Below are 56587 nucleotides of genomic sequence, written 5' to 3' on the forward strand. Positions count from 1 at the left end.
CGCCGCGCCTCTACGCGGCTTCGCACCGATCCGCTTTTCCATGAAAACGATCGCGCTGGCCGCGATCGAAACGCCGCGCTTTTCGAAGATCGTCTACACCAGGCGCTGCCGGTGCGCTCGAAGACGTACACCGAGCCCGAGCCGCTGCCCGCGTCGTCGTCCCAGGGCGCGCTCGCGAACAGCGTGTCGCCCGAGATCGACACCGCGTAGCCGAATCCGTCTTCCGCGGCGGCGTCGCTCGCGTGCAGCTCGGCCTCCTGCGACCACACCGCCCCCGAGCGGACGTAGACGTACACGGAGCCCGAGTTGGAGCCGTCGTCGTCGGCCAGCGAGACGCCGGCCGCGAGCGTGTCCCCGCTGAGCGCGAGCGCCGTGCCGAAGTTGTCGTCGACGGCGCCGTCGGCGGGCGCGATCTTCGCCTGCCGTGTCCACAGCGAGCCGGAGCGGACGTAGACGTACGCCGAGCCCGAGCCCGCGCCGTGGACCTCGTCGAGCGGCGCGCCGATGAGCGCGGTGCTGCCTTCCAGCGCGACCGTGGCGCCGAACCGCATGTCCTCGACGCCGTCGGTCGGGATCAGCCGCATCCGCCGCCGCCACCCCGAGCCGTCGTTGAAGAAGATCGTCGCGGAGCCGAACTTGTAGCCGCTGTCGTCGTCGTCGGGCGCGCCCCCGATCGCGAACTCCCCGGTGAGCGCCACGGAGTCGCCGAAGTGGTCGCCCGGCGTGAGTATGGGGCGGAGCTTCTTCTGCGGCGTCCAGGTCCCGGCTTCGCGCCGGAAGATCTGCATGGTGTCGTTCCAGTTGCCGGTGGAGGCCACGAGCATCTCGTCGCCCACGACGGCAATGGAGCGCCCGAAGTAATCGAAGGCGTCCGGGTCGATCGACAGGATCTTCTCCTGGAAGCCCCATGTCCCGCCGTCCTGCGCGAACACGTGGACCGAGCCGCAGTTATTGCACGACTCCGTGTCCGCCTTGTCGCCGACGTAGATCGCGTAGTCGGCGCCGATGAAGACGCTCGCGCCGAAGGCCACGGCGGTCAACGGATCCGAAGGGAGAAGCTTCTGGCTCTCGGTCCAAACGCTGCCCGCGCGCTGGAATACGTACGCCGCGCCGGTGCTGCCCTCGAAGGCGTAGCCGACGGCGGCCGTGTCACCGCGGAGCGCGATCGACGCGAAGCCCGAGCTGCCCGCCGCGCAGTCGGCTGGCCAGAGCTTCGATCGCTGCTCCCACGCCGTCCCGTTCCTTTCGAAGAAGTAGTAGATGCCTGTGTTCTCCCCGCAGTCGTCGTCGCTGGACGCGGCCACCACGAGCGTGTCGCCCTCCAGCGCGACCCCGCGCCCGAACGACGCCCCGGCCTCGGCGTCGTCTGGCATGAGCTTCAGCGTCTCGGTCCAGTCGCTGCCGGTCCGCTCGAAGATGTACACCGCGCCGGCGTACGCCCCTGCCTCGTCGTCCGCCGTCCTGCCGACCGCGATGGTGTCCCCGGAGATCGCGACGGCGCCGCCGAATAAGTGCCCCTCCGCCGCGTCGCTCGGTATCAGCTCCGCCTGCTCGATCCAGTCCCATCCGTCGCCGACAAATACGTAGGCGGATCCGGAAAGGTCGTCAGCGGCGTCGTGCAGCGGCGCGCCGACCACGAACGTGTCGCCGCTCATGGACACCGAGGCACCGAACTGGTCGTCGAGCACACCGTCGCTCGGCGTGAGCAGCACGGTGGGCATCCAGAGCCCGTCCGTCTGCACGAAGACGCCCACAGAGCCCAGGTTGTCTTTGGCCCCGACCACGGCGGTCGTGCCCTCCACGGCGACGCAGCTTCCGAAAGCGGCCTGCGCCATCTGATCCTGCGCGTACAGCTTGAGGGAGGTCGCGCCGAACCCGGTATCGGAGTCGGTGTCGGTGTCCGAATCGGTGTCCGTGCCCGAGTCCGAGTCTGTGTCTGTGTCTGTGTCTGTGTCCGTGTCTGTGTCTGTGGATGCGTCGGGGTTGCCGCTCGAGCCGCCGCCGCAGCAGGGCAGGGCGGTCGTGGCAAGCAGCGCCACGACGAACAGTCGGATCGTTTTCATCGTTTGCCCCCATACAAAAGAATCGAGTACCAGGACATCCTACCGCCGCACCGGAAGGATCGGCAAGGAGCGGCCGAACGGAGCGGACGTGATGACTACTTTTTCCTTTTATTCGCTCGGTTCTTCGCGACGACCGGCTCGTCCGCTGCTCCATGGTGTTGATCGACGCCTGCATGCGCATTTCTTGCTCAAAATTTTTCAGGTTTACGTAGGTAAACACGAAAAAATGGCACGGGATCGAGTGCGGCCGCGGTGTTGATGGGTTGCACTTGGGTAGATGGACACCGTCGGCTTGTCGCGCACGTGGCCTTCCATTTATTAGTTTGAGCGATCTCTCGACGTGACAGAAAGAGTGATTATTTTGTTGTCACCTTGCACGAGCGAGGTTGACTCGTTCGGATTGGCTAACCGTTGAGCAAAGAGGACGAATAATGCCGAAGAGGGAGTTTGAGCCAACCTGGAAAGTCCATGATCTCGAGATGGAGACCGCGGATAAAGAACGGGCGTGGCTCAATGGACCGAACATCTTCGTTGAGTGCGCAAACCCCAACCCCGAACGGATGCGTGCCGAGCAGAAGCGACTAACGGCTGAAGGGCGGCTGAGGCACCGGGAGTTTCTGAAGTATTTGCAGGTCACCGCAGGTCTACCGATCCAGAACGCCGACAAGGCCGTCGACTGGCTATCGCTCGCCGAGTTCGAGTACGAAGACCTGGCGTGGAAGAAACTCTACGACACCTCGGTAGACACGAGCGAGCGCAAGGCGTTGTTCTTCATCCTGGCGTACTACCTTGCATGGAAAACGAGGAGAGTGCCGAGCTACGCTGAGGAGATCGAGCGGCTCGACGAAACCGTCGACGCGCTCGTGGATAGCGAGTTCTGGGCGGAAGACCGGAAGGCGTTCGTCGCGCAGTACATGAAAGGCGTCGACCTCGACGAGATGCTTCGCCGGCAGCGCTCCGCGGCCGAAGCGCCGGGAGCGAACGGTGGCAACCTCGAGGCTCCAGCGTCGCACGTGGTCGACGACGAACCGGCCGAACCTGCGGTCTCGCAACGTGAAAAAGAGAACTTAAGCGATTCGAAGAAGAGCAAGGCGAAGGACGGGCGGTTGAGGAAAGAGGTGAAGGCGATAGGCGCGCAGGACGCCGCGGCCGGCGCAGCGCAGGCGATCGCGCCGCCCGTGAAGGCCGAGCGGCCGATGTTCGTCGACGGCGAGGCGGTGATCTCGAGCCCGGCCGCAGCGCGGCGGATGGGCCTGAGGCCGCAGACGCTCAGGAAGTGGCGACTCGAGGGGAAGGGGCCGCACTACATCCGCCAGGGCGAGGGACCTCATGCCCGAGTGGTGTACGTAGTCTCCGAGGTCGACCGCTGGAAGGCAGAGCACTCCTTCCGCTCGACCGCTGAAGAGGCGATGCGTTCCTCGCGCAAAAACTGATCTGTTGATAAAAACAAGACCTGCTGATTCCAGGACAGCGCTCCGCCAAAGTGCGACAGTGGTGCGAGAGTGACCAAGTCTATCGATGACACGATAAAAGAAAACCCCGGAAACCTGAATGATTTCCGGGGCTTTCAGAGCCAACACGCGGATTTGAACCGCGGACCTGCTGATTACGAATCAGCTGCTCTACCGACTGAGCTATGTTGGCCCACCCGCGCTCCGCGCGACGGGCAGATGGAAGGTACTCGGGCGCGTTGAACTGTCAAGATCCTAATAGAGGTTCTTTACCAAGAACGCTACGTCGCGGTCGCACGCAGATCCACGATGACCACCTCCGGCACCATCGCCGTCCAGGCGGCGGCAACGTCGCGGGCCTCCGCCTTCCGGTTGTAGGTCCCGAGCACGACCGCGCCCGGCACGTACACCGCGTACCGCCCGGACGGCGACTTCCGCGGCGCCCGCGTGAGCGCGCCCTCGACCTCGCGGACCAGGTTGGATCGGTTCGCCATCGGTGCCTCGTGCTTGGTGGACGCGAGGACTGTAGCATGAACCCATAGGCGACGGAAATGGGCGTCCTACGGAAACGGGCTTCCCCGCTTGCAGCCCGATCCCAACCGGCGCTACCCTGTGTCGTATCCACTTTCACAGGAGGCCCAATGACCGCAACCACGACACCCTGGGCGTTCGTCGGCATCTTCTCGTTCGCAGCGTGCTTCGCGTGCGCCGCGTGCGGCACCGGCACGAGCGGAGCGCCTCCTCCGCAGGACGAGGCCCGACTCGGCACGTTCGAGGCGGCTCCGGAAACGGCGGCCGGCGCTCCGGCGCCACAGCTCGCGAACCCCGCGTCCGTGAACTGCGAGGAGAAGGGCGGGAAGCTCGAGATGCGCACCGAGCCGGCGGGGCAGTTCGGCGTGTGCGTGTTCCCGGACGGCTCCAGGTGCGAGGAGTGGCGGTTCTTCCGCGACGAGTGCAAGCAGGGCGAGTGCCGCGCCGACGACGGCAAGTGCGAGGCGAAGAACGACTGATCCTTCCGGCGTCGATCGCGCCGCGCCGGCCCCGATCCGCGGCACGGCCGAGCCGGGATCCTTTCATCTTCCCCGATCGTGCTTACGTTTCCAGCATGACCAGCTCCCCGGGCGCCTCCCACGACAGCAGAATCGGACGCGACGTGAACGAACGGACGATGATCTCGCCGCTCGTCTCGCTCTCCTGGTCCGGGAAGCTGCTGCGGGCGGGGTTCGAGCTGCTCGCCGGGGAGGCGTTCGCGAAGATCGATCCGGGCGTGGACGGGATCGTCGTCGCCGCGGCGTCGCCGAGCAGCGGCGAGCGCGCAGGGGGGCTTTACGCGCGCCGCGAGGCCGGAAGGTTGTGGTCGGGCCTTTTGGGCCGGCACGACGCGACGTCGCTCTCGCTCCCGTCCGACAGCGCGCTGTCGCTCCGGCACGCGATCCTGATCGCGCGGGTCACCGACGACGGCTGCCCGATCTTCCGCGCGCTCGACCTGCGCTCGGGCACAGGGATGTTCGACGCGAGCGGCGCACCGCACAGGTCGGTCATCGCCAACGGCCCTTTGCGGCTGCGCGTCGGAAACTCGGCGCTGTTCGCGATCCCGACGGGTGATCTGTTCCGCGACGGCCGCGTCGTCCCGTACGACGACCTCGCCTGGCCGGAGCCGGAGCGGTGGCTCCCGGACGCGCCGCCCGAGAGGCGACTCGGGGAGATCTCCGGGGTGACGACGCGCTCGGCGATGATGTCGCTCGAGGGGGGGCGCGCGCGCCGGCTCCTGCGCGGCGGAGCGGACCATCCGCAGGTCGGCCGGTTCGTGGTCGACATCGGCGGCCTTTGCTCCGAGATCGCCGTGGACGACGTCGCGCTGCGCAAAGGCATCCTGTTCGGCCGGTACTCGCGCTGCGACATCAACTGCGAAAACGCTCCGATGTCCGAGCTGATCTCGCGGGTCCACGCCCTCTTCCTGATGGTGGACGAGAGCCTCCGCGTGTTCGACACCGGATCGACGAACGGCATCGGCCACGGCGACGGCAGCGCGAGCGGCCTCGAGCTCGTCCGGGTGCGGGACACGCGGCTGTCGCTCGGAGCGGACGCGTCGATCACTTGGTGTCCAGCCGCTTCTTCCTCTCCCGGGCGAGCTTGAACCCCCGCCAGAGGAGCGCGAGGCCGATCCACGCGCCGATGGCGGCCGCGGGGTAGGCGAGGACGCGCGGGAAGATCGCCACGAGCGCGGCGAGGCTGCAGACAAGGAGACCCGTGAGGATTGCGAGGCGCGACTCGACGGATCCCAGGACCCGGCGGTCCGTCAGCGCCGCGCCGACCGTTCGGCCGATGCGGACCGCGCCGGCCGCGACACGCGTCGACTTCTCATAGGTGTGCCCGACGCGATGGCGCCCGCGAGCGGGCCTTCCTGGTGCGCGCACCTTGCACCGCACGTCGAGGATGATCTCGGTCGCGTTCTCGAGATCGCGCAGGTACATCTCCTCCATCTGGGCGCCGAACGCGTCGTCCTCGATGACGGCGTCGAGCTCGCAGTTGCTGAACCAGCTCGCCACGTTGAGGTTCGTCGAGCCCACCCGCGACCAGCGCCCGTCGGTGACGGCCGTCTTGGCGTGCACCATCGTCCCGTTCCACTCGAAGATCCGCACGCCCGCCTCGAGGAGCGTCCTGTAGCTCGCGCGCGACACCGGCTGGAGGATCGGGATGTCGGTCGTGCTCGGGAGGAGGAGGCGCACATCCACGCCGTCCCGCGCCGCGGCCCTCAGCGCCTGGATGTACAGGGTGGTGCCGTTGAAGTAGGCGTCCGACAGCCACAGCCGCTTGCGCGCGAGCGCGGCGATCAGCTGATCCAGTCGGAGCATGCCGGCCGTGGACGGCTCGCTCGAAACGATGCGCAGGCTCACCTCGCCGGCGGGGGGCGGCGCCTCGACGGGTTCGGACAAGGGATCGCCGCAGAGCGCCCAGGTGCGGGCGAAGGCGCGCTCGATATCCGCGACCGCGGGCCCCCTGATCTGCACCCCAGTGTCGCGCCACGGCGCTATCCCGCGCTCCGGATCGCCGACCCAGGCGTCCCCCACGCACAGCCCGGAGACGAAACCGATCTCGTTGTCGACCACGAGCGTCTTCCTGTGATCGCGCGAGAACAGCCCGAGCGGGCTCGAGAGCCGCGGGGGGTTGTACGCCCGGACCTCGACGCCGGCCGCCCGCAGCTCCCGCCAGAACCTCCGCGATGCCCGGCCGAAGCTGCCCAGCCAGTCGTAGACGAGCCGAACGCGCACGCCGTCGCGCGCCTTGATGCTCAGCATCTCGGCCAGCTCGCTGCCGGTGTCGTCCTCCTGGATGAAGTAGTTCTCGAAATGGACGTGGTCCTTGGCCGAGCGGATCGTCGCGAGCCACCTCGGGTAGTTCTCGCCGGCGTCCTCGAGCAGGAGGACCTCGTTCCCCCCGATGAGCGGCGCGCCCGCGGTCCGCGAGAAGGCGCCGTCGGCAAGCAGTCGGAGCTGCGGCAGCAACGCGCGCTCGTCCGGTGCCGATCGCTTCTGGCGCTTCATGCGCAAGAGAATCGCACGACTCGGGGCCAGAGGGAATCAGCGCCTCTCGCGCTCTCCCCGGCCCAGGCAACTTCCCGGTGCAAAGCCGCAGCCTCTTCGGGGTCTTTGCCGAGCCTCACGCCCGTGAGGATCTCGCGCTCCCAGGAACCTCCCGGTCGGCAGCGATCAGCGCGAGCTTCTCCTCGCGCGTGAGCCGCTTGATCTCCCGCTCCAGACGGCTCGCCGCGCTCCTGTCGGCCGCGCCGACGACGTACGCGAGCGCCAGTGGTCGCCTGGACGCGGTGTACTTCGATCCTCGACCGCGGTTGTGCGCCTCGATCCGCCGGGGCACGTCCGTGGTGATGCCCGTGTAGAGCGTTCCGTCCGCACAGCGCGCGACGTAGACGAACCAATCGCCCATGCCCCGCTCAGTCGCGCAGCATGATGATCAGCATCTTGAACCGGCCGAGCGCGTGGACGGCGTGCGGGATGTTCGCCGGCATGAGCACCGCCTGCCCTGCGACGGGCCTCGTCGGCGCGCCCCCGACCGCCACCTCGGCCTCGCCCTCGAGCACCGTGATTATCGCGTCGAAAGGAGCGGTGTGCTCCGAGAGCCCCTGCCCCGCGTCGAAGGCGAACAGCGTCGCGGTGCCCCCTTTGGTCTTCGCGATCTCGCGGCTCACGATCGCCCCGGACTGGTACTCGACGAGCCCCTTGAGCTCCACCGCTTGCCCGGAGGGCATTCTTCCTGCATTTCCGCCAGTGTGATTGTCTTGCATACTGTTCCTCCCTTGCCTCTCGGCAGTGTTATTATGTCACCCATGATGAAATCGTCACCTATCCTCATGCTCATTCTCCTCTCCGGATTCTTTGGCAACGGCTGTGCGGACGCCGCCGTCGCCGGCGCGGACGCCGATTCCGACTCGGATTCCGATTCCGATTCCGACTCCGACTCCGATTGCGACACGGACACCGACACCGACACCGACACCGATTCCGACACCGATACGGACTCGGACACCGATACGGACTCGGACACCGACACGGACGTGGACACCGACACCGATTCCGACACCGACACCGACACCGACACCGACACCGACACCGATTCCTCGGTGTTCGACTACACGGGCACGGCGCAGACGTTCACGGTGCCCGTCGGCGTCACTTCGATCACGGTCGCGGCGCTCGGTGCGAGCGGCGGCAACTCGAGCTCCTACCTCGGCGGGTACGGCGCCAGCGTCGTCGCCACCGTGGCGGTCACCCCCGGAGAGACGATCTCCGTCGTCGTGGGCCAGCAGCCCGCGGCCATGCCGTTCCTGGGAGACGGCTGCGGCGCGAGTGGTGGCGGCGGCTCGTTCGTCATGCGCTCGGCGTCCGAGCCGCTCGTCGTCGCCGGCGGCGGCGGCGGTGCGACGGCCTACGGCAGCACCACGAACGGCGGCAACGCGAGCATCACGCCGGACGGCGGCACCTCCTACGACATCATCGGCGGGACGGGCGGCGGCGGCGGCGGCACGTGCTCCTGGGAGGGCAGCGGCGGCGGCGGCTACCTCACGAACGGCACGAGCGGCTCCTCCAGCACTGGCGGCGCGTCGTATGCGGCCGGATCCGCGGGTGGGGGCAACGACACGACCGAGAGCTGCTCCTACATCCCGGGCGGCTACGGCGGGGGCGGTGGCGGCGGCAACGACTGCGGCGGCGGCGGCGGCGGCTACTCGGGCGGCGCGGCACACTCCTGCGGCGACGCCGCTAACCCCTCGGGCGGCGGCGGCTCCTACGCCGCCACCTCCGGAACGATCACGCTCCGGTCGGTCCACGGCAACGGACAGGTGACGATCACCTGGTGATCTCCTCGACCCCCGCGCGCCCTCGAAACCCTCCGTCTCCTTTGCGTTTTCGCCGCCGGCGCATATATTGCGCCTCGGGGTGGACGAGGGCGCATGACGGCGGAGAAGGATCGATTGCCGGGCGAGGACGCGACGCGGCTTTCCGCGTTCCGCGATCTCTCGCGGTCGCTCGCGCAGCTGGGCGGAGGCGAGCTCTCGGAGAGCCAGTACCTGCAGCGCGTTTCGGGCGACCTGCTCGAGCACGTCGCCGCGGACGTCGTCGCTTGGGACCTCACGCTGGGAGGCATCGAGGTCCGCGCCCGGCTCGTGCGCCGCCCTTCGGGCCTCGAGTGGATCACGAATCCGGGGCCCGAGCCGCTCTTCGACGCCGCGGGCGGGCACGCCATCGCGCTCGGGCTGCGGGCGTTCGAGGACGTCGGATCGCTTCGCATCGCCCGTGCCGAGCGGCCGTTCTCGGAGGACGAGCGGATCCTGTGCGAGATCGTCGGCAGCTCCATCGCAGTGGCGCTCGCGAACCGCGTCACCGGCGCCTCGCTGCGCGAGCGCGTGAAGGAGATGCGCTGCCTGGTCGCCGTCGCCCAGCTCGCGGAGCAGTCCGACCGGCCGTTCGACGAGGTGCTCACCGGGATCACCTCGCTCCTGGCGCCGGCGATGATGTACCCGGAGATCGCCTCCGCGCGCATCGTGCTCGACGATTCGACCTACGAGTCCGGCGCGGCCACCGCAAAGGTCGCGTTCATGGAGGCGGACATCTTCGTCCGCGGCGAGCGGCGGGGCGTTGTCCGGATCGCCTACGACGCGATCCGGCCCGCGATGCACGAGGGTCCCTTCCTGCGGGAGGAGCGGCGGCTCCTCGACGCGGTGGCGAACGAGCTGACGGGCATCATCGAACGCCGCGAGGCGCTCGAGCAGCGCGCGCTCCTCGAGGAACAGATCCGGCACGCGGATCGGCTCGCCACGATAGGCCAGCTCGCCGCGGGCGTGGCCCACGAGCTCAACGAGCCGCTCGGCGCCATCCTCGGGTTCGCCCAGCTCTTGACGGCGCAGGGCGGTCTCGACGACGCGGTGAGCGCGGACCTCGACAAGATCGTCGCCGCGTGCCTCCACGCCCGCGACATCGTCAACAAGCTGCGCCTCTTCGCCCGGCAGTCGCCGCCGAGCCGGGCGCCCGTCGATCTCAACGAGGTGATCCAGGACGGCCTCTACTTCACCGAGGCGCAGTGCGCGCGGCAGGGCGTCTCCGTCGTCCGGGATCTGGATCCCGATCTGCCCGCCATCGACGCGGACAGGGGGCAGGTGCTCCAGGTGCTCACGAACCTCACCGTCAACGCCATGCAGGCGATGCCGGGCGGCGGCACGCTCACGATCCGCACGCGGCGCCGGGAGCGCGAGGTGGCGATGATCGTGCAGGACGACGGCGTCGGCATGACAAAGGAGAACGTGCGGAAGATCTTCGTGCCGTTTTTCACCACCAAGCCGGCCGACCAGGGGACCGGGCTCGGCCTCTCGGTGGTCCACGGCATCGTCGCGGCCCACGGCGGAACGATCGAGGTCCGGAGCGAGGCCGGCGCCGGCGCCGCATTCGAAGTGCGGCTTCCACTCGAGAGGGAACCATGACCCGACAACAGGACAAGGAACGCATTCTCGTCGTCGACGACTCGCCGGCGACGATCGAGGTCATCCAGCGCAACCTGAGGTCGCGCGGCTACACGGTGATCACGGCGAGCTGCGCGGCCGAGGCCGTCGAGACGCTCCGGGGCTCCGCGATCGACCTCGTCATCACGGACTACCGCATGCCCGGGCAGAGCGGCATGGAGCTCGTGCGGCACATCCGCGAGAACCACGCGGACGTCGAGGTGATGATGATCACCGGCTACGCGACGGTGGAGGGGGCGGTGGAGGCGGTCAAGGGCGGCGCCGAGGAGTACCTCCCGAAGCCGTTCACCGCCGACGAGCTGTTCGCCGCGGTCTCGCGGGCGCTCGACAAGCTGCAGGTCCGCAGGGCCGCGCGCTCACGCACGCTCACCACTCCGAGATCCCCCCACGGGATCATCGGCGAGTCGGAGGCGATGCAGCAAATCTATCGCATGATCGCGAAGACCGCGCGGTCGTCGGCCACGGTGCTCATCACCGGCGAGAGCGGCACCGGCAAGGAGCTGATCGCGCGCGCCATCCACTACGGCGGGCCGCGCGCCGCGTCGTCGTTCGTGGCGGTGAACTGCGGCGGCATCCCCGAGGGGCTCCTGGAGAGCGAGCTGTTCGGCTACGTCAAGGGCGCGTTCACGGGCGCCATCGAGACGCGCGCCGGCTTCTTCCAGGCCGCGGACGGCGGCACCATCTTCCTCGACGAGGTCGGCGAGACGAGCCTCGCGATGCAGGTCAAGCTCCTGCGCGTGCTCCAGGACAAGGAGGTCTGCATGGTCGGATCGACCCGCGCGCAGCCGGTGGACGCGCGGATCCTCGCCGCGACCAACAAGGACCTCGCCGCGATGGGGCAAAGGGGGCTCTTCCGCGAGGACCTCTACTACCGGCTCAACGTCGTGTCGATCGAGTTGCCGCCGCTTCGCGAGCGCGGCGACGACGTGCTCCTGCTCACCAACCACTTCATCGCCAAGTACGCCGCCGACGCGGAGCGGCCGGTGCCGCGCTTCACGGACGCGGCGCTGAACCTCCTGCGCCGCAACCACTGGTCGGGCAACGTCCGCGCACTCGAGAACGTGATCCAGAACCTGCTGGTCATGGCAGACGGCGACGTCATCGACGTCCCGGACTTCCCGCCGCTCATGCGCTGCGCGGGCTTCCGCGAGAGCGGCCTCGACCGCAGCCTCGCCGAGGTCGAGGCGGAGCACATCCGCGGCGTCCTCGCCTCGGTGGACGGCAACAAGACCCGCGCCGCCGAGATCCTCGGCATCGACCGCAAGACGCTGCGCGAAAAGCTGCGGCGGTAGGCGGGGAGTTTCCACCCGGCCGGGCGGATTTCCCCGCGACGGCGGCGGCCCGAGCTGGCCCCCGCGCACCTGTCGAGCCCGATTTCACTCGCTTTCCCCGCACTCGCCGCGGCAAAGGCGGCGTGGCACGGCGCTTGCTCATACCCCGCGCGGCAGAGGCGCCCGGGCGGGCGCCGGACGCCACGGAGACGGCGATGAGCACGGCGCTGCGGCCGAAAGGGGAGCTCTGCGGGAGTTGCGTGTACGCGGCGGACTGCGCCCTGCGCAAGCGCAGCGAGGGGCCGGTGCTCTGCTGCGACAGCTACCTCGGCCCGGGGGCGGAGAGCCGCGGCGCGCCGCCGGCTCCGGAGGCGATGGCCGTGTCGAACGCGAGGCGGCAGGCCGCGGGGCTCTGCGGCACGTGCGCGGACAGGGACAAGTGCAAGCGCCGCTATGTCGAAGGCGGCGTGTTTCGTTGCGCCGACTACCGCTAGGAGGCGGCGGCCGGCAGTTCGGACCGGAGCTCGGCCCGGGCGGGAAAGGAAGGTACACATCATGGCCAGCAGTTCATTCAACCCGTTCGAGATGGCACAGCGGCAGTTCGACAAGGTAGCCGACCTTCTCGACCTTGATGCGGCGACGCGCAGCATCCTCAGGGAGCCGATGCGGGAGTTCGGTTTCAGCATCCCGGTCAAGATGGACGACGGAACGACCCGCGTGTTTCGCGGCTTCCGCGTGCAGCACAACGACGCCCGCGGCCCGTGCAAGGGCGGCATCCGCTTCCACCCGCAGGAGACCCACGACACCGTGCGCGCGCTCTCGATGTGGATGACGTGGAAGTGCGCGGTCGTCGACATCCCGCTCGGCGGCGGCAAGGGCGGCGTCGTGTGCGATCCGCACGATCTCAGCCAGGGCGAGCAGGAGCGGCTGTGCCGCGGCTGGATCCGGCAGATGGCGAAGAACGTCGGGCCGCTCGTCGACATCCCGGCGCCGGACGTCATGACGAACGCCCAGCACATGCTGTGGATGCTCGACGAGTTCGAGGCGATCCACGGCGCCAAGTACCCGGGCTTCATCACCGGCAAGCCGGTGGGCATGGGCGGCTCCCTCGGGCGCACCGAGGCGACCGGCTACGGCGTGATGTTCTGCGTGCGCGAGGCGCTCAAGCTGCTCGGGCTGCGCCCGGACCAGACGACCGCGTCGTTCCAGGGGTTCGGCAACGTGTCGCAGTACGCGATCCAGCTCTTCGAGCAGATGGGCGGCAAGGCGATGGCGGTCTCCTGCTGGGATCAGCACGACAAGGCGTCGTACACCTACCTCAAGAAGGGCGGGATCTCCCTGGAGGAGCTGCGGGGCATCGCGGACAAGTTCGGCGGCATCGACAAGGAGAAGGCGCGCAAGCTCGGCTACGAGCTCAAGCCGGGCGACGCCTGGATCGAGCAGGACGTCGACATCCTCGTCCCCGCGGCGCTCGAGAACCAGATCAACGCCCAGACGGTGGACAAGATCTCGAAACGCGTGAAGCTCCTCGCCGAGGGCGCGAACGGCCCGACCACCCCCGAGGCGGACGCGGTGATCGAGAAGCGGGGCATCTTCGTCGTCCCGGACTTCCTCGCGAACGCGGGCGGCGTGACCTGCAGCTACTTCGAGCAGGTGCAGTGCAACATGAACTACTTCTGGGACAAGGACGAGGTGCTCGGCAAGCTCGACCAGAAGATGACCGCCGCGTTCATCGCCGTGAGCGATCTCGCGAAGAAGAAGAAGATCTACATGCGCGACGCCGCCTACGTGATCGCGGTGAGCCGCGTGGCGAGCGCCTGCAAGGACCGCGGCTGGGTCTAGAGAGGTGGCGAGATGGGGGTGATCCGCGAATTCGACCGCCGGTTCCTGAAGGCGGAGAACGAGCTGACGCGCATCGGCGCCGGCGAGATCGGCGGCAAGGCGGCCGGCCTCGCCGGGATCGCGGACACCCTCTCGCGCCTCTTCCCCGCGGGCCGCTTCCCGGGGATCTCCGTCGCCATCCCGCACTGCACCGTGATCGGCACCGAGCACTTCGACGCCTTCCTCGCGGCGAACGGCCTCGGCGCCGACGCGGTGGTCGGCCTCCCGGACGCACGGATCGCCCACGAGTTCCAGGGCGGCGCCCTGCCGCCCCGGCTCGTCGGCGATCTGCGCGCCCTCGCGGAGGAGGTGCGCTCTCCGCTCGCGGTGCGCTCCTCGAGCGCGCTGGAGGACGCTATCTTCCGGCCGTTCGCCGGCGTCTACGCGACGAAGATGATCCCCAACAACCAGCCGCAGCCGGACGAGCGCTTCAAGCGGCTCGTCGAGGCTGTGAAGCTCGTCTGGGCGTCGACGTTCTTCGCGGACGCGCGGCGCTACCTCGCGACGGTGGACCGCGCGCCCGGGGACGAGAAGATGGCGGTGCTGGTCCAGGAGGTGGTCGGCCGCCGGTACGGCGATCGCTTCTACCCCGGCGTCGCCGGCGTCGCGCGCTCCCACAACTTCTACCCGAGCGGGGGGGCGGATCCCGCCGACGGCGTCGTCGACCTGGCGCTCGGGCTCGGGAAGACGATCGTCGACGGCGGCACGGTATGGAGCTACTCGCCGGCGCGTCCGACCGCGCCGCCGCCGTTCAACGGCGTCGCCGACATGATGAAGCACACGCAGACGGCGTTCTGGGCTGTGAACATGGGCAAGGCGCCCGCGTGGGATCCTATCCGCGAGGCCGAGCACCTTGTCCAGGGGCGCCTCGCCGACGCCGAGCTCGACGGCAGCCTGCACCTCCTGGCGTCGACCTACGACCCGCAGTCCGACAGGCTCGTGCCCGGGACCGGGCCGGACGGCCCCCGCGTGCTGAACTTCGCGCCGCTCCTGGACGGGTTCGACGTCCCGCTGAACGACGCCGTGCGCGCCCTGCTCGCGGCGTGCGAGGAGGCCCTCGGCGCCAAGGTCGAGATCGAGCTCGCCGTGGACCTGGACCCGCGCAGGGGGAAGCCCGCCCGCCTCGGCTTCCTCCAGGTGCGGCCGATGGTCGTGAGCGGCGGCCAGATCGAGGTGCCCGTCGAGCGCCTGGGCGGCGCGGACGTCGTCATCGCCTCGACCGACGCCCTCGGCAACGGAGCGCGGAGCGATCTCGAGGACATCGTCTACCTGAAGCCGGACGCGTTCGCGCCCAAGTTCTCCGCCGACGCCGCCATGGAGGTCGCGCTCATCAACGCCTCGCTGGCCGCCGAGCAGCGGCACTACCTGCTCGTCGGTTTCGGCCGTTGGGGAACGTCGGATCCGTGGCGCGGCGTGCCCGTGACCTGGGCGCAGATCGGGAACGCCCGCGCCGTCATCGAGGTCTGGAGGAAGGGGATGGAGACGGCGCTGAGCCAGGGCTCCCATTTCTTCCACAACGTCACGAGCTTCGAGGTACTCTACCTCTCCGTGCCGGAGAAGGCGGCGGAGCGCGTGGACTGGAAGTGGCTCTCGGAGCAGCCGCTCGTCCGGGAGACGCGGTTCGTGCGGCACGTGCGCCCGGCGCGCCCGGTCGAGGTCGCCGTCGACGGCCGCAGCCGCAGGGGGATGGTGGTGCGTCATGACGAATGAGAGCCGCCCGTCGAGGACGACGCGCGCCGTCGGCAGCCTGCTCAGCACCTTGCAGGAGCGGGCCAAGGGGCTCTCCTGCCTCTACGCCGTCGAAGAGATCCTGCGGGACGCGTCCAGCCCGCTCGGGGTGATTCTCGCTCGCATCATCCGCGCGATCCCCGACGGCTTCCACTACGCGGACGACTGCCAGGCCCGCATCGACTTCGAGGCGGAGGCGTACGAGACGCCCGGCTACCGGAGGGGCGCGCACGCGCTCGAGGCCGACATCGTGGTCCATGAAGCCGCCGTCGGCAGGCTGGAGGTCTCCTACCGGGAGGAGCACGCGCAGGCGGATCAGGGGCCGTTCCTCAAGGAGGAGGTCAAGCTCATCGAGACTGTCGCCGAGCGCATCGCCGACTACGTCCTCCACCAGCGCCTGCGCCGGATGTTCGAGGATCTCGTGGCGGAGCGGATCGGCTCCGGGCGCGAGGCGGCCAGCGAGTGGCGCATCGCGCTCGACCTCCTCAGGCGGACCGACCCGCGGCTCCTCGGCCGGGTCTCCAGGAAGATGATGAACCAGCTCTGCTGGCGCGGCGTGGCGGAGGCCAAGTCGCTCCTCAGGCGCTACGGCGAGGATCGGCGCGCGGGCGCGATGAACGGGGAGACCAACCAGCCCCGCCGCCGGACGTCACCCGAGAGCCTCGTCGTGCTGAGCGACGAGACGTTCCGCGTGGCGAGCGCGCACATGACGGACCTCGAGATCCTCGACGCGATCCAGGACTGGATCCACGAGGACAAGGCGAGCGCCCTGGTAAAGCCGATCACGGACGTCTACTCTCCCCTGAACGACGTCGCCGACGCGATCCGGCGCTTCAAGCACGAGGCGCCCGAGCAGCAGGAGCTGTCGCAGTCCTCGGACGCGAGCGTCCGCGTCGCGCTCATCTCCCGCTTCTTCAGCGGCGAGCTCCGGCTCATCAACGTCGTCAAGCCCTACGTCCGCATCGAGGACTTCTTCGAGCTCGTCGATCACATCGTCGCCGCGCCGCGGAGCCACGGGCGCCTCGGAGGAAAGAGCTCCGGGCTGTTCTTCGCGGAGCGCATCCTCTCCCGGGAGATCCGGAACACGCCCGGGATCGGGGACGTGCGCACGCCGAAGACCTGGTACCTGGCCTCGGACACGCTGCTCGACTTCCAGCACTACAACAACATCGACGACGTGTTCGAGCACAAGTACAAGTCCATCGATGAGGTGCGCCAAGAGTACCCGCACATCGTCCAGATCTTCAAGAACTCCCACTTCTCCATGGAGATCTCGAAGGGGCTCGCCCTCGCCCTCGACGACTTCGGCGAGAGGCCCCTCATCGTCCGCAGCTCGAGCCTGCTCGAGGATCGCTTCGACGCGGCGTTCTCCGGGAAGTACAAGAGCCTGTTCCTCGCGAACCAGGGCACGCGGAAGCAGCGCCTCGACGCGCTGAAGGACGCCATCGCCGAGGTGTACGCGTCGATCTTCGGCCCCGACCCCATCGAGTACCGCGCCGAGCGCGGCCTGCTCGACTTCAACGAGGAGATGGGGATCATGATCCAGGAGGTGGTCGGCACCCGCGTCGGGCACTACTACTTCCCGGCGTTCGCGGGGGTCGCCTTCAGCGCCAACGAGTTCCGCTGGTCGCCGCGGATCAAGCGCGAGGACGGCCTCATCCGGCTGGTGCCCGGGCTCGGCACGAGGGCCGTGGATCGCATCACCGAGGACTACCCGATCCTGATAGCGCCCGGACAGCCCAAGCTGCGCGTCAACGTCTCGACCGAGGAGATCATCCGCTACGCGCCGAAGAAGATCGACGTCATCGACCTCGAGAGCGGGCGCTTCGAGACCAAGGACCTAGCCGAGCTCCTCACCGAGTGCGAGGGCGACTACCCGGCCCTCACCAAGGTGATATCGGTGCTCAAGAACGATCGCCTGTCCGCGCCGTCGGCGCTCATGTCGGACTTCGCGAAGGATGATTTCGTCGTGACGTTCGACGGGCTCGTGAACCAGAGCGGGTTCATCAAGCAGATCGGCGTGATCCTGAATACCCTGCAGCGGGCGCTCGGCACGCCGGTGGACATCGAGTTCGCCTCGGACGGTGAGCACCTGTACCTCCTGCAGTGCCGCCCCCAGAGCCGCTCGCAGAACGTGGAGGCCGCGATCATCCCGGACGTGCCGAAGGAGAACGTGGTCTTCTCCGCGAGCCGCTACGTGTCCAACGGCCGTGTCCCGGACATCACGCACGTCGTGTACGTCGATCCCGAGGCGTACAACGCCCTCGAAGAACACGAGCAGCTCGTCGCGGTCGGGCAGGCGGTCGGCCGGCTCAACAAGCTCCTGCCCAAGCGGCAGTTCATCCTGATCGGGCCGGGGCGCTGGGGCAGCCGCGGCGATATCAAGCTCGGCGTGCGGGCGACGTACTCGGACATCAACAACACCGCGGTGCTCGTCGAGGTGGCGCGCAAGAAGGGCAACTACACGCCGGACCTGTCGTTCGGGACGCACTTCTTCCAGGATCTCGTCGAGGCGTCGATCCGGTACCTGCCGCTCTACCCGGACGACGAGGGTGTGCTCTTCAACGAGGAGTTCCTCAGCCGATCGCCGAACATCCTGGCGAACGTCCTGCCCGAATACGCGGGTCTCTCTCACGTCGTCCGCGTGATCGACGTCCCGGCGGCCACCGGCGGCAAGGTGCTGCGCATCCTCATGAACGCGGAGCGCGACCAGGCGCTCGCCTTCCTCGGCGAGCCCGCGTCGGCGGCGGACTACGAGCCGGACGTCTCGTCGCCCGTTCGCGACGGTGGCGGCGATCACTGGCGCTGGCGCCTCCGCATGGCAGAGCGGATCGGCCAGGCGCTCGACGCGCAGCGGTTCGGGGTCAGCGGTCTCTACGTCTTCGGAAGCACGAAGAACGCGACCGCCGGCCCGGCGAGCGACATCGACCTGCTCATCCACTTCGACGGCGACGAGGGGCAGCGGCGAGAGCTGACGACCTGGCTCGAGGGGTGGAGCGTCTGCCTCGCGGAGGCCAACTACCTGCGCACCGGGCAGACGAGCGACGGCCTGCTCGACGTGCACATCATCACCGACGCGGACATCGAGCGGCGTTCGAGCTTCGCCGTGAAGATCGGCGCCATCACGGACGCCGCGCGGGCGATCAAGATCGGGACCAAGTAGGGGAGAGGCTGGCCTCGCCCGCCGATCGCGAGGGCGCGGCAAGCGGCGCCCCTACAACAACTCCCGCGTGGCGTTGTCCAAATCCGCCGGATCGAACCGCACGAGCGCGAGCTCCGGGCCGTCGTGCGCCGCCGAGAGCATGTGGGTGCGGCCGATGGCGTCGCGCCAGGCTCCGGTGATCCGCGCCGACTCGTGGACGTGCCCGTGCAGCGTGAGGCGCGGCTGGCGCGACTCGATCAAGCGGCGGACGGCGATGCTCCCCACGTGGACGTCGAGCGGGACGCCGTCGATCATCCTGCCGTCGAGCGCGGCGCGGTCCAGCTTCGTCCCGTACGGCGGGGAGTGGAGGAGGAGCACCGCCTCTCCGAGCACGGCCTCCCCGACGAGCGCCTCGAGGTCGCCGGCGATCGTGCCGTAACGGACGTCGCTCTCCTCGGCCGGTCCGGAGCGGATCCCCTCTTCGGGCGAGATCGCGCCCGGATCCACGAAGCGCGAGACGTCGTACCGCTCGAAGTCCTTCAGGGCGAACGGCGACGGCGGCACGCAGGCATAGCCGAACACGGTGCGCCCCCCGACGGTCACCCCCTCGCCGTCGATGAGCTCGAGGACGCCGTCGAACGCGGACCCGCGCAGCTCCTCCACGGCCGCCGCCGGATCGTCGTTCCCCGGGATCGCGAGCACGCGGGGGTAGGCGTCGCCGAGCGCGCGGCGCAGCCCCGCGAGCCCGTCGGCGAGGAAGTCGACGAACGTCGGAGCCGAGAAGCCGGCCAGTCCCGGGAGCAGATCGCCCCCCAGAAGGACGGCACCCGGCGCCTCGCGCCCGATGGCGTCGAACAGCTTGCCGTACCGATCCTCCCGCCCGTGGAGATCGCTCGCGAAGAACCAGCGTTCCAAGATCACCTCGCACCGATGATAGCGCGTTTCGGTTACTAAAGCACCGCGAGCAGGCGCGCGAGCAGCCCTGTCGCGGCGGGCGCAGAGACCGTCCTGCAGCCGCAGCCGGATGAACCGGCGCCGTCGGATCCCGCATCGGCGTCGCCGTCGGTGTCCGAGTCCGAGTCCGAGTCACCACCGCCGTCGACCCCCGCGTCCTCGAGGCCGTCGAAGCCCGGGGTCGCGATCGAGTAGGCGTAGTCGCCGTCTTCGTCGTCCCAGTCCGCGAGGTTCGCGTCGTGATCCCCGTCGCCGAGGTTCGCCGCGGCGAGCACGACCATCGACCAGGCCGACGCGTCGTCGACCGTGACCTCCCCCGCCTGATCCGCGTCGAGAGCGAACGGGACGATCGTGGCCGCCCCCTCGGCCGGGACGAGGAAGAGGCTCGCGGCCCATGCCTTGGCCGGGTTGCCCGCGAAGGATATCGTCGCCTCCTGCGGCGAGGGCAGGCCCGCGGGATCGATCTCGACATACGACGCGCCGTACTCCGCGACGCCGTGCGCGGGCGCGGCGCCCTCGAGCGGCAGATCCGCGCTCACGAGCTCGGTGTCCCGCGCGACCTCGCTCCCGCCCCACTCGCCGGCCTCCCCGAGGTGCGCGCCGTCGTCGTCGTTGCCCACGAAGAACCGGTACTCGGTGAACAGGACGAACGCCTCGTCGAAGGACGAGCCCTGCGCCTCGAGCTCGGCGGCCATGGCGTCGAGGAACTCGGGCTGGTTCTCGACGTCGGCCTCGCACGTCGGCCCGGTCCACGAAGTGACGTTCCCGTCCTGCGCGGTCCGCGCCCAGATGGCCGGGAGGAGCGCGCCGTCGCCCGCGCCGTACACCTCGTCGAGGAACAGGAGGAAGAAGCCGCTGCCGTACGAATAGAACACGTCGGCCGTGGAGTAGGCGTCGAGCGAGTACCAGGGGTGGTTCTGGAACGCGGGCAGCTCGCTCATCAGCCAGTACATGTGGCCGCTCCCCATGACCACGACCTCGGTCGCCACCGCGAACATGTCGTACGCGGGGACCGGCGGCTCGATGCAATCGACCGCGTGCAGCGAGTTGTGGTTGAAGACGTGCACGACGCCCATCTGGAGCATCTCGTCGCTCGTGAGGTAGTCCGGGTTGACGTACGCCACCGTCGGGCAGTCGGTGATCGCCGTCTCCGCGTGGTTCGACTGGACCTCGTAGGCCGCCACTCCCGGCAGGGTGGGATCGAGCACGAGATCGAACCCCTCCTGGACGTCGTCCTCGGCTCCGACCAGCCGCAGGGGCGGGGCGAACCCGAGCCCGTCCACCTCCGCGGCCCACGCCGCCTCGGCCTCGGCCAGGACGCCGGCCGCGGCCCCGGCGGTGTCGTCGTCGTAGAACACGCGAATCGGGAGCGTCGCGGACTCGAGGTACGATCCGGGCGGCTCGGCGAGCGCGGACGCGCCGGCGGCGACGGCGATCAGCGCGGCGATGACGGAAAGCGGCTCTCTGGACATGGCTTACCCTCCCATACCCGGCCGGGCCGGCGCCTGTGGTGTCGCGAATCCCCAACCGGCGATATTTGCAGGAGTTGTGCCAGGACGCTCGGTCGAGCGGCCCTTCAGCGGCGTCGCGGCGGCCGCCTGCGCCGTCTCGCGCCGGTCTGCGCGGGCGCCTCGGCCTCGGCCTTCGCCTTCTTCGCGGCCTTCTCGGCGGCCAGCGCCTTGGCGTCCGCCTCGGCCTTCGCCTTGCGCTCGGCCTTCTCCCGGGAGCGCGCGCGATCCTCTGCCTTGCGCTTGCGGATCTCCGCGATCCTCTCGCCTATCGGGATCTCGAACCGCTCCTCGGGCCGCTTCGTGTAGTCGAAGCCGTCGACCTTCACCCGCGGCAGCCGCTTGCCCACGGCGCGCTCGATGGCGCGCAGGTCGCCCTCCTCCTCGGGAGCGACGAAGGTGAACGCGTCGCCCAGGGCGCCGGCCCGCGCGGTGCGCCCGACCCTGTGGATGTAGTCGTCCGGCACGTGGGGCACGTCGAAGTTGATGACGTGCGTGAGCCCCTCGACGTCGATGCCGCGCTGCGCGATGTCGGTCGCCACGAGCACCTTGATCCGCCCCTCCTTCAGCCCCTTGAGCGCCTCGGTCCGCTGCACCTGGGAGCGGTTTCCGTGGATGCGCACGGCGTCCACCCCGCGCCGCTCGAGGAACTCCGAGAGGCGGTTGGCCCGGTGCTTGGTCCGCGTGAACACGATCGCGCTCGTGACGGCGCCGCTTCGCAGGAGCGCGAGCAGGAGGTGCGTCTTCAGGTCCTGCGCGACGGGGTAGATCGATTGCCGGACCCCGACCGCGGGCAGCGACTTGCGCTCGATGTTGATGCGGACCGGGGCGTTGAGCATCTCCCGCGACAGGACGACGATCGGCTCGGGCAAAGTCGCCGAGAAGAACAGCGTCTGGCGCTTCCTCGGGATGTGGGCGAGCACGCGCCGGACGTCCGGGAGGAAGCCCATGTCCAGCATGCGATCCGCCTCGTCGAGGACGAGGATCTCGAGGGCGTCGAGCTTCGCGTACGGGTACTGGAAGTGGTCCAGGAGCCGCCCAGGCGTGGCGACGATGACGTCGACTCCGGCGCGGAACGCGCGCTCCTGCGGCCCGGCCCCGACCCCGCCGAACACCGCCGCGCACGTGATCTTCGTGTGGGCCGCCAGCGCGTCGAGGTGCTCGACGATCTGCGCCGCGAGCTCGCGGGTCGGCGTGACGATCAGCGCCCGCGTCGTGCCGCGGGGCCTGCCGAGCAAGTGGTGCAGGATCGGCAGCCCGAACGCCGCGGTCTTGCCGCTGCCGGTCATGGCGCACGCGAGCACGTCCTTGCCGGCCATGGCCGGCGGGATGGCGTCGATCTGGATGGGCGTGGGATCCGCGAAGCCGAGCGCCTCGACGCCGCGCAGGAGATTGGGATGCAGCTGGAATTCGGTGAACGTCATCGGCGGACCATGTCACGGAAACCGCGCGCCGGCCAGAATTGCGTGCGTTTTTCAGGTGGTTTTAGCGGGCTCGTCGGTCGGCGCGTCGCTCGGCTCGTCACTCGTCGCGTCGTCCGCGTCGTCGTCGCCGTCGGTGTCCGGCTGCCCGCTGGCCCGCTTCGCGAGGCGGCGAAGGCGCTTCTCCTCCGCCTTCTTGAGCCGTGCGATCTCCTTCTGCCGCTTCTCGCCCTTGTACGCTGCTCTGTTGACCATCGCGTCCTCCCGGGTCCCGACCTCGGAGGTCGGCGTCACGAAGATCCTTTTTCGCACGTCGGGAGAGGAAAAGCGAGGGTCGTTGTCGGCGGCGAGCGGGCGCGCCCGGCGCCAAGTGACGAGTGAGCGGTCCCGCCCCCCCGTCTGTCTCAGTCGCCGGCCTTGCGCAGGAGCGTGGCCTGCTCGGGGGTCATACGGCGACGCCCTCGCGGCGCACGTTGAGGATGAGCGGGCTGCGCTCGTCCGAATAGCGATCAGAGGAGACGAACACGCACGAAATGACGACGTCGTGCTCCAGGGAGAGCGCGGCGGTGATCGGCCCGACGCGCTGGATCTCCTCCCCGGCGTCGACCACCCCGCGGACCACTATCATGACGTCGATGTCGGAGCCGGGCGATGCGTCCTCCGCGAAAAAGTGTCAGAGTCATTTGGCGTCATTTGGCGTCATTTGGCGGGGGTCTGTCTCTTTGGTCGCCGAGCTCCGCGGCGAACAGGCTCCGGCCGCCCACGTGGATCCGGCACACGAGGAAGTCCATCCCGGTGACCGGGCGGTAGAGGTCGAAGGAGATCTCCAGCGGCCGCTGGCTGACCTCCAGAATCGCGGTGGCGCGGCCGGCACGGGTGGAGGTCTCGCCCTCGAAGCGCACCGAGTGGTCGGTGGCCTGCCGGAAGGGGATCTCCTTCAGAACGGCCCGGAAGCGTTCGGGGCTGACCTTGGCGCGGAATTCGTCGTCGGTGCAGCGGTAGGCCTTCTCGACCTCGCCGGCCCTGAGCGCGCGCACGAGCTCGTCCGCCTTGGCCGCGTGGAAGTCCACCTCGCGCACTCCCTTCAGGATCGCCGGCAGGCCGAAGAGGGCCGCGATCCCCCCGAGACACAGCACGGTTACCGCGACTTCGACGGCGATCCGCCGGGCCGATCGCCTGGGCTTCGCAGGTGTCTTCCCGTTTTCTGCGCGCTCGTCCATGGCCGGCATCCATGGAACACCGGGCAACCGGAGCCTGTCAACGGCGCGGGAGCGGAAGGCCGGATCACGGCGTTGCCTGTCTTGGAGAGCGGGACACCGCAATCCGCGAGCGCGTCCCAGAGCGCTCCGTCGCCGTTCGCGTTCATGTCGTCGATTCTTGACGCTGCGGCGCGGATCGGCAATCGGTGCGGCTGCGCAGTGCGTCTACGCTGCCGGGCGCAAAGAGACCAGCGCGGTTCGCCGACGGGGCGTTCGCGTCCGCAAGGTCTCTGAAAACACGCTCTCGTGGGGCTTGACACCCCATCTCAAAAAGTGAAATAGCAGTAACCGGTTCGTTTGTCCCCGGACGTGCCGGGCACGCAAGGAAGCGGTGCGCGGCCGACTCCGGAACAGAAACAGGAGAGTCGCATGAGCACCGAAGAAATCTACCAGAGAGTGGCCGAGCAGAACCCGAACCAGCCCGAGTTCCTCCAGGCGGTCCAGGAGGTGTTCGAGTCCTTGGCGCCGGTCATCGAGAAGCACCCCGAGTACCGCAAGGCCAAGATCCTCGAGCGGCTCGCGGAGCCGGAGCGCGTGATCCTGTTCCGCGTGCCGTGGGTCGACGACAAGGGCGAGGTCCAGATCAACAAGGGCTACCGGATCCAGATGAACAGCGCGATCGGCCCGTACAAGGGCGGCCTCCGGTTGCACCCGACGGTCAACCTCTCGATCCTCAAGTTCCTCGCCTTCGAGCAGGTGTTCAAGAACTCGCTCACGACGCTCCCGATGGGCGGCGGCAAGGGCGGCTCCAACTTCGATCCCAAGGGCAAGTCCGACCGCGAGGTGATGGCGTTCTGCCAGTCGTTCATGTCCGAGCTGTTCCGCCACATCGGCCAGTTCACGGACGTCCCGGCCGGCGACATCGGCGTGGGCGGCCGCGAGATCGGCTACCTGTTCGGCCAGTACAAGCGGCTCGCGCAGGAGTTCACCGGCGTGCTCACCGGCAAGGGGCTCAACTGGGGCGGCAGCCTCGTCCGGCCCGAGGCCACCGGCTACGGCAACGTGTACTTCGCCGAGGAGATGCTGAACACGCACAAGCAGTCGTTCAAGGGCAAGACCGTCCTCATCTCCGGCTCCGGCAACGTCGCGCAGTACGCGGTCCAGAAGGTCCAGGATCTCGGCGGCAAGGTGGTCACGCTGTCCGACTCCAGCGGCTTCATCCACGACGCTGAGGGGATCGACCGCGAGAAGCTGAAGTTCCTCATGGAGCTCAAGAACGTGAAGCGCGGCCGCATCAAGGAGTACTGCGACAAGTACCCGAAGGCGACCTACAAGCCGGTCGATCCGTCCGCCCACTACAACCCGTTGTGGGACATCAAGGCGGACGTCGCGCTGCCGTGCGCCACGCAGAACGAGATCAACGCCAAGGACGCGCAGAACCTCGTCAACAACGGCGTGAAGTGCGTCTCCGAAGGCGCGAACATGCCGACGATGCCCGACGGCGTGAAGATCTTCCTCGACGCCAAGATCCTTTTCGGACCCGGCAAGGCCGCGAACGCGGGCGGCGTGGCCACCTCCGGCCTCGAGATGTCGCAGAACAGCCTGCGCCTCTCCTGGACCCGCGAGGAGGTCGACGGGCGGCTCCACGGCATCATGAAGGCGATCCACAAGAGCTGCGTCGACGCGTCCGAGCGCTTCGGCACCCCGGGCAACTACGTCAACGGCGCCAACATCGCGGGCTTCCTCAAGGTCGCGAACGCCATGATGGACCAGGGCGTCTGCTGATCCCCTTCGACTGAACCGACCGCAGTCCTCGTCGTCCGGGGCGGATCCACGCCCCCAATCCGGGCCGGATGGCAGACGGCTCTTGTGCGCAGCACCGCGTTCCGCGTATCAAGAACATATGGGAGATCGCGCGATAGAGGCCGTCGTCCGCCGCCGCGAGCGGAAGGCGGTGGAGCTCGAGTCGCTGATGTCCTGGCGCGCCCAGCGCATCCTGATCGTGTCGAGCCTCTACGACGCGTTCACGTTCCAGGAGGACGGATCGCTCGTCGAGCGGCTCTTCTCGGAGTACCTCGAGCTCAACCTGCGCACGGTGCCGATCGTGCAGCGGGCGTCCGCCGCGCGGGAGGCGCTCGAGGTGCTCGGCCGGGAGCGGTTCGACCTCGTCATCTCGATGCTGCGCGTCGGCGACGCGGACGTCCGCGAGCTCGTGCGGTCGATCCGCGGGATCGATCCGGAGATCCCGGTCATGCTGCTCGCCGCCAACCCGCGCGAGCTCGCCGCGGTGGATCTCGCGGGCCCGCTCGACGGCGGGGAGCGCGTGTTCGTCTGGAACGGGGACGTCCGGCTGTTCCTCGCCATGATCAAGAGCTGCGAGGATCGGATGAACGTCGAGCACGACTCCCAGGTCGCCGACGTCCCGAGCCTGATCCTCGTGGAGGACAACGTCCGGTTCTACTCCGCGTACCTGCCGATGCTGTACACCGAGCTATTGGAGCACAGCCACGCGCTCATGGCCGACGGCCTGAACCACATGCAGCGGCTCCTCCGGATGCGGGCCCGCCCGAAGATCCTGCTCGCGACGACGTTCGAGGAGGGCGAGCGGCTGTTCCGCAGGTACCGCGATCACGTCATGGGCGTCATCGTCGACGCGAGCTTCCCGCGCGGCGGCCGGATCGACGACGACGCCGGCATCGAGTTCGCCCGGCTCGTGCGCGCGGAGGCGCCGGATCGGCCGATCCTCATGCAGTCGTCCGTCCCGGAGAACGCCGCGCGCATCGGCGAGCTCGGCGGGCTGTTCGTCAACAAGACGTCGCCGACGCTGCTCCTCGAACTGCGGAGGTTCCTGCGCGAGCAGTGCGGCTTCGCCGACTTCGTGTTCAGGCTCCCGGACGGCGCCATGATCGCCACCGCGAACGACCTGCGCACGCTGCAGGAGCGGATCGCCGAGGTGCCGGTCGAGTCGATCCTCTACCACGGCGCGCGCAACGACTTCTCGACGTGGCTCATGAACCGGACCGAGTTCGAGCTCGCGCGGGATCTCAGGCCGCAGCGCGTGGGGGACTTCGCCGCGCCCGAGGATCTGCGGCGGCACCTCATCGCGGCGCTCGAGCGGCACCGCGAGCGGTCGCGGGCCGGCGTGGTGGCGGAGTTCTCGAGCGCGACGTTCGAGGGCACGAGCGGCTTCGCGCGGATAGGCGTGGGCTCGCTGGGCGGCAAGGGGAGAGGGCTCGCGTTCGTGCACTCGCTCCTGCGGGACTACGAGATCGGAGAGCGGTTCCCCGACGTCGAGATCTTCGTCCCCCCGACGGCGGTGTTGGCGGCCGGCGCCTTCGACAGGTTCATGGCCGGGAACCGGCTCACCGAGGTCGCGCTCGGCGAGGCGAGCGACGACGAGATCGCGGGGAGGTTCGCCGCGGCCGCGCTGCCGGAGGAGACGCTGCGCGCGCTGCGGACCTTCCTCGCGAGGGTCCGCTACCCCCTCGCCGTGCGATCGTCGAGCCTGCTCGAGGACGGCTCGCACCAGCCGTTCGCCGGCGTGTACCAGACGTGCATGATCCCCAACAACGAGGGGGATCCCGAGGCGCGGCTCGAGCGGCTCTCGGCGGCGATCAAGCGGGTGTACGCGTCGACCTACTTCGCGGCGCCGAAGGCGTACCTCGCGGCAACCGGCAACCGGCCCGAAGAGGAGAAGATGGCGATCGTCATCCAGCAGCTTGTCGGCCGCCGGTACGGCGATCACCTCTACCCGCTCGTCGCGGGCGTCGCGAGATCGTACAACTTCTACCCGATGCCCGGGATGCGCTCCGAGGACGGCGTCGCCTCGGTCGTGCTCGGGCTCGGCAAGGCGGTCGTCGACGGCGGGCGGTGCGTCCGCTTCTCGCCGAGCCAACCGGACCGGCCGTACCAGTTCGCCACGCCGGAGGAGTCGCTGCGCACCGCCCCGAGCGCGCTCCTGGCCCTCGACATGAGCGCGGAGCCGTGGACGCGCTGCGCCGCGGCGGAGATCGACTCGAACATCGTCGAGCTCGACCTCGAGGCGGCCGAGCGGCACGGGACGCTGCACGCCGTCGGATCGGTCTACGATCCCGACAGCCACGCGGTGTACGACGGCATCTCGAGGCCGGGGCCGCGGCTCGTCACGCTCGCGGGCGTGCTCAAGGGCGGCGCCTTCCCGCTCGCGGAGGTGCTCTCGTTCCTGCTCGACGTCGGCAGCGCGGCGTTCTCGTGCCCGGTCGAGATCGAGTTCGCGGCGGATCTCAGGGCCAAGCGCGGCGAGAAGCATCAGCTCGGCTTCCTCCAGATCCGGCCGATGGTCGGCGGCGGAGCCGCGGGCAAGGTCCGCGTGGACGGCGCGAGCGCCGAGGACGCCGTCTGCCTGTCGCACCTCGCGCTCGGCGACGGCCGGGTCGGAGGCGTCGCGGATCTCGTCTACGTCCCGGCCGCGACGTTCGACCGGGGCAAGACCGTCCAGATCGCGCACGAGATCGGCACGCTCAACGGCCAGCTGGTCGCCGAGCGCAGGCCGTACGCGCTGATCGGGCCCGGGCGATGGGGCAGCGCGGATCGCTGGCTGGGCATCCCGGTGTCGTGGGCGCAGATCTCGGGCGCCGCGTGCATCGTGGAGACCGACATGCACGACATCAAGGTCGAGCCGTCGCAGGGGTCGCACTTCTTCCAGAACATGACCTCGCTCGGGATCGCGTACTTCACGGTCAACTTCGGCGGGGCGGGCGGGCACCTCGACATGCCGTGGCTCGACGCGCAGCCGGCCCGGACCGAGACCCCCTTCGTGCGGCACCTGCGGTTCGACTCGCCGCTCGAGATCGCGGTGGACGGGCGATCCAAGGCCGGCGTCGTCATGAAGCCCGGGCACCGCCTGGGAGGCTACGTTCCGGCGAAGTGATTCGCCTTGAGGGTCGCATGGCCCGCCGGTATGCTCTCGCTGAAATGCTGCGGCCATCCGTTCACACCTGCGCCCTCGCGCTGCTCCTCGCGACGAGCGCCGGCGCCGACCCCACGAACTACCAGAAGTACGTGATCGGCGAGCGAGCGCTCGGCATGGCGGGCGCGTACACCGCGGCCGCCGACGACTCGATGGCGATCTACTACAACCCGGGCGCGCTCCCGTTCGCCGACGCCTCGACGGTCTCCGGGAGCAAGAGCGTCTACGCCTCGGAACGCCGAATCATCCGCAACGGCTTCGTCCCGGACTTCGGCTCTTCGAAGGACGCCGTGGACCTGGACACGACGACGGACCTGTCCTGGCCCTCCACCCTGACGCTCATGATAGGCTTCGGGAAGAAGAAGCCGAACGGCGGCGGGGTGCGCCACGCGGTAGGCTTCGCGATGCTGGTGCCCGACCAGGAGGACTACCAGTTCCGGGCGAAGCACAAGGGAGAAGGCACCTTCCCCGAGACGCAGACGTACTACCTCTCGGAATCCTACCGCACCGTCTGGACCGGCGTGGCGTACGCCGTGAAGCCGATCCGGAACTGGGGGTTCGGCCTTTCCGGCTTCTTCTCGAACTACAAATACTCCAGGCGGTTCGACAACAACACCTTCAATCCCCCGTACGACACGTCGACCTGCAGCGCCGACGGTTGCGGCGATCTCGAGATCACGGAGTCCCTGCTCAGGATCAAGGTGAACTCCCTCATCTTCAGAGCCGGCGCGCTGTGGATGCCGGCCGAGAGATGGCGCGTGGGGCTCGCCGTGACCGCGCCGAGCATCTTCCTCAAGGATATCTCGCGCGGCTCGCTCGACCAGACGTTCGGTTACGCCTCGTCCACCGATCCGGCAGACGCCAGAACGAGGTTGTACTCCGACGACTACAAGCTCTCGGTCGCCAGGCATGATCCCGGATCCCTCCGCGCCGGTGCGGCCTACTCGATCCCGGACACCTTCACGGTGGACCTGGACGTCAGCTTCTACTTTCCCGTGTCCTATGATCGAATCAAGGGCGATCCCGTCGCGCGCCGCCACGAGTCCGATCCGAACGCGAGCCCGGAGTGGTTCGACAACGGCGTCGTGCACCAGGTCGTGCGCCGGCCGGTGGTCAACGCCAACCTGGGTACCGAGTTCCTCTTCAGTTACGGGATCATACTCCGCACCGGGATCTTCACGGACTTCGCGGCCGCCCCGGACGTCGTGATGAGCGAGCTGCCCCAGCTGAGCCGGGTGAACCGCCTCGGCGGCGCCATGTCCCTCGGGTACCGGGGCCACGATCTCGACATCACCGTCGGCGTGATCGGCACGCACGGCAAGGGCGAGGCGAGCGTCTTCCACCCGCTCGCCGCACGCAGGACCAACGATCCCCCGTTCCAGCCCGAGCTCTACTACGAGAGCTCCATCCTCGTCTTCATCGCCGGCGTGCAGAAGGCGTTCGCGATCAAGGCGAAGCAAATCCTGGACAGGATCGCCGATCGAACCGAGGACTAGGCGGGAGCCGCGCGCCTGCGCCGCCGCCCGAGGAACCCCTGCAGCCTCTCCATGTACACGTAGAAAACCGGCGTGACGAACAGCGTGAGCGACTGGGAGAACAGGAGCCCGCCGACCACCGCGAGCCCGAGCGGCGATCGCGCCTCGCCGCCGGCGCCGTAGCCCAGGGCGATGGGCATGGCGGCGGCCAGGGCGGCGACCGTGGTCATCATGATCGGCCGGAAGCGCACCATGCACGCCTCGTAGATCGCCTCCTCCGGCGCCAGCCCCTTTCCGCGCTGCGCCGCGATGGCGAAGTCGATCATCATGATGCCGTTCTTCTTGACGAGGCCTATCAGCATGATGATCCCGACGAACGCGTAGAGCGACAGCTCGGCGCCGAAGATCCACAGCGTGAGCACCGCGCCGAACCCGGCGAACGGCAGCGCCGACAGGATCGTGATCGGGTGGAAGAAGTTCTCGTACAGGATCCCCAGCACCATGTAGATGACCAGGATCGCGACGAGCAGCAGCGGCAGCATTCCACGGAAGGCCTCCTGGAACGCCTGCGCGGATCCCTGGAACTTGCCGTGCACGCCCTCGGGGAGCGTCTGCGCGGCGACCGCCTGCACCTCGTCGATCGCCTCGCCTATCGACACCCCGGGCTTCAGGTTGAACGAGATCGTGACGGCCGGGAGCTGCCCGAAGTGGTTGACGCTCAAGGGCCCGACGCCGCTCTCGAGCTTCGCCACCGACTCGAGCGGCACGAGCTCGCCCCTGGTCGAGCGGACGTGCAGCAGCTGGAGCGCGCTCGGATCGCGCTGGAGCTCGGGCAGCACCTCCAGGATCACCTGGTACTGGTTGTTCGGCGCCAGGATGGTAGTCACCTGCTGCGAGCCGTAGGCGAAGAGCAGCGCCCGCTCGATCTGGCTTGCGCTGACGCCGAGCGCGGTCGCCGCGTCGCGGTCGATGCGGACGCGCACCTCCGGGTTCTTGAGCTGCATGTCGCTGGACACGTCGGTGATCGCCGGTATCGCCCGCATCTTCTCGAGGAGCGCGCCGGCGCTGCCGTAGAGCTGCTCGATGTCCGGCGTCTGCAGCGTGAACTGGTACTGGCTCTTGCTCATCATCCCGCCGACGTTGATGGGTGGCGGGTTCTGCAGCATCGCCCGGATCCCCGGGATCCGCGAAAGCTTCGGGCGCAGCCGCGCGATCACCTCGTCGGTCGTCGACTTCCGCTCCGGGTAGTCCTTCAGCGAGACGAACATGCCGCCCGCGTTGCTGCCGCCGCGCATGCCGCCCGAGCCCGCGCGCGAGTTGAACCGCGAGACGTCCGGGTCCTGCTGGATGATCGCCGCCACCGCCTGCTGGAGCTTCGCGAGCGCCTCGAAGGAGATCCCCTCCTGCGCCTCCGTCGACACCGAGATGAGGCCGGCGTCCTCGCTCGGGATGAAGCCCTGTGGCATGACTCCGAACAAGTAGACCGTGCCGGCGAGCATCGCTGCCGCGACCAGCATCGACAGCCACTTGTTCCCCAGCGAGAACCGGAGCATCCGCCCGTACAGCCGGGAGAACGCCTGGAACAGGTTCTCGCTCCAGACGAAGATCCGGTGGTGGCGCACCTCCTTGGGCGGCTTGATGAACCGCGCGGCTAGCATCGGCGTGAGCGTGAGCGACACGACGCCCGAGACGAGCACCGCGACGCCGATCGTGACCGCGAACTCCCTAAACAGCCGCCCGACGATGCCGCCCATGAACAGCACCGGGATGAACACCGCGGCGAGCGACAGCGTCATCGACACGATCGTGAAGCCGACCTCCTTCGAGGCGTCGAGCGCCGCCTGCATCCGCGGCTTGCCCATCTCCATGTGCCGGAAGATGTTCTCGAGCATCACGATCGCGTCGTCGACCACGAAGCCGACCGCGAGCGTCAGCGCCATCATCGACAGGTTGTCGATGCTGAAGTCGAGCACGTACATGACCGAGAACGTGCCCACGACCGCGAGCGGCAGCGCCAGGCTCGGGATCACGGTGGCCGACACGTTTCGCAGGAACAGGAACACGACCATCACGACGAGCGCGAACGTCAGGAGGAGCGTGAACTGCATGTCGTCCGCCGACTTCCGGATCGAGACGCTGCGGTCGAACATCATCTCGAGCGACACCGACGCGGGCAGCTGCTCGCGGAAGGTCGGACGAGCGCCTGGATCGCGGCGGCCACGGCGACGGTGTTCGTCCCCGGCTGCTTCTGGATCGCGAGCATCACCGTGCGCCGCTGCGCGTCCTTGTCGCAGAACCAGGCGGCGGTCTTGTTGTTCTCGACGTCGTCCAGCACGCGGCCGAGCTGCTCGAGCCGCACCGGCGCGCCGTTGCGGTAGGCGACGATTAGCGGCCGGTACGCCGCCGCGTCGTCGAGCTGCCCGTCCGCGCGCACGGCGAACTGCTTGTCCGGGCCGTACAGGATGCCGGTGGGGAGGTTGGCGTTGCCGGTGTCGATGGCGCTCGCCACCTCGTCGATACCGATCCCGCGCGCGGCGAGCTCGCGCGGATCGACCTGCACGCGCACCGCGTACTTCTGCGAGCCGTACACCGACACCTGCGCGACGCCCTCGATCATCGAGATGCGCTGCGCGACGACCGTCTGGCCCCACTCGTCGAGCGAGGAGAGCGTCTGCGTGGGGCTCGTCAGGGCGTAGAAGAGGATCGGGGAGTCCGCCGGGTTCACCTTGCTGAACGACGGCGGCGTCGGCATCGCGGCCGGCAGCAGGCGCTGCGCGCGGGCGATGGCGGACTGCACGTCCTGCGCCGCGGCGTCGATGTCGCGCTCCAGGCTGAACTGCAGCGTGATCTGCGTCGAGCCCTGCTGGCTCACCGAGTTCATCGTGTCGATGCCGGCGATCGTGGTGAACTGCTTCTCGAGCGGCGTCGCCACCGAGGCCGCCATCGTCTCCGGGCTCGCGCCGGGCATGCTCGCCGACACGGAGATCGTCGGGAAGTCGACGTTCGGGATGTCGGCGACCGGGAGCTGCCGGTACGCCATGGCGCCGAAGAACAGCACGGCGATCATCACCAGCGCCGTCATCACCGGGCGCCGGATGAAGATGGCGGAGATGTTCATGGCTTGGGCGGGCCGCCCGGGGCGGCCGTCTTCTCGACGATCCGCGAGCCGGGCTTGAGCCGCAGCTGCCCGTCGGTGACCACGCGCTCGCCCGCCGCGAGCCCCTCCTCGACGATCGCGTCGTCGGCGTACGTCCGCGCCACCTCGACGAACCGGTCCTCCACCGTGCCGTCGGGCTTCGCTACGAACACGTAGGAGCCCTTCTGGCCGGTCTGCACGGCGCGCGCCGGCACGGTGATCGCCCCGGCCTGCACGCTCAGCGTGACCACGACGTTCACGAGCTGCCCGGGCCACAGGCGGCTCTCGGCGTTCTCGAACTCGGCCCAGAGCTTGATCGTCCCGGTCGCCTGATCCACGGCGTTGTCGACGAGCACGACCTTCCCGGTCGCCGGCGTCTCCTCGGCGCCGGGGACGAAGGCGTCGACCCGCGGGGCGGACGCGGCCATCTGCGCCGTGACGCGCGGGAGCTCGCGCTGCGGCAGGGCGAACACCACCTGGATCGGGTGGATCTGGTTGATCGTCACGAGCGGCGCGTCGCCGGCCTTCACGAGGTTCCCGAGGTCGACCAGGAGATCGCCGGTGCGGCCGTCGATCGGGCTGCGGAGGGTGCTGTAGTCGACCTTCAGCTTGGCGCTCCGGATCGCCGCCTGATCGGCGCGCAGCGCGGCGGCGAGCGCCTCGGCGGCGGCGCGGGCGCTCTCGTACTGCTCGGCCGAGACGAGCTTCTGGTCGTAGAGCGCCTTCTGCCGCGTCGCCTCCGCCTGAGCGTTCTCGTACTGGACGCGGTTTCGGGCGAGGTTCGCCTCGGTCAGCTGCTTCTCGGCCCGCGCCGGACGCGGATCGATGGTGAAGAGCAGATCGCCCTGGGCGACGTCCTGGCCCTTCTGGAAGTGGACCCCGACCAGCACGCCGCCGACCTGCGAGCGGATCGCCACGGTCGCGTTCGGCTCCACCGTGCCGAACGCCTCGATCTCCACCGGCACGTCCTTCTGCACGACCTCGGCGAGCAGCACCGGCGCCGGCGGCTCCGGTCCGCCGGGTCCGCCCGGCTTCCCGGCCGCGGCCTCGTCGGTGCCGGTGCAGCCGGCGAGCGGCGCGAGGAGGAGGAGGAGGAGGTCGGTGTGCGCCGGGGCTCTCATCGCGCTCAGGCTAGCGGCCGGGTGCCGTGGGATCAAGGGATTTGTCTCGACGGCGCTCACCACTGCGCGCGGTCCTCAAAGGTCATCTTGTGCTTCTTGGAGTAGGCCCGGCAGGCGGCGCGCGTCCTAAACAGCGTCGGGTGCTCCTCGAGCCCGGTCTTAAGCAGCTCGACATCCGCGAGCGCGGCCTTCACCCTCTCCAACCTCGCGCCCCGCTCGTCCGGTGGGCACGGAATCGAGCAGTCGACGGGCTCCGCGGCGGGCGGCAGGCGGACCGCGGTGCCGCCGGCCATGGCGCGGAAGAAGTGCCCGTCGTGCGACTCGGTCTCCACCCCGACCCGCTCGCGGTCCGCTCGTACTCGTTCTGGAAGCCGCAGACGACGGTCACGTAGCCGGCGAAGGAGATCGAATCGCCCGAGACGGTCTTCGTCCTGCCGCGAGTGACGGTCTTCAGGTGAATCGACCCGTCGAGCGAGGACTCGTTCCGCGTGAGCTCGAGCTTGCGGCAAGAACGATCATACACATCGATCGTCCCCTCGGGCGGGGCCCAGTCGAGCAGCCGATCGAGCAGGCCGTCGTCCTCCTCGAAAGGGCGCAGCCGGGCGCTCTCCTCCGGCAGCTCGGCGCGCAGCCACGCCAGCGCCTCGGCGAAGGTCATGGCCGGAACGGCAGGCGCCGGCGTCAGCTCGGCGCGCCCCGATACTTCGGTGTCAACGAGCGAAGCGTCGGCAAGCCCAGCGTCCAATTCGGCGTCAATCCCCTCGGGGACCGGTGTCCCGACCTGTACGGCGCGCGGCCCGCACGCTGCGAGCACCATCGAAAAGAGCAGGATCGCTCGCGCCATTCTCAGATGTCGCAGATGCCGGGGCTCGACATGCAGTCGACCATGCAGTTGCAGATCATCTCGCCCTCGCACGTGCCGCCCGTGCAGTCGGCGTCGTCCCAGCACTCGGCGAAGTCGGGGATCGCATGGCAGGTGTCGTCGGCGCCGAGCTCCATGCACTCGTAGCCCTCGCCGCACGTTTCCGGATCGCAACAGGTGCCGCCCACGGAGATGCACGTCCCGGGCGAGTCGGCGACGTAGCAGTCGTAGTCGCACGGGCAGACGTTGAAGCCGTGGCACAGCTCCCCGAAGTCGCAGTCGCCGGACGACCAGCACTGCCCGGCCGACGCCGGCGGCTCCTTGCAGACGCCGTCGGTCCCGATCCCCTGCGGGTAGACGCACTTCGCGGTGAGGCTCGCGCACGGGCAGTCCTCGTTGCAGCAGTACTCGGACACCTCTGAGCAGTCGGCATCGGTATCCGTGTCGGTGTCGGTGTCCGTGTCCGTGTCCGTGTCCGTGTCGGTGTCCGTGTCGGTGTCCGTATCGGTGTCCGAATCCGTATCCGAATCCGTGTCGGTGTCGACATCCGTGTCGGTGTCGGCATCCGTGTCCGTGTCGGTGTCCGTTTCCGTGTCGGAATCCACGTCCGTGTCCGTGTCGGCGCCGGCGTCGCCGCCGCTCCGGCTGTCCTCGGAGCAGGCGGGTAAGAGGACGAAAAGGACCGCAAGGACTATAAGGAGCACCTGTTTCTTCGTGTTTGTCATTTTCCCATCCTACCCCTGATCACGCGTTCCAGTCGATGCCGGCGAACAGGAAGCTCGGGCTCCCTTCCAGCGAACGCTTCATCGCGACGACGTACGGTGGGCGCACCTCGGCGCGCCACCGCGGGTAGCCGCCGCGCCAGACGTAGCGCACGAGCTCGCGGAACACCTCGTGCGTCATCTCCACGCCGTCGATCGAGACGCGGCCGGCGGCGCGACTCGCCGCGAACGAGAGGACGCCCCGGCGCGCGTACCTCCCGATCATCCCGGCGAGCTCGGCCTGCGTCGCGTCCCCCTCGGGCGCCTGTCGGAACTCCTCCGGAGCGACGGGAAACGGGTGGCGACGGTAGGTCTCGCCGATGAAGCCCGTGAAGCGGCGGCCGTGGATGGCGCCCATCAGGTCGCCCACATCCTCCGGGCGATCGATGGTCCACGCGCTCAACGCAGCCTCGATCTCGTCCGCGGCGTTCCCGGCGAGATCGATCAGGAAGGCGCAGAAGTCGGTCGCGAAGAAGAAGCGGTTGTCGAGCAGCAGCATGTCCGAGCGGATGTTGAAGAAGCCGAACGCGAACTCCCCGCGATTCGTCGATTCGAAGCCGAGCGGCATGATCGCCTCGTAGCACGGGATCGTCGGGCTTGTCACCGCGCCGCGAGCGCGTCGAGCACGTCGTCGACGTCGACCTTCCCCGTGGGCCCTTTGATATCCGCGTGCAGCTTGTGCCACGCGAGCCGGAACAGCGTATCGGCCCGAAGGCCGAGGAGCGCCGCCGCGGCGTGCTTCACGGGATCGCCGCCTTTCGCCTCCGCCGACGCGCGCCCGAGCGAGATCCCAAGCCCGAGATCGACCGCCGCGATCGCGGCCTCGAGCGCCTCGACGGGGCGCAGCCTCCCGCGCCGCGAGGCGATCCCGGCGGCGAGGACGTTGGCGAGGTACGCGAGCTCCTCGCTCCTCTCGGCGAACGCCGCCGGCTCGGTCTCGGCGAGGCGGCGCAGCGCGCGGACGAACAGCGGCTCCGTCCGCGCCCTCGGCGAGGCCTCGAGGAGCGGCCCCGCGTCCCCGGCGCGCAGCACGCCCTCGCTCCGGAGCAGCTCCACGAGATCGCTCGGCGCCGCGGCAGCGGCCGGGGCCGGACCGGCTCCCTCTCCCGCCGGCGCCCGCGCGAGCTCGCGGAAGTACGCCCGCGTCAGCGGATCGCGATCCGCCCGGAGATCCGGCGGCGCGGTCCGTGCGAGCTTCAGGAACGCCGCGGCCGCGGACGGCGCGACGTGGCCCTGCGCCGCCCTGCGATCCTCGCGCTCCGCGGCGACGTCCCCCTCGAGCATCTCCTCGGACGTGAGCACCTCGTAGAGGCCGCCGCTCTCCTCGATGTGCTCGGCGCTCATCGCCGCGCACCTCTCGAGCACGCGCGCGAGGGTGTCGTGTTGATCCCGATCGAGCGCGAGGATGGCAGAGAGCACGGCGTCCCAGCCGTCGTGGCGGCGAGACACGATCCTGTACTGATCGAGCTCCTCGCTCAGGCAGCCGGACAGCGCCTTGTCGATGCGGTCGACGTCGTCGCGATCGCAGCTCCCCGTCATCTCGGAGACGAGCGCGTCCATGTCGAGGACGAGCACCTGCCTGTGCAGGGCGAGGGTCACGAGCTCCTCGGGCAGCTCGGCGAGGCGCCGCGCGACGGGCTCGTCCCCGGCCTCGAGCAGGATCTCGAGCCACAGGGCGAAGCGCTCGGCGTCGAAGCGCTCCTCCTCGCCGGGCCGCTCGTTCCGCCACAGATCCTCGTCGAAGATCCGCTCGAGCTGCTCGACCGTGGCCATCGCCACGAGCTCACCCGAGTCCTCGAGCCCGATCCGCTCGATCAGCGCCCCGAGCGAGGCGGGCGAGAGGCGCCGCACCGCGTCGGGCAGATCCGGCGTGTCGAGGATCCTGTCGAGCAGGCGGCCGGAGGTCGTCCGCGAGAGCCGCGCGGGCATGCCGTCCATCCCCTCTCCCGCACCCCTTTTCATCAGAGAACACCCGTGTGCTCGAGGACGATCTTGACGCCGATGACGACGAGGACGCCGCCGGCGACGATCTCCGCGCGCCGCCCGAGACGCGAGGCGAAGCCGCCCGCGATCACCATGCCGACGAGCGTGAGCGCGGCGGCGGTCACGCCGATCAGCGAGACGGCGAACGGGATCGAGACCTTTGCGATGCCGAGCGTGAAGCCCACGGCGAGCGCGTCGATGCTCACCGCCAGCGACAGACCGACAAGCCTAAGGCCCCGCGTCGGATCTCCCGCCGACTCCCTTCCCCCGCCACCGCGCGCCGCGTTCCAGATCATGCGCCCGCCGATCACGGCGAGGAGCGCGAACGCCACCCAGTGGTCCCATCGCGATATCCACCGCTCGAGCGCGCAGCCCGCGAGCGCGCCTATGAGCGGCATGAGCGCCTGGAACAATCCGAAGTGGAACGACAGCCGGAACCGCTCGCGCCTGGTCCTGCGCGTGAGCCCCACCGCGACGCCTATCGAGAACGCGTCGACGGCGAGGGCCAGTGCGATGGCGGCGAGCTCGAAGAACGACAACGCGATCTCCCTCCGATCGATCTTCCATGACAGGTGCCGAGCCGCGGCGTCAACACCCAACCACCGCGAGCCTCTCCGTTGCCGCCCGAGCGCGCTCCGTCTATGCTGGCGTCATGATCCGGGGAGCTGTGCGCGCCGCCGCGATGACCGCGATCCTTACGGCGATCCCTTTCGCCTGCGACGCCGCCGGGAAGGAAGCTCCCGATCCCGTCACCGTCATGCCGGGCGACGCCCGCGTCATCTCCCACTCGACCTCCGCGTCGCGCAACGTCGGCGCGCTCTCCTACCAGGTGCTGCCGCGCGTCGCGCTCGGCACGGGCTGCGACTTCGCGTTCCTCGGGTTCCGGTTCGCGGGGCTCGAGCTGCGGGTCGGCATGTTCGGGCTCATCGAGGTCGAGACGCGGGACCCGGCTCCTGCGAACTTCATGAGCGTGCCGAGCGGTACGTACCTGTGGCGCGGCGTGCTCGGGTACTCGCTCGCGCTCTCCCTCGGCGAGATCGGCGAGCGGCTGGTCGGGCCGCGCGGCCAGCTCGAGTTTTCGGTCTCCTTCCGCCACGAGAGCGAGCACTACACGGGCACGCGTTCGGGGGGGCCGCCACTCTATCCGGAGGTGCCGAATGTCGGCGACTTCGTCATGCCGGACTTCGCGGTTCGCAAGGCGATCGGCCCTGTCGACCTCGAGCTGCGCTTCCAGGTCAAGGCGTTCCTCCCTTCGAGCCCCGACTACGCCTACTCCGCCGGCCCGGGCGCGGACCTCGTGCTGCGGTGGCGCGCGCACCGCCTGCTCCACCCGTTCCTCTCGTTCTTCGCCGAACGGCTGTTCGGCCGGTACGTCGGGCCGGTCGACGCGCGGCGCCAGATCCCGGACAACACCATGGTGCGCGGGCTCCTCGGCGTCATCATCCCGGGCGAGGCCGCCGACCTCATGCTCTTCGCGGCCGCGAGCCACGGCAACGGGAAGGGGCTGCTCGCGTTCGGAGAGTACGACACGATCGGCTGGGGGATCCGCGTCGGGTTCCTCAAGCGGTCGCCGTTCGAGGACGAAGGGGCCGCGGGGAACTAGAGCGTCGGGAGAATCGACAGGACGAGGTGGTTCTGGCCCGGGAAGAGCTCGAACTCCTCGGAACCGTCGTCGCTCTGCTTGGGCGCGTTGATGTAGACGACGTGCCAGGTATACTTGCCCGGCATGACCTTGTTCTCGAGGACCACGCCCTCCGCGTCCTTCGGGATCGTCGCGCCGTCGAGCAGATCGCCGGTGTCGTCCGTTCCTTCGAGCGACAGCTCGGCGACGTCGAAACCGAGGTCGTTCCGGATCACGAGCTGCGCGTCCTCGGCCGTCTCGCACCCCGCGGCGAACGACAGGGCGGCGACGGCGGCCGCGAGCGACATCTTCCAGGTGCGTTTTGTCATTGCTTTTGCGCCTCGCGATGGCAACCATGTTCCGGCCGCGCCGCGTGCGCGACCGCGGCCCCAATGTACAGAAACTCCACTCGGCGGAGCAAGGAAATCCCGTCGAGGCTCGAGAAGGAGAGAACCATGTCGAAGATCAAGCCGTTCCGCGCGCTCCGCCCCCTCCCCGAGAAGGCGAACGCCGTCGCGAGCCCGCCGTACGACGTGCTGAGCTCGGACGAGGCGCGGGTCATGGCCGCGGACAACCCGGTGAGCTTCCTCCACGTCACGAAGCCCGAGATCGACCTCGACGACCCGAAAATCGATCTGTACACGGACGCGGTGTACGCGAAGGCGGCCGAGAACATGCGGCGCCTCGTCGCGCAGGGCGTCATGATCCGGGACGAGTCGCCGAGCCTCTACCTCTACCAGCAGGAGATGCGGTTGGGCGACCGCAACCACGTGCAGGTCGGGCTCGTCGCCGGGGCGTGCTCGGAGGAGTACGAGAAGAACCTCATCAAGAAGCACGAGCTCACCCGCGCCGACAAGGAGAAGGACCGCACGCGCCACGTGGAGACGCTCGACGCCAACGCCGGGCCGGTGTTCCTCACGTACCGCGCGACGAGGTCGATCGACGCCATGGTGGACGCGGAGCGCGCGCAGGCGCCGCTCTACGACTTCGTCTCGCCGGACGGCATCCGCCACGTCGTCTGGGCGATCCGCGAGAGGCAGCGGATCGACGCGTTCACCGCCGCGTTCGCCGCGCTCCCGTGCCTGTACATCGCGGACGGGCACCACCGCTGCGCCTCGGGCGTCGCGATCGGCGCCAAGAGGCGCGCCGCCAACCCGTGCCACACGGGCGACGAGGAGTACGCGTACTTCCTCGCCGTGATGTTCCCGCACGATCAGCTCTACATCATGGACTACAACCGCGTCGTGAACGACCTCAACGGCCTGACCGAGGCCGCGTTCCTCGACAGGGTGCGCGAGAAGTTCGACGTCGCCGAGACGAAGGACAAGCGCCCGGCAAAGGCGACCGAGTTCGGCATGTTCCTCGGCGGCAAGTGGTACAGGCTCACCGCCAAGTCCGGGACGTTCGACGCGAGGAACCCGGTCGAGAGCCTCGACGTGTCGATCCTGCAGGCCAACCTGCTCGCGCCGATCCTCGGCATCGGCGATCCCAGGCGCGACAAGCGGATCGACTTCGTGGGCGGCATCCGAGGGCCGGAGGAGCTCGAGCGGCGCGTCACGCAAGGCGCGGCCGTGGCGTTCTCGATGTTCGCGACTTCGATGGAGCAGCTCATGGCGATCGCGGACGCGGGGCAGATCATGCCGCCCAAGTCCACGTGGTTCGAGCCGAAGCTCCGCTCCGGCCTCCTCGTCCGCCCGCTGGACTGAGCCGGGGCCGCCGGGCGGCGGTCAGTCCCCGTCCGGGAGGCAGACGACGACGATGTTCTCGATGTCGATGACGTACGGCGTCGCCGTGTGGCCCTCGGGGCACGGCGAGACCCACGCGCAGGGGATCTCGCAGAAGTAGTCCAACCCGTCGAAGATGCAGGCGCCGACGCCGGAGGCGATCTTCTCCTCGATCGTCTCGGCGGGATCGAGCTCCGCCATGTCGACCGCGCCGCAGACCGAGCCGCCGCCCGCACCGTAGCCGAACCCGTCGCCGCCGAGCTCGTCCGGGCAGCAGAGGCCGCCGAAGTCGCCCTCCCCCACGCAGGCGTTGTCGAGCCCCATGTCCAGGAGCGGCCCCGTGTTGCAGTAGCCGAGCCCCTCGCTCGCGTACGAGCAGACCGCCTCCGGATAGCCCTGATCGACGCAGTACGCGAGGTCGGCAAGCGCCGCGCAGATCTCGTCGTCCACGCAGACGAGCTCGTCTGAGCCGCACTCCCCGCCGCAGCAGGCCTCGTCGACGCCGCCGCAATCCGTGTCACCGTCCGTGTCCGCGTCCGTGTCCGAATCGGAGTCCGCGTCCGTGTCGGCGTCGCTGTCCGTGTCGGCGTCGCTGTCCGTGTCGGCGTCGCTGTCCGTGTCGGCGTCGCTGTCCGTGTCGGCCCCGGCCGTGCCGTCCCCTCCCGAGCACGCCCCATCTCCGAGCGCGAGCACCAGCAGGAGGAAGGCCGCCCATGTCGGTTTCATGTCGCACCCCCTATTCCCGTTTCGGACGTCGCGACGGTCTTCGAACCCCTGCGGAACTATATCACGATTGACCGGCGAACCCGCGTACCGCTATGATTTCACGCCGAAAAGAAAACCGCGCCGCGTTTCGCTGAAGCGGACGCCGAGGAGAGAAGATGTCGGGCCATAGCAAATGGAGCACGATCAAGCACAAGAAGGGTGCCGCGGACGCCAAGCGCGGCAAGGTCTTCACGAAGGTCATCAAGGAGATCACGACCGCCGCGCGCATCGGCGGCGGCGACCCGGGCGGCAACCCCCGCCTGCGCAAGGCGATCGACGAGGGCAAGGCCAACAACATGCCGGCCGACAACATCGACCGCGCGATCAAGAAGGGCACCGGCGAGCTCGAGGGCGTCATCTATGAGGAGATCGTGTACGAAGGCTACGGCCCCGAGGGCGTCGCGGTCGTCCTCGAGGTGATGACCGACAACCGCAACCGCACGGTCGCGGACATCCGGCACCTCTTCACCCGGTACAACGGCAACCTCGGCCCTTCGGGCTGCGCGACGAGGATGTTCGATCGCGTGGGGCTGATCGAGATCGACAAGTCCAAGGCGACCGAGGAGCAGCTCATGGAGATCGCGCTCGAGGCCGGCGCGCAGGACATCCTCGAGGAGGAGACCGTCTTCGAGGTCATCACCCCGGTCGAGAGCTTCTTCGCCGTCTTCAAGGCGCTCGAGGCGGCCAAGATCGCGACCGAGAGCGCGGAGCTGACGCGCAGGCCGCAGCTGACGGTGAAGCTCGAGGGCAAGCCCGCCGAGACGATGCTCAAGCTCTACACGGCGCTCGAGGATCACGACGACGTCCAGCACCTCTACGCGAACTTCGACATCTCCGACGAGATCATGGAGAGCTTCTCCGCATGATCGTCATCGGGGTCGACCCCGGAACGATCCGCACCGGCTGGGGCGTCGTGCGGCGCGACGGGAACCGGATCACGCGGCTCGCCTCCGGGACGATCTTCCTCGACGACTCCCTCGAGGTGGAGGACCGGCTCGTGCCGCTCGAGGCCGCCGTCGACCGGATCCTGACCGAGCACGGTCCCGACGAGGCGGCGGTCGAGAGCCTGTTCTTCTCCAAGAACGCCCTGTCCGCGCTGAAGCTCGGTCACGCGCGCGGCGTCATCGTGCTCGCCCTCCGGCGCCGCGGCCTCCGCGTGGCGTCGTACCCGCCGGCGCTCGTCAAGCGCTCCATCGTCGGGGGCGGGCGCGCGGCCAAGGGCCAGGTGCAGCGCGTCGTGCAGGCGATCCTGAAGATGCCGGGGCTCCCGGCCGAGGACGAGGCCGACGCCCTGGCGATCGCCCTGTGCCACGCCAACGCCCCGCGGCGCTAGCTTTTTGCCTACATTTCCACCCCTGCCCGTGCTACTTGACTCGCGAGATGCCCGGCACCGGAAAGACGCCCGAGGAGCCGCCCGAGGAGCCGCTCACCCCTGCCCCGGATCCGGTTCCCTTGAGCGCGCGAAGCCGCTCGGCCGCCCAGAGGCGCGCGGTCTTCGCCTCCGGCGCCCTGCTCGCCGCGGTCTTGGGGTGCGCCGCCGGATTCTTCGCGGTGACATCGGGTCATGAAACAGGTTCAAAAGGCGACACCATCGGTCTGCAGTCCACGGCCGAGTGGCTGGGGATAACGACTCCGGACGGCGGGGCCGGCACCGTCGACACTGAACCGAACTCCTCGAAATCCGGAGGGTATTTCGACGCCAAGGGGTACGAAGCCGGCGGCGGGGACGGCGGCGCGGCGGGGCCCGCGGCGGCGGTCGCAAAGGAGAGCGGCGTGACCGAGACCGCCGACACCCGGATCCTGCGGGGCGAGGTCAGGACCGGCGTCGCCGTGATCAAGAGCCTCACGTCGCTCGGCCTCTCCGCCGTGGACGCGCAGCTCGTCATCAACGCGATGAGCGGGATCTTCGACTTCCGCCGCGCCAAGCCCGGGCAGAAGTTCGAGCTCTCCATCGACAAGAAGACGCGCCATCCGATTAAATTTCGCTATGAGGCTTCCCTGACCGACATCTACGTCGTGGACAGGACCGGGGACGGCTACAGGGCCCGCGCCGTGAAGGTGCCCACCGAGAAGCGGATCCGGACCTTCGGCGGGACGATCTCCAGGTCGCTGTACGCCGCGCTCGAGGAGCTCGGCGCGTTCCCGTCGCTGACCGGCAGCGTCGTCGACGTGCTGTCGACGCAGGTGGACTTCTACAAGGAGCAGCGGCCGGGCGACACCTTCCGCATCATCATCGAGGAAGAGAGCCTGAAGGGCACGTTCCTCGGCTACGGCCCGGTGCTCGCCATGGAGTACTCGGGCGTGAAGTCCGGGGTGCGGCGGTTCTTCCGCTTCCGGGCCGGCGACGACGACGCGACCTACTACGACGCCAAGGGGATCTCGGTGCCGCGGTCCGAGATCCGGATCCCGCTCCACTACACGCGGATCTCCTCGCCGTTCGGCGTCCGCTTCCACCCGGTGCTCAAGCAGAAGAAGATGCACAACGGCGTCGACTTCGCCGCCCCCTCGGGCACGCCGGTGTGGGCGTGCGCCGACGGGGTCGTCTCCTTGGCCGCGCACGCCGGCGCCAACGGGAACCTCGTGTCGATCCAGCACGGCGACGGCCTGTCGTCGTACTACGCCCACCTCTCACGCTTCGCGGCGGGGCTCAGGCAGGGGGCGCCTGTCCGCGCGCGCCAGACGATCGGCTTCGTCGGCAACACGGGCCGCTCCACGGGCCCGCACCTCCACTTCGGCCTGAAGAAGAACGGCAAGTTCATCGATCCGCTGAAGTACAAGGTCCGCCCGGGCCGCCCCGCGCCCCCCAAGCACGCGGCCCAACTCGCCGCGGTGATCCGCGAGAGGAGCGCGATGCTCGATCGCGTGAAGATCGCCGCCCCGTCCGGTCCGCTCGAGAAGGTGCCCGACGCCGGCAGCGAGGTGCTCGGCGTCGAAGAGGACATGTAGGGGAGAGCCCGATCAGTTGCCGAGCTCTTCGGGACGCGCGTCGCGGACGCTGAGGATCTTCGCCTTGACGTGGATCGTCTTGCCGGCGAGCGGGTGGATCACGCGCACCTTGATGGCCTCGATCCGATCCTCGAGCACGACCATGTTGATAGTCTGGCTGTTGCCCGCGAGATCCGCCTCGAACATCGACCCCACGGCGACCTTCGCGTCCGCGGGGAGCCGGTTTCTGGGGATGTCGATGACCGGCCCCGACTCGACGGTGCCGAACGCCTTCTCCGGCGGGAGGTCGAACTCCTTCTCCTCGCCCTCTTCCATCCCCGCGATCTCCTCGTCGAGCCCCGGGATGACGCCGCTCTTCCCGTACAAGAACGCGAGCGGCGCGCCGCGGCCGGCGGACGATTCGATCATCTCACCCTTCTCCGTGGTGATCGTGTACTCCAGCGTTACCATCTTCCCCTGATCGACTTTCATCCTCGTCCTCCTTGGGCGCAGCCGCGCTGACTCAATCGGAAGAATGAGTGCAGAATATACCGCGGGCCGTCGGCCTTGCCAATACCGCTGATGATTGTGTAAGGTACCGAAAAACTGAATGGAATTCCCGCATGACACCGCTCGACAACCGTCCCCGCATCGCCGCCGCCGCTTCGGTTCTCGCGCCGCTCGTGATCGCGGCACTGCTCCTGTCGGTGGGGCTCGGGGAGTTCGGGCTGTGGGAGCCGCACGAGACCGCGCGCCTGCAGGCGGGGAAGGCGGCCGGCCCAGGGATGCCGTCGATAGGCGACGCGTTGGCGCGCCTCGGCGCGGGCTGGGACGGGCACGAGGAGAGCGGGGCGCGGCTGCCCTCCGCGGCGCTCGCCCTGCTCGCGGTCGCCGTGCTCGGCCTCGCGGCGCTCTCCCTGGCGGGACGCCGTGTCGCGTTCCTCGCGGCGATCACCTTCGTCGGCGCGCCGCTGTTCCTGCTCCACGGCCGCCAGGTCACGGGCGCCGCCCCGCTGCTCCTCGGGGAGACGCTCGCGTTCGCCGGCCTCGCGCTGCTGGCGTTCGGCGACGGTCGACGCGCGATCGCGGCGGGCGCGATCGCGGCGCTCGTGGGTCTCTTCGTCGCGACGTGGTGCGGCGGGACGCTCATGGGGGTCGCCGTCCCCGCCGCGACGATCTTCGTGGCGCTCGCGGGCGCCGGAGACGCGAGCCCCTCCGCCGCGCGCCGACGTGCGATGCTGATCGCGACCGTCGCGCTCTCGGCCGCCGGGGCCGCGGCGTTCGCGTTCGCGGTTGCGAGGGGCTGGGATGCGCCGCTGCTCACCGCCGGCCTCGCCGCGAAGCCCGCCTCGATCGACTGCGCCGCCACCGTCGGACAGCTCGCGTACGGGTGGTTCCCCTGGAGCGCCCTCTTGCCGCTCCTGTTCCTCCCGACGGACGACGCGGCCGAGGAGGACCCGCGGCGCCGTGCGATCCGGATCCTCGCCGTCGCCGGCATCGCGATAGGAGCGACGGCGCAGATCTTCTTCCGGTCCCGGCACGGATCGGCGCCGCTGTTCCTCGTCGTGCCGGTGGCCCTCGGCGCGGCGCTCGTCCTCGAGGATCTCGAGCGCACAGGCTCGCGCCGCCGCTTCGCCGCGGTGGTCGTCCTGGCGGCCGTCGGCGTCATGTTGCGCGACTTCGCGCAGGAGCCCGCCGCGATCCTCTCGGGCTACGGGTTCGCGCTCAAGGCTCCGGAGCCCTTCAAGCCGGCCGTCCACGCGGCGATCGCCGCGGCGCCGTTCGTCCTCCTCGTCGCCGCCGCCGGCTTCCTCCGCGGCGCCGACACCGGGCTGCGCGGCGCCCGCGTCCGCCTCCTCGCGACCGTCGCCGCGGCGGCGTTCGGCGGCTACGTGGCGCTCAACATGGTGCCGAGCCTCTCGGTGCACTTCTCGCCCAAGCACGTGCTCGAGTCGTACGACAGGTTCGCGAAGAAGGGCGAGCCGCTCGCGGTGTACGGATCGTCGACGCCGGTGCCGGGCGCCGAGGTGCTGTCCCGGGCCGACGAGCTCCTCGCGTGGCTATCGCGCCCGGCGCGCGTCTTCGCGCTGGTGCCGCCCCAGGAGCTGCCGCGCCTCGACAGCGAATATCGCGCCGCGCGCGGGGAGCACGTCTTCGTGCTCGACGCGTCGAGCTCCCGCCTCCTCCTCGCGACGAGCCTGCCCGCGGCGAAGGAGCGCAACGTGAACCCGATCGCGGAGCACGTGCGGTCGGAGCCGTTCCCGACGGCGCCGCGCAACGTGCGCGAGGTCGACTTCGAGGGCAAGCTGCGGCTCCTCGGGTGGGAGGTCGCGTCGAAGGCGGGGAAGGACGCCCTCCAGCAGGGGGCCGACTTCACGCTGACCACGTACTGGAGGTGCACGGCCGCGATCCCGCAGAGCTACAGCTTCTTCGTGCACATCGACGGCGCGGGCCCGCGCATCAACGGCGATCACACGCCGGTCGGCGGCGCCTACCCGACGCAGTACTGGAAAGAGGGCGACTACATCCGCGACGTCTTCAAGGGGCAGATCCCGGGCTACCAGAAGAAGGGCTCGTACACGATCAGAATGGGCTTGTTTCATGGCGACACCCGGCTGAAAGTGATCGGGGACCCGACCGCGGCGGAGAGCTCGGTGCCGCTCGGCAAGATCCGGCTCGAGTGAGGGGCGCATGGGAGAGGACGACACCAGGTCGTACGCCGAGAAGCGGAGGCAGCCTCGCCACGCCATCCGCGTGGACGTGAACTATAGGTTCGGCGACACCTACCTGTTCTCGCGGTCGAGCAACCTCTCTGAGATGGGCATCTTCCTCGCCACGCCGACGCCGCTCGCCCGCGGGACCCGGATCGAGCTCAGCTTCGCCGACCCCGCCGCCCCGGAGCCTATCCGCGTCGACGGCGAGGTGGTCTGGACGATCGAGGCGAAGCCGGGTGTCGAGCCCGGAATGGGCATCCGGTTCATCGATCCGACCCCGGCGGCGCGCGCGCGCGTCAAGGCGCTGATCCGGACGACGGCCTACCTCGAGTAGGCCGGACCCGCGATCAGGAGATATCTACCTTCTCGACGCTGCCCACCTCGCCCCCGAGGAACCTGCCCGCGACCTCGGCGAAGCTCGCCGGCAGGTCGGTGACGAAGCACTCGAGCGTCCCCTCGCCCGCGCCGCGCTCCGCGCCGCGCCGCGCGAGCTCGATGGCGACGTCCGAGGCCATCGCGTTGGCCGAGTCGACGATCGCCGCCGGGCTGCCCAGGGCGTCGAGCTCCCCGCGGATCGTCCCGGCGAGCAGCGGGTAGTGCGTGCACCCGAGGAGGAGGACGTCGATCCCCTCGCGCACGAGCGGCGTCACGTAGCGCCTCACCGCGAGCCGCGGCACCTCCCCCTCGAGCCACCCCTCCTCGGCGAGCGGGACGAGCAGCGGGGCGGCGTTCTGGAAGACGCGGCACCCCGGCGCCCGCGAGTCGATCTCCCGGGGGTAGGCGCCCGACCCGACCGTGCCGGCGGTCCCGATGACGCCGACCCTCCTGTTCCTGGTCGCGGTCGCGGCGGCGCGCGCGCCGGCCTTGATGACGCCGAGCACCGGCACCTCGATCCGCTGCCGCAGCGACGGCAGCGCGAGCGCGGTCGCCGTGTTGCAGGCGATGACCAGCATCTTGAGCCCGCGCGCCACGAGAAACCTGGAGCAGTTCCATGCATACCGCTCGATGGTCTCCGACGAGCGCGTGCCGTACGGGACGCGAGCGCTGTCGCCGAGGTAGACGATCCGCTCGTGGGGCAGCCGCTCGCGGATCGCGCGTACGACGGTCAGCCCGCCGAGCCCCGAGTCGAACACGCCGATCGGCAGGTCGCCGGCGCCGCCCGCGGTCACTTCCTCCCGCACGGTTCGCCTCCTGCGTCGTCGCGGCGAAGCTCCGCCTCCGCGAGGCCCGCCGCCGCGGCCATCACGCGCTTGAGCGGCACGCCGCGCTCCAGCGCCACGCGCTTGCAGTCCTCGAACTCCGGCGCCGCGTTCGCGCTGCCGTAGGGTCCGCGCGCCATCTTCACCCGCACCTTCCCGAACGGCGTCTCGACCTCGCGGATCTCGCGCCGCATCTCGATCCGCCCGACGGCGTGGTGGCGCAGCCCGATGGTCGGCGTCTCCGCGAGCACGAGGGCGCCGATCCTCTCGAGATCGGCCGCCCGCACGAGCGCGCCCAGCGCCATCGCCGGCCGCCCCTTCTTCATGTGGATCGGCGTGATCCACGCGTCGAGCGCCCCCTCGGCGAGGATCCGCTCGATCGCGTGCCCGGCGATCTCGCCGGTGACGTCGTCGATGTTCGCCTCGATGACCGCGCAGGAGTCGGGATCGTCCGCGAGCGCCGCCGTCGCCTCCCCGAGGATCGCGCGCAGCACGCCGGGGCGCCCCTCGTGACACCGCGCGCCGGCGCCGAGGCCGATCCGTACCGGGATCATCTTCGGGACCCGGCCGAAGCGGGCGGCGACGCTCCGCACGATCGCGGCCCCGGTCGGCGTCGTGAGCTCGGCCTCGACGTCGGTGCCCTCGACCGGGACGCCCCGCAGGATCTCGAGGGTCGCGGGCGCGGGCAGCGGCAAAACGCCGTGGCGCGTCTCGACGAAGCCGCAGCCGAGCGGCACCGGGCCGCACACGACCTCGGCGCCTAGGTGATCGAACGCGGCCGCGGCGCCCACGATGTCGACGATCGAGTCGACCGCGCCGACCTCGTGGAAGTGGACGTCGTCGACCGCCTCGCCGTGGATCTTCGCCTCCGCCTCGGCGCGCCGGCGGAAGATCCGCAGCGCGAGCTCGCGCGCGCCCGGCCCGATCGAGGAGCCGGCGATCATGTCGCGGATGTCGGCGTAGTGGCGGTGCGGCTGATGGCCCTCGGCGACGTCGACGAAGAACCGCGAGACGACCATCGACCGGCGGGTCTCGCGCTCGACTCGAATCGCGCAGCCCTCGAGCGGCAGCCTCGCGACCGCGCCCGAGACGACGTCGAGCGGGACGCCGAGATCGATCAGCGCCGAGACGATCATGTCGCCGGACAGCCCGGACGAGCAGTCGAGGTAGACGACGCGCGCCGTCATCGCGCCCTCCCGCCGACCCGGTTGACGAGCGACGCGGCGTAGCCCGCGCCGAAGCCGTTGTCGATGTTCACGACCGTGACCCCGGCCGAGCAGCTGCTCAGCATGCCGAGGAGCGCGGTCACGCCGCCGAAGCTCGCGCCGTAGCCTATCGAGGTCGGCACGGCGATCACGGGCGCCGCGACGAGCCCCGCGATCACGGACGGCAGCGCGCCCTCCATGCCGGCGACCACGACGATCACCGTCGCGCGCCGCAGGTCGTCGAGCCTGTGGAGCAGGCGGTGGACGCCGGCCACGCCGACGTCGTTGATGCGCACGACCTCGTTCCCGGCGAGGCGCGCCACGAGCGCGGCCTCCTCGGCGACCGGGGAGTCCGCCGTGCCGGCGGTGACGATCGCGACGGGCCCGGCGCCGCGCACCTGCACCTCCTGCCGCTCGAGCACGAGGCAGCGCGCCTCCTCGGCGTAGCGCATGGCGGGCAGCGCCGCGATCACGGCCGCGGCCTTGTCCGCGTCCACGCGGGTGACGAGCACGTTGCCGCCGGTCTTCGCGAGCTCGGCCGCGATGAGGGCGATCTGCGCCGCGCTCTTCGGCTCGCCGAGGACCACCTCGGGGAAGCCCGTGCGGATCGCGCGGTGGTGATCGACGACCGCGCCGCCGATGTCCGCGAACGGCAGCTTCGCGAGCGCCTCCACGGCGTCTTCGACCGAAGTCTCGCCCCGCTGCACGCCGTCCAGGAGATCTCTCAGCTTCTTCGGATCCATGGCGAGGTGTTCATATCACAATCGGAGAGGCGGGACGACAGGGAGGGAAAAGCTACCGGCGGACGTCCGCCCCGCTGCGAGCTCGCTTCTTCGCGGTCGCTCCTCGCTTCATCGGGGCTTTGTCGGTCGCCTCGAGCCGGTCTAGCAGGAACTCCGGCGCGAAGTCCGCGCCGTTCGGCCAGACGACCGTGCGCGTGTCCGGGCTCAGGGCGAGCGTCGCGAACACCTTCGGATCCGCCAGCGGCGCGAACACCGGGCCGTCGAGCTCGTCGGCGAGATCGATCACTCCGGCAGGACCGTGCGCGAACCGGATGTACACCTTGTGCCCGGTTCGGTGCTCGGCTTCGACGATGCGCGGGATCATTTGGCCTTCCTCCCTTTCCCCTACTCGAGCCCGTCGATCGGCTCGAGCGGCCTCTTCTCCAGCACTCGCCGCCAGTTCTCCTTGAGCTCGGCATGGTGCCGTTCGTACCACTCGACAACGAGAGCGAGCGCACGCTTCGGGAAGCGACCCTCGATCGTCCCGTCTCCGATCGCGACGGTGATCTCGTAGTCGCCGTAGAGCGCATGAAAATGCGCGGGCTCATGGTCGCGGAAGTACATGGCGATCACGATGCCATAGAAGCGCGATATCTCGGGCATGGCGCTTGCTCTCTCATTCGCCGCTCCGAGCGGCAACGGAAGAATATCACGCGCTCGGGGAGGTCGCCATGTGAAGAAAGCGGCGGCTGTCGGTCGCGAGGCGGGACGACGGGGCTGCCGCGCTGTCGCGCTGTCGCGCTGTCGCGCCGCCGGTTTCGGCGCGCGTCCGATCCGCTGGATCTGGCGAAACGGTCGGTTCGGTCAGATGTCGAGCGCGAGGACAAAAACGTCCTGATCTCCGGAATGCTCGTGCAACGGAGGCTGCCCCGCAGGTCCATCCCAGGAAGCAGAGGAGCAGCCAGACACATAAACGTTTTCGCCGCCGTTCACTGCGAGTGAGAGACCTTTGTCATCGCCGCTGGCCCCGTAGAACGCGTGCCATTGATATGCGCCGCTCGAATCCAATTCGAGAACGTAACTGTCCAGTTGCCCGGAATGCGCGTGCAGCGGGCTCTCTCCCGAAGGACCATCCCAGGAAACAGAAGAGGTGCCGGTCACGTAGATGTTTCCGCTGCCGTCCATCGCCAATGAGAGACCGGCGTCGAAGCCGCTCGCCCCAAAAAATGTGTGCCACTGGTACGCAGCGGTGTCCGTATCGGTGTCCGTGTCCGTATCGGTATCCGTATCCGTATCGGTATCCGTGTCCGTATCGGTGTCTGAGTCGGTGTCGGTATCGGTATCGGTATCGGTGTCTGAATCAGAGTCGGTGTCGGTGCCACCGGCGTCGTTGTCGTCGCTGTTGTCCTTCGGGTCCTTGGAGCAAGCAGAGACAAGGACAAAAAGGACGGCAAGGACGGCAAGGACGCGGGCCTGCGACGCCGAAGAGCATTCTGTTCTCGCGCTCATCCCGCACCCCCTGGGTCGAGTGATTGTACCCCGATCACTTCCACCCGCGCCTGTCCAATACGCGGACGAGGTCGTCCGCCGTCACCGCGCCGACGACGACATCGGCAATCGCGCCGTCCTCGTCGACGAGGTAGGTCGTGGGCACGACCGGCACGAGCCCGAGGTCGCTCGTCCCCTCGGCCACCGACCACTCGGCGAGGCCTATCGGGAACGGCAGCTCGCGGCTCTCCACGTACTCGTCGAGGAACGGCGCCTCGTTGGGCGCGATCGAGAGCACGACGAACCGCGTCTCCCCGGCCGCCCGCCTGTGCGCCTCGACGAGCTGATCGATGTACATCTCGCTCGTGATCTCGGAGATGCGCACGAGCGCGAGCACCGCCGGCCTGCCGCGCAGCTGCGCGAGCCGCAGCTCCTCCCCGCCCCGCGCGTAGGCGACGTCGACGGGTCCGTCCCGGTACGGCAGGGTCGGCGCGCGGGAGCCGCACGCCGAGAGCGCGATCGCGGCGGCGGCCGCGGCGAAGTGGAGGCGCCCGCTCAGCGGAGCCGCTCCAGGACGTGGAACCCGAACTCGGTCTCGACCACGCCGCTGCGCGCGCCGGGAGCGAGCGAGAACACGGCGGCCTCGAACCGCGGGGTCATCGTGCCCTCGGCGACGACGCCGAGATCGCCCCCCTCCGCCTTCGACGGGCAATCGGAGTACTTCGCCGCGACGCCTGCGAAGTCGTCGCCGCGCTTCAGCTTCTCGAGCACCTCCGCCGCGAGCGCCGCGGCGTCCTCCCGGCTCCGCGTCACGCCCGTCGGCGCGTTCCGGGCACCCTCGAACGCGACGAGCACGTGCCGGACGAACGCCTCCGGGAGGCGGCGGACGATCGTGAAGCCGTTCACCATCTCCAGAGGGCCGCCGATCTCCCCGGGCGCGAGCGAGAACGCCACCGCGTCGAGGGCCGGCGGGAAGAGCCCGCGGAACACGCGCCCCACGTAGCCGCCCCGCTCGCGGGTCAGGTGATCCGAGTGCTTCATCGCGACGTCCGAGAACGCCGCGCCCGGCGCGCGCGCCGCCGCGATCACCTCCCCGGCGACCTTCCGCGCCTCGTCGCGGCTCCGCGTGACCCCCGCGGGCGCGTTCTGGGCGCCCTGGAACGACACGACGATCATCGCCGCGAAGATCTCCTCGATCTTGTCGCGGCGGATGACGTGGAACCCCATGCCGCTCTCGACCGGCGGCGCCACCGCACCCTCGTCGAGGCCGGCGACGGTCTTCGCGATCGCGGGCAGCATCTTCGAAGCGGTGAACACGCCCAGCCGCCCGGCGTGGCCGCGCTCCGGCCCGTCCGAGTACCTGTCCGCGAGCGCGCCGAAATCCTCGCCCGCCCGGACCCGCGCGTACAGCCCCTCGGCGAGCGCCTTCGCCTCGTCCTTCGTGCGCGTCACCGCGGGAGCGGCCTTCTCGGCGCCGGCGTACGCGACGAGGATGTTGGACGCCGCCAAACGCTGGTTCGATCGCGGCGCGGGCTCGCCGCGCGGGCGCTCGGCCCGGTCGGCAGCCTCGTCGGCGCCGTCGGCGACGGCCGTGGCCGCGGTCTCCCGCTCCGGCGCGCGGGGCGCCTTGTCGTCCCCGCACGCGCAGAGGACCGCGCAGATCGCCAGCCAGCCTCCGTTTCGTCTCGCGCGCCGCATGTCAGGGCAGCCTCTGGATGACGTGGAAACCGAAATCGGTCTCCACGATGTCCGAGATCTGGTTCTCCTCGAGCGCGAACGCGGCCTTCTCGAACGGCGGAGCCATCTTGCCCTTCGCGAACGTCCCGAGATCCCCGCCCTTGCGCTTCCCGGACGGGCAGTCCGAGTGCTCCCGCGCGAGCGCGGCGAAGTCGGCGCCGTCCTTCAGCTTCTCGACGATCTCCCCGATGAGCGTGCGCGCCTCGTCCTCACTGCGCGTCACCGACGCGGGCTTCCGCTTGGAGCCCTGGTGCATGACGAGGATGTGCCGCGCGTGGATCTCCTCCACCTTCTGCCGCTTGATGAGGTGGTAGCCGAACGGCGTCTCGATAGGCTTCGAGATCTCGCCTGTCTCGAGCGCGCGCACGGCGTCGCTGAACGCCGGCGTCATGCGCCCGGCGGGGAAGATGCCGAGATCCCCGCCCTCCTCGACGCCCGACGGGCAGTCCGAGTGCTTGCGGGCGAGCCCGGCGAAGTCCGCCCCCTTCTCGAGCTTGGCGTACAGCTCCTCGGCGAGCGCGAGCGCCTCGGCCTTCGTCCGGGTGACACCCGGCTTCGGCCGCTCCGAGCCCGCGTGCATGATCAGGATGTGGGAGGCGGAGAGCTTCTCCAAAGGCGGAGCGACGGGCCTCGGCCCCCCGGTCTCCACCGAGGCGGAGCCCGACTTCGCCGCGGGTTTCGCCTGCAAAGGCTCGGCGACGGCCTTCTTCTCCGCGTCCGCGTCCGGCACGCCCTTCGATCCGCAGCCGAGCGCCGCGGCGAGCGCCGCAACCAACGTCATCGCACCGATTGCTCTCTTCATCACACGCTCCGTTTCGAGCCGCCGCCGCCTCGGCCGCGGGCGTGCTGAATATAGACACATTCCCGGGCGCTTTCCACCAACCTTGGCAACCGGCGCCGATTCGTCTAGCGTGCGGCCATGTGCGCGCACCCGTGGAACGAGCGCGTCGAACGGCTCTCGGCCGAGGGGCTCGAGCGGACGCCGCGCCTCGTGCTCGGCGCGACCGGGACCGAGGTCGCGACCGCCGACGGGACGAAGCTCCTGTTCTGCTCCAACGACTACCTCGGCCTCGCCGCCGATCCCCGCCTCGCCGCGGCCGCGAGCGCGGCGGCGTTCGAGCTCGGCGTCGGCTCCGGCGGATCGCGCGCCGTGAGCGGCAACCACGCGCCGCACGACGCGCTCGAGCGCAGGTGCGCTGGGTTCATGGGCACCGACGCCGCGGTGCTGTTCCCGAGCGGGTACCAGGCCAACGTCGGCGCCCTCTCGTCGCTCGTCGACGCGGGCGACGCGGTGTTCTCGGACGCGCGGAACCACGCGAGCATCATCGACGGCTGCCGCCTGTCGCGCGCCGCGGTGCGCGTCTACCGGCACGGAGACGCCGCGGAGCTCGCGCGCCTCCTCGACGAGACGCGCGTCCCGGGGCTGAAGCTCGTCGTGACCGAGGCGGTGTTCAGCATGGACGGCGACGCCGCGCCGCTCGAGGAGATCTCCCGCGCCGCGCGCCGGGCCGGCGCCGAGCTCTACGTGGACGAGGCGCACGCCTTCGGGGTGATGGGACCGGGCGGGCGGGGCCTCGCCGCGCGCGCCGGCCTCGCCGGGGAGACCGCCGTGCGCATGGCGACGTTCGGGAAGGCGATCGGCGTGGCCGGCGCGTTCGTCGCGTGCGGCGAGGCCCCGGCCCGCCTCCTCCGCTCGAGGGCGCGCAGCCTCCTGTACACGACGGGCGCACCGCCGTCCGTGGCCGCGGCGGCGCTCAGAGGTCTCGAGATCGCCGAGGCCGCCGACGACCGCCGCGCGGCGCTCGAGCGCAACGTGCGGCTCTACCGCGAACGCGCCGCGGCTTCGGGCGTGCCGGTCACCGGATCGACGTCCGCGATCCAGCCGGTCCCGATCGGCGGCTCCCGCAGGGCGATGGCCGTCTCCGACGCCCTCTGGCGGCGCGGCGTCTTCGTGCAGGGCATCCGGCCGCCGACCGTACCCGACGGGACCGCGCGGCTCCGGATCACGCTCTCGTCGTCGCACACGGAGGAGCAGATCGGGATCCTCGTCGACGCGCTCGCCGCGGCGCTCGCGGAGATCGGGGACGCGCCGTGAGGGGCTGCGTCTGCATCGCCGGCACCGGCACCGACGTCGGAAAGACGATCGTGACCCGCGCGCTCGCCCGCGCGTTCTCCCGGCGGGGCGTGCGGATCGCCGCGGTGAAGCCGGTCGAGAGCGGCGTCGCGCGGCGGCCGGGCGAGGCGCACCCGACGGACGCCGCCTCGCTCCGCGCGGCGGCGGGATCGAGCGCTCCGGACGGCGACGTCTGCGCGTACCTGCTCGACGTCCCGGTGTCGCCGCACCTCGCCGCGTCGATGCAGGGCGTCCGCATCGATCCCGCGCGCATCGCGGCGCTGCTCGAGCGCGCGTCGGCCGCGCACGATCTCGTCCTCGTGGAGGCGTCGGGCGGCCTCCTCGTGCCCCTCGCGGACGAGCTGCTCTACGCCGATCTCATCGCGAGGACGGGGATGCCGCTCGTTGTCGTGGCGCCGAACGCGCTCGGCGCGATCAAC

Annotated in this window: 52 protein-coding genes, 1 tRNA gene and 1 pseudogene (1 of these 54 cut by a window edge); 22 read left to right on the plus strand and 32 right to left on the minus strand. The window is 69.6% G+C overall.

Annotated elements, in window-relative coordinates:
* A partial coding sequence (locus M0R80_09290) for an FG-GAP repeat protein (GenBank protein MCK9459818.1) occupies positions 1 to 2063 on the minus strand: 2063 nt, incomplete at its 3' end.
* Between the two features lie 431 nt (positions 2064 to 2494).
* Here M0R80_09290 and M0R80_09295 point away from each other — a divergent pair.
* Positions 2495 to 3496: a hypothetical protein gene (locus M0R80_09295; protein MCK9459819.1), complete on the plus strand. Its 1002-nt coding sequence runs from the start codon at positions 2495 to 2497 to the stop codon at positions 3494 to 3496.
* 138 nt (positions 3497 to 3634) lie between these two features.
* Here M0R80_09295 and M0R80_09300 read toward each other — a convergent pair.
* Together M0R80_09300 and M0R80_09305 are read right to left on the minus strand one after the other, a co-directional pair.
* Positions 3635 to 3707: transfer RNA gene (locus M0R80_09300), tRNA-Thr, on the minus strand.
* Positions 3708 to 3795: 88 nt separating this feature from the next.
* Positions 3796 to 4008 carry a hypothetical protein gene (locus M0R80_09305; GenBank protein ID MCK9459820.1) on the minus strand — a complete coding sequence of 71 codons (213 nt, stop codon included), beginning with the start codon at positions 4006 to 4008 and terminating at the stop codon, positions 3796 to 3798.
* A gap of 147 nt (positions 4009 to 4155) precedes the next feature.
* On the opposite strand from M0R80_09305, the gene M0R80_09310 reads away from it, so the two are divergent.
* Together M0R80_09310 and M0R80_09315 are read left to right on the plus strand one after the other, a co-directional pair.
* Positions 4156 to 4524: a DUF333 domain-containing protein gene (locus M0R80_09310; GenBank protein MCK9459821.1), complete on the plus strand. Its 369-nt coding sequence runs from the start codon at positions 4156 to 4158 to the stop codon at positions 4522 to 4524.
* Between the two features lie 95 nt (positions 4525 to 4619).
* Complete coding sequence (locus M0R80_09315) at positions 4620 to 5651, plus strand: FHA domain-containing protein (GenBank protein MCK9459822.1); 1032 nt, start codon at positions 4620 to 4622, stop codon at positions 5649 to 5651.
* Here M0R80_09315 and M0R80_09320 read toward each other — a convergent pair.
* The 3 genes from M0R80_09320 to M0R80_09330 all read right to left on the minus strand — a co-directional run bounded on the left by M0R80_09320 (position 5608) and on the right by M0R80_09330 (position 7781).
* Entirely contained in the window at positions 5608 to 7059 is a 1452-nt protein-coding gene (locus tag M0R80_09320; GenBank protein ID MCK9459823.1) for a phospholipase D-like domain-containing protein, read from the minus strand. The genes M0R80_09315 and M0R80_09320 overlap by 44 nt on opposite strands.
* A gap of 115 nt (positions 7060 to 7174) precedes the next feature.
* Positions 7175 to 7459 carry a GIY-YIG nuclease family protein gene (locus tag M0R80_09325; protein ID MCK9459824.1) on the minus strand — a complete coding sequence of 95 codons (285 nt, stop codon included), beginning with the start codon at positions 7457 to 7459 and terminating at the stop codon, positions 7175 to 7177.
* Between the two features lie 7 nt (positions 7460 to 7466).
* Positions 7467 to 7781 (minus strand): cupin domain-containing protein, encoded by a 315-nt coding sequence (locus M0R80_09330; GenBank protein ID MCK9459825.1) that lies wholly within the window; start codon positions 7779 to 7781, stop codon positions 7467 to 7469.
* A gap of 78 nt (positions 7782 to 7859) precedes the next feature.
* Here M0R80_09330 and M0R80_09335 point away from each other — a divergent pair, with 78 nt between their 5' ends.
* From M0R80_09335 to M0R80_09365, 7 genes are all read left to right on the plus strand, one after another.
* The gene (locus tag M0R80_09335; GenBank protein MCK9459826.1) at positions 7860 to 8888 is read left to right on the plus strand and encodes a hypothetical protein; all 1029 of its coding nucleotides are present in this window, start codon (positions 7860 to 7862) and stop codon (positions 8886 to 8888) included.
* Between the two features lie 93 nt (positions 8889 to 8981).
* Positions 8982 to 10505, plus strand: coding sequence for an ATP-binding protein (locus M0R80_09340; GenBank protein ID MCK9459827.1), 1524 nt, complete (start codon positions 8982 to 8984; stop codon positions 10503 to 10505).
* Positions 10502 to 11836: a sigma-54 dependent transcriptional regulator gene (locus tag M0R80_09345; GenBank protein MCK9459828.1), complete on the plus strand. Its 1335-nt coding sequence runs from the start codon at positions 10502 to 10504 to the stop codon at positions 11834 to 11836. The genes M0R80_09340 and M0R80_09345 overlap by 4 nt, the downstream gene beginning before the upstream one ends.
* Positions 11837 to 11970: 134 nt before the next feature.
* On the plus strand, positions 11971 to 12309 hold the full coding sequence (locus M0R80_09350; GenBank protein MCK9459829.1) for a hypothetical protein: 339 nt from the start codon (positions 11971 to 11973) through the stop codon (positions 12307 to 12309).
* 61 nt (positions 12310 to 12370) lie between these two features.
* Positions 12371 to 13657, plus strand: a complete 1287-nt coding sequence (locus tag M0R80_09355) for a Glu/Leu/Phe/Val dehydrogenase (GenBank protein MCK9459830.1) — start codon at positions 12371 to 12373, stop codon at positions 13655 to 13657.
* Between the two features lie 18 nt (positions 13658 to 13675).
* Entirely contained in the window at positions 13676 to 15406 is a 1731-nt protein-coding gene (locus M0R80_09360; protein MCK9459831.1) for a PEP/pyruvate-binding domain-containing protein, read from the plus strand.
* Complete coding sequence (locus M0R80_09365; protein ID MCK9459832.1) at positions 15396 to 18587, plus strand: nucleotidyltransferase domain-containing protein; 3192 nt, start codon at positions 15396 to 15398, stop codon at positions 18585 to 18587. Before M0R80_09360 ends, M0R80_09365 begins: the two co-directional genes overlap by 11 nt.
* A 51-nt stretch (positions 18588 to 18638) precedes the next feature.
* Here M0R80_09365 and M0R80_09370 read toward each other — a convergent pair whose 3' ends face one another.
* From M0R80_09370 to M0R80_09395, 6 genes are all read right to left on the minus strand, one after another.
* On the minus strand, positions 18639 to 19481 hold the full coding sequence (locus M0R80_09370) for a metallophosphoesterase (GenBank protein ID MCK9459833.1): 843 nt from the start codon (positions 19479 to 19481) through the stop codon (positions 18639 to 18641).
* A gap of 35 nt (positions 19482 to 19516) precedes the next feature.
* The gene (locus M0R80_09375; GenBank protein MCK9459834.1) at positions 19517 to 20992 is read right to left on the minus strand and encodes a hypothetical protein; all 1476 of its coding nucleotides are present in this window, start codon (positions 20990 to 20992) and stop codon (positions 19517 to 19519) included.
* Between the two features lie 104 nt (positions 20993 to 21096).
* Positions 21097 to 22452 carry a DEAD/DEAH box helicase gene (locus M0R80_09380; protein ID MCK9459835.1) on the minus strand — a complete coding sequence of 452 codons (1356 nt, stop codon included), beginning with the start codon at positions 22450 to 22452 and terminating at the stop codon, positions 21097 to 21099.
* A 51-nt stretch (positions 22453 to 22503) separates the two neighbouring features.
* Positions 22504 to 22761 (minus strand): hypothetical protein, encoded by a 258-nt coding sequence (locus M0R80_09385; GenBank protein ID MCK9459836.1) that lies wholly within the window; start codon positions 22759 to 22761, stop codon positions 22504 to 22506.
* 133 nt (positions 22762 to 22894) lie between these two features.
* The gene (locus M0R80_09390) at positions 22895 to 23077 is read right to left on the minus strand and encodes a hypothetical protein (GenBank protein ID MCK9459837.1); all 183 of its coding nucleotides are present in this window, start codon (positions 23075 to 23077) and stop codon (positions 22895 to 22897) included.
* 61 nt (positions 23078 to 23138) lie between these two features.
* Entirely contained in the window at positions 23139 to 23585 is a 447-nt protein-coding gene (locus M0R80_09395; GenBank protein ID MCK9459838.1) for a hypothetical protein, read from the minus strand.
* A gap of 492 nt (positions 23586 to 24077) precedes the next feature.
* Between M0R80_09395 and gdhA the strand changes: the two genes are divergently transcribed.
* The 3 genes from gdhA to M0R80_09410 all read left to right on the plus strand — a co-directional run bounded on the left by gdhA (position 24078) and on the right by M0R80_09410 (position 30092).
* Positions 24078 to 25433, plus strand: a complete 1356-nt coding sequence (gdhA, locus tag M0R80_09400; protein MCK9459839.1) for an NADP-specific glutamate dehydrogenase — start codon at positions 24078 to 24080, stop codon at positions 25431 to 25433.
* 118 nt (positions 25434 to 25551) lie between these two features.
* Positions 25552 to 28557 (plus strand): histidine kinase, encoded by a 3006-nt coding sequence (locus M0R80_09405; protein ID MCK9459840.1) that lies wholly within the window; start codon positions 25552 to 25554, stop codon positions 28555 to 28557.
* Positions 28558 to 28601: 44 nt separating this feature from the next.
* Positions 28602 to 30092, plus strand: coding sequence for a hypothetical protein (locus M0R80_09410; GenBank protein MCK9459841.1), 1491 nt, complete (start codon positions 28602 to 28604; stop codon positions 30090 to 30092).
* On the opposite strand, the pseudogene M0R80_09415 reads toward M0R80_09410, so the two are convergent.
* From M0R80_09415 to M0R80_09450, 8 genes and pseudogenes are all read right to left on the minus strand, one after another.
* Positions 30089 to 33189 (minus strand): annotated as a pseudogene (locus M0R80_09415) (efflux RND transporter permease subunit). The gene M0R80_09410 and the pseudogene M0R80_09415 sit on opposite strands and share 4 nt — an antisense overlap.
* Positions 33186 to 34328, minus strand: a complete 1143-nt coding sequence (locus M0R80_09420) for an efflux RND transporter periplasmic adaptor subunit (GenBank protein ID MCK9459842.1) — start codon at positions 34326 to 34328, stop codon at positions 33186 to 33188. The pseudogene M0R80_09415 and the gene M0R80_09420 overlap by 4 nt, the downstream one beginning before the upstream one ends.
* A gap of 56 nt (positions 34329 to 34384) precedes the next feature.
* Positions 34385 to 34531 carry a hypothetical protein gene (locus tag M0R80_09425; protein ID MCK9459843.1) on the minus strand — a complete coding sequence of 49 codons (147 nt, stop codon included), beginning with the start codon at positions 34529 to 34531 and terminating at the stop codon, positions 34385 to 34387.
* Positions 34519 to 35172 (minus strand): hypothetical protein, encoded by a 654-nt coding sequence (locus M0R80_09430; protein ID MCK9459844.1) that lies wholly within the window; start codon positions 35170 to 35172, stop codon positions 34519 to 34521. The genes M0R80_09425 and M0R80_09430 overlap by 13 nt, the downstream gene beginning before the upstream one ends.
* A gap of 2 nt (positions 35173 to 35174) precedes the next feature.
* Positions 35175 to 35915 carry a hypothetical protein gene (locus M0R80_09435; GenBank protein ID MCK9459845.1) on the minus strand — a complete coding sequence of 247 codons (741 nt, stop codon included), beginning with the start codon at positions 35913 to 35915 and terminating at the stop codon, positions 35175 to 35177.
* Between the two features lie 19 nt (positions 35916 to 35934).
* Complete coding sequence (locus M0R80_09440; protein ID MCK9459846.1) at positions 35935 to 36555, minus strand: hypothetical protein; 621 nt, start codon at positions 36553 to 36555, stop codon at positions 35935 to 35937.
* On the minus strand, positions 36552 to 37913 hold the full coding sequence (locus M0R80_09445; protein MCK9459847.1) for a DUF6178 family protein: 1362 nt from the start codon (positions 37911 to 37913) through the stop codon (positions 36552 to 36554). The genes M0R80_09440 and M0R80_09445 overlap by 4 nt, the downstream gene beginning before the upstream one ends.
* The gene (locus M0R80_09450) at positions 37913 to 38533 is read right to left on the minus strand and encodes a manganese efflux pump MntP family protein (GenBank protein ID MCK9459848.1); all 621 of its coding nucleotides are present in this window, start codon (positions 38531 to 38533) and stop codon (positions 37913 to 37915) included. Before M0R80_09450 ends, M0R80_09445 begins: the two co-directional genes overlap by 1 nt.
* Before the next feature lie 53 nt (positions 38534 to 38586).
* On the opposite strand from M0R80_09450, the gene M0R80_09455 reads away from it, so the two are divergent.
* Entirely contained in the window at positions 38587 to 39537 is a 951-nt protein-coding gene (locus tag M0R80_09455; GenBank protein MCK9459849.1) for a hypothetical protein, read from the plus strand.
* Here the strand turns inward: M0R80_09455 and M0R80_09460 are convergent.
* Complete coding sequence (locus M0R80_09460) at positions 39534 to 39884, minus strand: hypothetical protein (protein ID MCK9459850.1); 351 nt, start codon at positions 39882 to 39884, stop codon at positions 39534 to 39536. The genes M0R80_09455 and M0R80_09460 overlap by 4 nt on opposite strands.
* A 126-nt stretch (positions 39885 to 40010) precedes the next feature.
* Here M0R80_09460 and M0R80_09465 point away from each other — a divergent pair, with 126 nt between their 5' ends.
* On the plus strand, positions 40011 to 41261 hold the full coding sequence (locus M0R80_09465) for a DUF1015 family protein (GenBank protein ID MCK9459851.1): 1251 nt from the start codon (positions 40011 to 40013) through the stop codon (positions 41259 to 41261).
* A gap of 21 nt (positions 41262 to 41282) precedes the next feature.
* Here M0R80_09465 and M0R80_09470 read toward each other — a convergent pair whose 3' ends face one another.
* Complete coding sequence (locus tag M0R80_09470; GenBank protein MCK9459852.1) at positions 41283 to 42005, minus strand: hypothetical protein; 723 nt, start codon at positions 42003 to 42005, stop codon at positions 41283 to 41285.
* A 155-nt stretch (positions 42006 to 42160) separates the two neighbouring features.
* On the opposite strand from M0R80_09470, the gene M0R80_09475 reads away from it, so the two are divergent.
* The 3 genes from M0R80_09475 to M0R80_09485 are packed head-to-tail and all read left to right on the plus strand — an operon-like array spanning position 42161 to position 44990.
* A complete protein-coding gene (locus M0R80_09475) occupies positions 42161 to 42910 on the plus strand; it encodes a YebC/PmpR family DNA-binding transcriptional regulator (protein ID MCK9459853.1) in 750 nt (249 codons plus the stop codon).
* Positions 42907 to 43377: a crossover junction endodeoxyribonuclease RuvC gene (ruvC, locus tag M0R80_09480; protein ID MCK9459854.1), complete on the plus strand. Its 471-nt coding sequence runs from the start codon at positions 42907 to 42909 to the stop codon at positions 43375 to 43377. Before M0R80_09475 ends, ruvC begins: the two co-directional genes overlap by 4 nt.
* 47 nt (positions 43378 to 43424) lie before the next feature.
* Positions 43425 to 44990: a M23 family metallopeptidase gene (locus M0R80_09485; protein MCK9459855.1), complete on the plus strand. Its 1566-nt coding sequence runs from the start codon at positions 43425 to 43427 to the stop codon at positions 44988 to 44990.
* Between the two features lie 12 nt (positions 44991 to 45002).
* Here the strand turns inward: M0R80_09485 and M0R80_09490 are convergent, their stop codons facing one another.
* Entirely contained in the window at positions 45003 to 45461 is a 459-nt protein-coding gene (locus M0R80_09490; protein ID MCK9459856.1) for an FKBP-type peptidyl-prolyl cis-trans isomerase, read from the minus strand.
* A 131-nt stretch (positions 45462 to 45592) separates the two neighbouring features.
* Here M0R80_09490 and M0R80_09495 point away from each other — a divergent pair, with 131 nt between their 5' ends.
* Entirely contained in the window at positions 45593 to 47653 is a 2061-nt protein-coding gene (locus M0R80_09495) for a hypothetical protein (protein MCK9459857.1), read from the plus strand.
* 7 nt (positions 47654 to 47660) lie between these two features.
* A complete protein-coding gene (locus M0R80_09500; GenBank protein ID MCK9459858.1) occupies positions 47661 to 48017 on the plus strand; it encodes a PilZ domain-containing protein in 357 nt (118 codons plus the stop codon).
* Between the two features lie 13 nt (positions 48018 to 48030).
* Here M0R80_09500 and murI read toward each other — a convergent pair whose 3' ends face one another.
* The 9 genes from murI to M0R80_09545 all read right to left on the minus strand — a co-directional run bounded on the left by murI (position 48031) and on the right by M0R80_09545 (position 54836).
* On the minus strand, positions 48031 to 48864 hold the full coding sequence (gene murI / locus M0R80_09505; GenBank protein ID MCK9459859.1) for a glutamate racemase: 834 nt from the start codon (positions 48862 to 48864) through the stop codon (positions 48031 to 48033).
* Positions 48849 to 50069, minus strand: a complete 1221-nt coding sequence (larC, locus tag M0R80_09510; protein MCK9459860.1) for a nickel pincer cofactor biosynthesis protein LarC — start codon at positions 50067 to 50069, stop codon at positions 48849 to 48851. Before larC ends, murI begins: the two co-directional genes overlap by 16 nt.
* Positions 50066 to 50830, minus strand: a complete 765-nt coding sequence (larB, locus tag M0R80_09515; GenBank protein MCK9459861.1) for a nickel pincer cofactor biosynthesis protein LarB — start codon at positions 50828 to 50830, stop codon at positions 50066 to 50068. The genes larC and larB overlap by 4 nt, the downstream gene beginning before the upstream one ends.
* A 52-nt stretch (positions 50831 to 50882) precedes the next feature.
* A complete protein-coding gene (locus M0R80_09520; GenBank protein ID MCK9459862.1) occupies positions 50883 to 51194 on the minus strand; it encodes a DUF2442 domain-containing protein in 312 nt (103 codons plus the stop codon).
* A gap of 20 nt (positions 51195 to 51214) precedes the next feature.
* Positions 51215 to 51472, minus strand: a complete 258-nt coding sequence (locus M0R80_09525; GenBank protein ID MCK9459863.1) for a DUF4160 domain-containing protein — start codon at positions 51470 to 51472, stop codon at positions 51215 to 51217.
* 201 nt (positions 51473 to 51673) lie between these two features.
* Complete coding sequence (locus tag M0R80_09530; GenBank protein MCK9459864.1) at positions 51674 to 52318, minus strand: SBBP repeat-containing protein; 645 nt, start codon at positions 52316 to 52318, stop codon at positions 51674 to 51676.
* 34 nt (positions 52319 to 52352) lie between these two features.
* Positions 52353 to 52694, minus strand: coding sequence for a hypothetical protein (locus tag M0R80_09535; protein ID MCK9459865.1), 342 nt, complete (start codon positions 52692 to 52694; stop codon positions 52353 to 52355).
* A gap of 158 nt (positions 52695 to 52852) precedes the next feature.
* Positions 52853 to 53995 (minus strand): peptidylprolyl isomerase, encoded by a 1143-nt coding sequence (locus M0R80_09540; GenBank protein ID MCK9459866.1) that lies wholly within the window; start codon positions 53993 to 53995, stop codon positions 52853 to 52855.
* Between the two features lies 1 nt (position 53996).
* Positions 53997 to 54836 (minus strand): peptidyl-prolyl cis-trans isomerase, encoded by an 840-nt coding sequence (locus M0R80_09545; protein ID MCK9459867.1) that lies wholly within the window; start codon positions 54834 to 54836, stop codon positions 53997 to 53999.
* Positions 54837 to 54953: 117 nt separating this feature from the next.
* On the opposite strand from M0R80_09545, the gene M0R80_09550 reads away from it, so the two are divergent.
* The gene (locus M0R80_09550; GenBank protein MCK9459868.1) at positions 54954 to 56129 is read left to right on the plus strand and encodes an 8-amino-7-oxononanoate synthase; all 1176 of its coding nucleotides are present in this window, start codon (positions 54954 to 54956) and stop codon (positions 56127 to 56129) included.
* On the plus strand, positions 56126 to 56587 hold the 5' portion of the coding sequence (gene bioD, locus M0R80_09555) for a dethiobiotin synthase (GenBank protein MCK9459869.1). 234 nt of this gene lie beyond the right edge of the window; the window shows 462 of its 696 coding nt (coding positions 1-462); the start codon lies at positions 56126 to 56128; its stop codon lies beyond the right edge, outside the window. Before M0R80_09550 ends, bioD begins: the two co-directional genes overlap by 4 nt.

The sequence above is a fragment of the Pseudomonadota bacterium genome, from assembly GCA_023229365.1.
Lineage (GTDB): Bacteria > Myxococcota_A > Polyangia > JAAYKL01 > JAAYKL01 > JALNZK01.

Bases quoted from the DNA above. Each gene is read 5' to 3' on its own strand.
- M0R80_09410 (MCK9459841.1), top strand. From the start codon at position 28,602: ATGCTGCGGCCATCCGTTCACACCTGCGCCCTCGCGCTGCTCCTCGCG.
- M0R80_09310 (MCK9459821.1), top strand. From the start codon at position 4,156: ATGACCGCAACCACGACACCCTGGGCGTTCGTCGGCATCTTCTCGTTC.
- M0R80_09530 (MCK9459864.1), bottom strand. From the start codon at position 52,318: ATGAGCGCGAGAACAGAATGCTCTTCGGCGTCGCAGGCCCGCGTCCTT.
- M0R80_09325 (MCK9459824.1), bottom strand. From the start codon at position 7,459: ATGGGCGATTGGTTCGTCTACGTCGCGCGCTGTGCGGACGGAACGCTC.
- M0R80_09435 (MCK9459845.1), bottom strand. From the start codon at position 35,915: ATGACAAACACGAAGAAACAGGTGCTCCTTATAGTCCTTGCGGTCCTT.
- M0R80_09455 (MCK9459849.1), top strand. From the start codon at position 38,587: ATGATCCGGGGAGCTGTGCGCGCCGCCGCGATGACCGCGATCCTTACG.
- M0R80_09540 (MCK9459866.1), bottom strand. From the start codon at position 53,995: ATGCGGCGCGCGAGACGAAACGGAGGCTGGCTGGCGATCTGCGCGGTC.
- M0R80_09475 (MCK9459853.1), top strand. From the start codon at position 42,161: ATGTCGGGCCATAGCAAATGGAGCACGATCAAGCACAAGAAGGGTGCC.
- M0R80_09445 (MCK9459847.1), bottom strand. From the start codon at position 37,913: ATGAAAAGGGGTGCGGGAGAGGGGATGGACGGCATGCCCGCGCGGCTC.
- M0R80_09330 (MCK9459825.1), bottom strand. From the start codon at position 7,781: ATGCCCTCCGGGCAAGCGGTGGAGCTCAAGGGGCTCGTCGAGTACCAG.
- M0R80_09365 (MCK9459832.1), top strand. From the start codon at position 15,396: ATGACGAATGAGAGCCGCCCGTCGAGGACGACGCGCGCCGTCGGCAGC.
- ruvC (MCK9459854.1), top strand. From the start codon at position 42,907: ATGATCGTCATCGGGGTCGACCCCGGAACGATCCGCACCGGCTGGGGC.
- M0R80_09315 (MCK9459822.1), top strand. From the start codon at position 4,620: ATGACCAGCTCCCCGGGCGCCTCCCACGACAGCAGAATCGGACGCGAC.
- gdhA (MCK9459839.1), top strand. From the start codon at position 24,078: ATGAGCACCGAAGAAATCTACCAGAGAGTGGCCGAGCAGAACCCGAAC.
- M0R80_09340 (MCK9459827.1), top strand. From the start codon at position 8,982: ATGACGGCGGAGAAGGATCGATTGCCGGGCGAGGACGCGACGCGGCTT.
- M0R80_09490 (MCK9459856.1), bottom strand. From the start codon at position 45,461: ATGAAAGTCGATCAGGGGAAGATGGTAACGCTGGAGTACACGATCACC.
- M0R80_09380 (MCK9459835.1), bottom strand. From the start codon at position 22,452: ATGACGTTCACCGAATTCCAGCTGCATCCCAATCTCCTGCGCGGCGTC.
- M0R80_09295 (MCK9459819.1), top strand. From the start codon at position 2,495: ATGCCGAAGAGGGAGTTTGAGCCAACCTGGAAAGTCCATGATCTCGAG.
- M0R80_09525 (MCK9459863.1), bottom strand. From the start codon at position 51,472: ATGCCCGAGATATCGCGCTTCTATGGCATCGTGATCGCCATGTACTTC.
- larC (MCK9459860.1), bottom strand. From the start codon at position 50,069: ATGACGGCGCGCGTCGTCTACCTCGACTGCTCGTCCGGGCTGTCCGGC.
- M0R80_09500 (MCK9459858.1), top strand. From the start codon at position 47,661: ATGGGAGAGGACGACACCAGGTCGTACGCCGAGAAGCGGAGGCAGCCT.
- M0R80_09485 (MCK9459855.1), top strand. From the start codon at position 43,425: ATGCCCGGCACCGGAAAGACGCCCGAGGAGCCGCCCGAGGAGCCGCTC.
- M0R80_09430 (MCK9459844.1), bottom strand. From the start codon at position 35,172: ATGGCGCGAGCGATCCTGCTCTTTTCGATGGTGCTCGCAGCGTGCGGG.
- M0R80_09335 (MCK9459826.1), top strand. From the start codon at position 7,860: ATGATGAAATCGTCACCTATCCTCATGCTCATTCTCCTCTCCGGATTC.
- M0R80_09375 (MCK9459834.1), bottom strand. From the start codon at position 20,992: ATGTCCAGAGAGCCGCTTTCCGTCATCGCCGCGCTGATCGCCGTCGCC.
- M0R80_09545 (MCK9459867.1), bottom strand. From the start codon at position 54,836: ATGAAGAGAGCAATCGGTGCGATGACGTTGGTTGCGGCGCTCGCCGCG.
- M0R80_09550 (MCK9459868.1), top strand. From the start codon at position 54,954: ATGTGCGCGCACCCGTGGAACGAGCGCGTCGAACGGCTCTCGGCCGAG.
- M0R80_09460 (MCK9459850.1), bottom strand. From the start codon at position 39,884: ATGACAAAACGCACCTGGAAGATGTCGCTCGCGGCCGCCGTCGCCGCC.
- M0R80_09405 (MCK9459840.1), top strand. From the start codon at position 25,552: ATGGGAGATCGCGCGATAGAGGCCGTCGTCCGCCGCCGCGAGCGGAAG.
- M0R80_09320 (MCK9459823.1), bottom strand. From the start codon at position 7,059: ATGAAGCGCCAGAAGCGATCGGCACCGGACGAGCGCGCGTTGCTGCCG.
- M0R80_09470 (MCK9459852.1), bottom strand. From the start codon at position 42,005: ATGAAACCGACATGGGCGGCCTTCCTCCTGCTGGTGCTCGCGCTCGGA.
- M0R80_09495 (MCK9459857.1), top strand. From the start codon at position 45,593: ATGACACCGCTCGACAACCGTCCCCGCATCGCCGCCGCCGCTTCGGTT.
- larB (MCK9459861.1), bottom strand. From the start codon at position 50,830: ATGGATCCGAAGAAGCTGAGAGATCTCCTGGACGGCGTGCAGCGGGGC.
- M0R80_09520 (MCK9459862.1), bottom strand. From the start codon at position 51,194: ATGATCCCGCGCATCGTCGAAGCCGAGCACCGAACCGGGCACAAGGTG.
- M0R80_09465 (MCK9459851.1), top strand. From the start codon at position 40,011: ATGTCGAAGATCAAGCCGTTCCGCGCGCTCCGCCCCCTCCCCGAGAAG.
- M0R80_09390 (MCK9459837.1), bottom strand. From the start codon at position 23,077: ATGATAGTGGTCCGCGGGGTGGTCGACGCCGGGGAGGAGATCCAGCGC.
- M0R80_09420 (MCK9459842.1), bottom strand. From the start codon at position 34,328: ATGAGAGCCCCGGCGCACACCGACCTCCTCCTCCTCCTCCTCGCGCCG.
- M0R80_09345 (MCK9459828.1), top strand. From the start codon at position 10,502: ATGACCCGACAACAGGACAAGGAACGCATTCTCGTCGTCGACGACTCG.
- M0R80_09355 (MCK9459830.1), top strand. From the start codon at position 12,371: ATGGCCAGCAGTTCATTCAACCCGTTCGAGATGGCACAGCGGCAGTTC.
- M0R80_09305 (MCK9459820.1), bottom strand. From the start codon at position 4,008: ATGGCGAACCGATCCAACCTGGTCCGCGAGGTCGAGGGCGCGCTCACG.